60 protein-coding genes (2 of these 60 only partly in view) are annotated in these 54,614 nt (G+C 69.1%); 40 read left to right on the top strand and 20 right to left on the bottom strand.

Going from position 1 to position 54,614, the window contains the following annotated elements; translation table 11 throughout:
- Together ACYVO6_RS12350 and ACYVO6_RS12345 are read left to right on the top strand one after the other, a co-directional pair.
- On the top strand, positions 1-362 hold the 3' end of the coding sequence (locus tag ACYVO6_RS12350; protein WP_461060336.1) for an amidohydrolase family protein. Its footprint begins 745 nt before the window's first position; 362 of the gene's 1,107 nt are visible here — the last part of the coding sequence; its start codon lies off the left edge, out of view; the stop codon is at positions 360-362.
- A 29-nt stretch (positions 363-391) separates the two neighbouring features.
- Positions 392-1,144: a nucleotidyltransferase domain-containing protein gene (locus tag ACYVO6_RS12345; RefSeq protein ID WP_461060334.1), complete on the top strand. Its 753-nt coding sequence runs from the start codon at positions 392-394 to the stop codon at positions 1,142-1,144.
- A 30-nt stretch (positions 1,145-1,174) separates the two neighbouring features.
- Here the strand turns inward: ACYVO6_RS12345 and ACYVO6_RS12340 are convergent, their stop codons facing one another.
- The 3 genes from ACYVO6_RS12340 to ACYVO6_RS12330 are packed head-to-tail and all read right to left on the bottom strand — an operon-like array spanning position 1,175 to position 3,930.
- On the bottom strand, positions 1,175-2,185 hold the full coding sequence (locus tag ACYVO6_RS12340) for a COX15/CtaA family protein (RefSeq protein WP_461060332.1): 1,011 nt from the start codon (positions 2,183-2,185) through the stop codon (positions 1,175-1,177).
- A gap of 54 nt (positions 2,186-2,239) precedes the next feature.
- A complete protein-coding gene (locus tag ACYVO6_RS12335; RefSeq protein ID WP_461061367.1) occupies positions 2,240-2,956 on the bottom strand; it encodes an ABC transporter permease in 717 nt (238 codons plus the stop codon).
- Between the two features lie 50 nt (positions 2,957-3,006).
- Entirely contained in the window at positions 3,007-3,930 is a 924-nt protein-coding gene (locus tag ACYVO6_RS12330) for an ABC transporter ATP-binding protein (protein ID WP_461060330.1), read from the bottom strand.
- A gap of 183 nt (positions 3,931-4,113) precedes the next feature.
- Between ACYVO6_RS12330 and ACYVO6_RS12325 the strand changes: the two genes are divergently transcribed.
- From ACYVO6_RS12325 to ACYVO6_RS12290, 8 genes are all read left to right on the top strand, one after another.
- On the top strand, positions 4,114-4,848 hold the full coding sequence (locus ACYVO6_RS12325) for a helix-turn-helix transcriptional regulator (protein WP_461060328.1): 735 nt from the start codon (positions 4,114-4,116) through the stop codon (positions 4,846-4,848).
- On the top strand, positions 4,845-6,266 hold the full coding sequence (gene sufB / locus ACYVO6_RS12320) for a Fe-S cluster assembly protein SufB (protein WP_461060326.1): 1,422 nt from the start codon (positions 4,845-4,847) through the stop codon (positions 6,264-6,266). The genes ACYVO6_RS12325 and sufB overlap by 4 nt, the downstream gene beginning before the upstream one ends.
- Positions 6,267-6,361: 95 nt before the next feature.
- Positions 6,362-7,543: a Fe-S cluster assembly protein SufD gene (sufD, locus tag ACYVO6_RS12315; protein ID WP_461060324.1), complete on the top strand. Its 1,182-nt coding sequence runs from the start codon at positions 6,362-6,364 to the stop codon at positions 7,541-7,543.
- A gap of 5 nt (positions 7,544-7,548) precedes the next feature.
- Positions 7,549-7,866 (top strand): non-heme iron oxygenase ferredoxin subunit, encoded by a 318-nt coding sequence (locus ACYVO6_RS12310; RefSeq protein ID WP_033318119.1) that lies wholly within the window; start codon positions 7,549-7,551, stop codon positions 7,864-7,866.
- A gap of 7 nt (positions 7,867-7,873) precedes the next feature.
- A complete protein-coding gene (gene sufC, locus ACYVO6_RS12305) occupies positions 7,874-8,638 on the top strand; it encodes a Fe-S cluster assembly ATPase SufC (protein WP_461060322.1) in 765 nt (254 codons plus the stop codon).
- Positions 8,635-9,891, top strand: coding sequence for a cysteine desulfurase (locus ACYVO6_RS12300; protein WP_461060320.1), 1,257 nt, complete (start codon positions 8,635-8,637; stop codon positions 9,889-9,891). Before sufC ends, ACYVO6_RS12300 begins: the two co-directional genes overlap by 4 nt.
- A gap of 16 nt (positions 9,892-9,907) precedes the next feature.
- Positions 9,908-10,375: a Fe-S cluster assembly sulfur transfer protein SufU gene (gene sufU / locus ACYVO6_RS12295; RefSeq protein WP_033317898.1), complete on the top strand. Its 468-nt coding sequence runs from the start codon at positions 9,908-9,910 to the stop codon at positions 10,373-10,375.
- Complete coding sequence (locus tag ACYVO6_RS12290) at positions 10,372-10,704, top strand: metal-sulfur cluster assembly factor (RefSeq protein WP_461060318.1); 333 nt, start codon at positions 10,372-10,374, stop codon at positions 10,702-10,704. The genes sufU and ACYVO6_RS12290 overlap by 4 nt, the downstream gene beginning before the upstream one ends.
- A gap of 70 nt (positions 10,705-10,774) precedes the next feature.
- Here the strand turns inward: ACYVO6_RS12290 and ACYVO6_RS12285 are convergent, their stop codons facing one another.
- Both ACYVO6_RS12285 and ACYVO6_RS12280 read right to left on the bottom strand, forming a co-directional pair.
- Positions 10,775-11,719 carry an AbfB domain-containing protein gene (locus ACYVO6_RS12285; protein WP_461060316.1) on the bottom strand — a complete coding sequence of 315 codons (945 nt, stop codon included), beginning with the start codon at positions 11,717-11,719 and terminating at the stop codon, positions 10,775-10,777.
- A 313-nt stretch (positions 11,720-12,032) separates the two neighbouring features.
- Positions 12,033-13,772, bottom strand: a complete 1,740-nt coding sequence (locus tag ACYVO6_RS12280) for a hypothetical protein (protein ID WP_461060314.1) — start codon at positions 13,770-13,772, stop codon at positions 12,033-12,035.
- A gap of 179 nt (positions 13,773-13,951) precedes the next feature.
- On the opposite strand from ACYVO6_RS12280, the gene ACYVO6_RS12275 reads away from it, so the two are divergent.
- The 7 genes from ACYVO6_RS12275 to ACYVO6_RS12245 all read left to right on the top strand — a co-directional run bounded on the left by ACYVO6_RS12275 (position 13,952) and on the right by ACYVO6_RS12245 (position 19,591).
- The gene (locus ACYVO6_RS12275) at positions 13,952-14,272 is read left to right on the top strand and encodes a DMT family transporter (RefSeq protein WP_461060312.1); all 321 of its coding nucleotides are present in this window, start codon (positions 13,952-13,954) and stop codon (positions 14,270-14,272) included.
- A gap of 31 nt (positions 14,273-14,303) precedes the next feature.
- On the top strand, positions 14,304-14,840 hold the full coding sequence (locus ACYVO6_RS12270; RefSeq protein ID WP_461060310.1) for a TetR/AcrR family transcriptional regulator: 537 nt from the start codon (positions 14,304-14,306) through the stop codon (positions 14,838-14,840).
- Positions 14,841-14,943: 103 nt separating this feature from the next.
- The gene (locus ACYVO6_RS12265) at positions 14,944-15,552 is read left to right on the top strand and encodes an RNA polymerase sigma factor (RefSeq protein WP_461060308.1); all 609 of its coding nucleotides are present in this window, start codon (positions 14,944-14,946) and stop codon (positions 15,550-15,552) included.
- A gap of 2 nt (positions 15,553-15,554) precedes the next feature.
- The gene (locus ACYVO6_RS12260) at positions 15,555-16,559 is read left to right on the top strand and encodes a CU044_5270 family protein (RefSeq protein ID WP_461060306.1); all 1,005 of its coding nucleotides are present in this window, start codon (positions 15,555-15,557) and stop codon (positions 16,557-16,559) included.
- Positions 16,560-16,697: 138 nt separating this feature from the next.
- Positions 16,698-17,687, top strand: a complete 990-nt coding sequence (gene dapD / locus ACYVO6_RS12255) for a 2,3,4,5-tetrahydropyridine-2,6-dicarboxylate N-succinyltransferase (RefSeq protein WP_461060304.1) — start codon at positions 16,698-16,700, stop codon at positions 17,685-17,687.
- Between the two features lie 162 nt (positions 17,688-17,849).
- Positions 17,850-18,407, top strand: a complete 558-nt coding sequence (locus tag ACYVO6_RS12250; protein ID WP_461060302.1) for a SigE family RNA polymerase sigma factor — start codon at positions 17,850-17,852, stop codon at positions 18,405-18,407.
- The gene (locus ACYVO6_RS12245; RefSeq protein ID WP_461060300.1) at positions 18,404-19,591 is read left to right on the top strand and encodes a WD40 repeat domain-containing protein; all 1,188 of its coding nucleotides are present in this window, start codon (positions 18,404-18,406) and stop codon (positions 19,589-19,591) included. The genes ACYVO6_RS12250 and ACYVO6_RS12245 overlap by 4 nt, the downstream gene beginning before the upstream one ends.
- A gap of 10 nt (positions 19,592-19,601) precedes the next feature.
- Here the strand turns inward: ACYVO6_RS12245 and dapA are convergent, their stop codons facing one another.
- Entirely contained in the window at positions 19,602-20,498 is an 897-nt protein-coding gene (gene dapA / locus ACYVO6_RS12240; protein ID WP_461060298.1) for a 4-hydroxy-tetrahydrodipicolinate synthase, read from the bottom strand.
- A gap of 161 nt (positions 20,499-20,659) precedes the next feature.
- Between dapA and ACYVO6_RS12235 the strand changes: the two genes are divergently transcribed.
- From ACYVO6_RS12235 to ACYVO6_RS12215, 5 genes are all read left to right on the top strand, one after another.
- Complete coding sequence (locus tag ACYVO6_RS12235; protein WP_461060296.1) at positions 20,660-20,791, top strand: hypothetical protein; 132 nt, start codon at positions 20,660-20,662, stop codon at positions 20,789-20,791.
- A complete protein-coding gene (locus ACYVO6_RS12230; RefSeq protein WP_461060294.1) occupies positions 20,788-21,465 on the top strand; it encodes a hypothetical protein in 678 nt (225 codons plus the stop codon). Before ACYVO6_RS12235 ends, ACYVO6_RS12230 begins: the two co-directional genes overlap by 4 nt.
- A gap of 53 nt (positions 21,466-21,518) precedes the next feature.
- Positions 21,519-21,932, top strand: coding sequence for a phage holin family protein (locus ACYVO6_RS12225; RefSeq protein WP_461060292.1), 414 nt, complete (start codon positions 21,519-21,521; stop codon positions 21,930-21,932).
- On the top strand, positions 21,929-22,549 hold the full coding sequence (locus ACYVO6_RS12220) for a DUF3618 domain-containing protein (protein ID WP_461060290.1): 621 nt from the start codon (positions 21,929-21,931) through the stop codon (positions 22,547-22,549). Before ACYVO6_RS12225 ends, ACYVO6_RS12220 begins: the two co-directional genes overlap by 4 nt.
- 101 nt (positions 22,550-22,650) lie before the next feature.
- Entirely contained in the window at positions 22,651-23,358 is a 708-nt protein-coding gene (locus ACYVO6_RS12215; RefSeq protein WP_461060288.1) for an antibiotic biosynthesis monooxygenase family protein, read from the top strand.
- 88 nt (positions 23,359-23,446) lie between these two features.
- Here the strand turns inward: ACYVO6_RS12215 and ACYVO6_RS12210 are convergent, their stop codons facing one another.
- Entirely contained in the window at positions 23,447-25,279 is a 1,833-nt protein-coding gene (locus ACYVO6_RS12210; protein WP_461060286.1) for an endonuclease/exonuclease/phosphatase family protein, read from the bottom strand.
- A 289-nt stretch (positions 25,280-25,568) separates the two neighbouring features.
- Here ACYVO6_RS12210 and ACYVO6_RS12205 point away from each other — a divergent pair, with 289 nt between their 5' ends.
- Positions 25,569-26,996, top strand: coding sequence for a hypothetical protein (locus ACYVO6_RS12205; RefSeq protein WP_461060284.1), 1,428 nt, complete (start codon positions 25,569-25,571; stop codon positions 26,994-26,996).
- A 29-nt stretch (positions 26,997-27,025) separates the two neighbouring features.
- On the opposite strand, the gene ACYVO6_RS12200 is transcribed toward ACYVO6_RS12205, so the two are convergent.
- A complete protein-coding gene (locus ACYVO6_RS12200) occupies positions 27,026-27,358 on the bottom strand; it encodes a hypothetical protein (protein ID WP_461060282.1) in 333 nt (110 codons plus the stop codon).
- Between the two features lie 229 nt (positions 27,359-27,587).
- On the opposite strand from ACYVO6_RS12200, the gene ACYVO6_RS12195 reads away from it, so the two are divergent.
- From ACYVO6_RS12195 to ACYVO6_RS12175, 5 genes are all read left to right on the top strand, one after another.
- Positions 27,588-29,057 (top strand): alkaline phosphatase PhoX, encoded by a 1,470-nt coding sequence (locus ACYVO6_RS12195; protein WP_461060280.1) that lies wholly within the window; start codon positions 27,588-27,590, stop codon positions 29,055-29,057.
- 496 nt (positions 29,058-29,553) lie between these two features.
- Positions 29,554-31,137: a TROVE domain-containing protein gene (locus ACYVO6_RS12190; RefSeq protein WP_461060278.1), complete on the top strand. Its 1,584-nt coding sequence runs from the start codon at positions 29,554-29,556 to the stop codon at positions 31,135-31,137.
- A gap of 129 nt (positions 31,138-31,266) precedes the next feature.
- Positions 31,267-31,599, top strand: a complete 333-nt coding sequence (locus ACYVO6_RS12185) for an ArsR/SmtB family transcription factor (protein WP_461060277.1) — start codon at positions 31,267-31,269, stop codon at positions 31,597-31,599.
- The gene (locus tag ACYVO6_RS12180) at positions 31,599-32,072 is read left to right on the top strand and encodes an SRPBCC family protein (protein WP_461060275.1); all 474 of its coding nucleotides are present in this window, start codon (positions 31,599-31,601) and stop codon (positions 32,070-32,072) included. The genes ACYVO6_RS12185 and ACYVO6_RS12180 overlap by 1 nt, the downstream gene beginning before the upstream one ends.
- Before the next feature lie 208 nt (positions 32,073-32,280).
- A complete protein-coding gene (locus tag ACYVO6_RS12175) occupies positions 32,281-32,925 on the top strand; it encodes a hypothetical protein (protein ID WP_461060273.1) in 645 nt (214 codons plus the stop codon).
- Positions 32,926-33,060: 135 nt separating this feature from the next.
- On the opposite strand, the gene ACYVO6_RS12170 is transcribed toward ACYVO6_RS12175, so the two are convergent.
- Positions 33,061-33,639, bottom strand: coding sequence for a TetR/AcrR family transcriptional regulator (locus ACYVO6_RS12170; protein ID WP_461060271.1), 579 nt, complete (start codon positions 33,637-33,639; stop codon positions 33,061-33,063).
- 85 nt (positions 33,640-33,724) lie between these two features.
- Between ACYVO6_RS12170 and ACYVO6_RS12165 the strand changes: the two genes are divergently transcribed.
- The gene (locus ACYVO6_RS12165) at positions 33,725-34,606 is read left to right on the top strand and encodes an SDR family oxidoreductase (RefSeq protein WP_461060269.1); all 882 of its coding nucleotides are present in this window, start codon (positions 33,725-33,727) and stop codon (positions 34,604-34,606) included.
- A gap of 131 nt (positions 34,607-34,737) precedes the next feature.
- Here ACYVO6_RS12165 and ACYVO6_RS12160 read toward each other — a convergent pair whose 3' ends face one another.
- Together ACYVO6_RS12160 and ACYVO6_RS12155 are read right to left on the bottom strand one after the other, a co-directional pair.
- A complete protein-coding gene (locus tag ACYVO6_RS12160; protein WP_461060267.1) occupies positions 34,738-34,878 on the bottom strand; it encodes a hypothetical protein in 141 nt (46 codons plus the stop codon).
- A 46-nt stretch (positions 34,879-34,924) separates the two neighbouring features.
- Entirely contained in the window at positions 34,925-35,365 is a 441-nt protein-coding gene (locus ACYVO6_RS12155) for an ATP-binding protein (protein ID WP_461060265.1), read from the bottom strand.
- Positions 35,366-35,502: 137 nt separating this feature from the next.
- On the opposite strand from ACYVO6_RS12155, the gene ACYVO6_RS12150 reads away from it, so the two are divergent.
- From ACYVO6_RS12150 to ACYVO6_RS12110, 9 genes are all read left to right on the top strand, one after another.
- Positions 35,503-36,321 carry a helix-turn-helix domain-containing protein gene (locus tag ACYVO6_RS12150; protein ID WP_461060263.1) on the top strand — a complete coding sequence of 273 codons (819 nt, stop codon included), beginning with the start codon at positions 35,503-35,505 and terminating at the stop codon, positions 36,319-36,321.
- Positions 36,318-36,566, top strand: a complete 249-nt coding sequence (locus ACYVO6_RS12145; protein WP_461060261.1) for a DUF397 domain-containing protein — start codon at positions 36,318-36,320, stop codon at positions 36,564-36,566. The genes ACYVO6_RS12150 and ACYVO6_RS12145 overlap by 4 nt, the downstream gene beginning before the upstream one ends.
- 92 nt (positions 36,567-36,658) lie before the next feature.
- A complete protein-coding gene (locus ACYVO6_RS12140) occupies positions 36,659-37,306 on the top strand; it encodes a GntR family transcriptional regulator (RefSeq protein ID WP_461060259.1) in 648 nt (215 codons plus the stop codon).
- A 14-nt stretch (positions 37,307-37,320) separates the two neighbouring features.
- Positions 37,321-38,337, top strand: coding sequence for a 1-aminocyclopropane-1-carboxylate deaminase (locus ACYVO6_RS12135; RefSeq protein WP_461060257.1), 1,017 nt, complete (start codon positions 37,321-37,323; stop codon positions 38,335-38,337).
- A 68-nt stretch (positions 38,338-38,405) separates the two neighbouring features.
- Complete coding sequence (locus ACYVO6_RS12130) at positions 38,406-39,449, top strand: LacI family DNA-binding transcriptional regulator (RefSeq protein WP_461060255.1); 1,044 nt, start codon at positions 38,406-38,408, stop codon at positions 39,447-39,449.
- A 222-nt stretch (positions 39,450-39,671) separates the two neighbouring features.
- Positions 39,672-40,964, top strand: a complete 1,293-nt coding sequence (locus ACYVO6_RS12125; RefSeq protein WP_461060253.1) for an ABC transporter substrate-binding protein — start codon at positions 39,672-39,674, stop codon at positions 40,962-40,964.
- 1 nt (position 40,965) lies between these two features.
- Entirely contained in the window at positions 40,966-41,988 is a 1,023-nt protein-coding gene (locus tag ACYVO6_RS12120; RefSeq protein WP_461060251.1) for a carbohydrate ABC transporter permease, read from the top strand.
- Positions 41,978-42,850, top strand: a complete 873-nt coding sequence (locus ACYVO6_RS12115; protein WP_461060249.1) for a carbohydrate ABC transporter permease — start codon at positions 41,978-41,980, stop codon at positions 42,848-42,850. The genes ACYVO6_RS12120 and ACYVO6_RS12115 overlap by 11 nt, the downstream gene beginning before the upstream one ends.
- Before the next feature lie 100 nt (positions 42,851-42,950).
- On the top strand, positions 42,951-43,523 hold the full coding sequence (locus ACYVO6_RS12110; RefSeq protein WP_461060247.1) for a TetR/AcrR family transcriptional regulator: 573 nt from the start codon (positions 42,951-42,953) through the stop codon (positions 43,521-43,523).
- Positions 43,524-43,581: 58 nt separating this feature from the next.
- Here ACYVO6_RS12110 and ACYVO6_RS12105 read toward each other — a convergent pair whose 3' ends face one another.
- From ACYVO6_RS12105 to ACYVO6_RS12070, 8 genes are all read right to left on the bottom strand, one after another.
- Complete coding sequence (locus ACYVO6_RS12105; protein ID WP_461061364.1) at positions 43,582-44,802, bottom strand: TerD family protein; 1,221 nt, start codon at positions 44,800-44,802, stop codon at positions 43,582-43,584.
- Positions 44,803-44,867: 65 nt separating this feature from the next.
- Positions 44,868-45,089 carry a hypothetical protein gene (locus ACYVO6_RS12100; protein WP_461060245.1) on the bottom strand — a complete coding sequence of 74 codons (222 nt, stop codon included), beginning with the start codon at positions 45,087-45,089 and terminating at the stop codon, positions 44,868-44,870.
- Positions 45,090-45,130: 41 nt separating this feature from the next.
- Positions 45,131-46,120, bottom strand: a complete 990-nt coding sequence (locus tag ACYVO6_RS12095) for a zinc-dependent alcohol dehydrogenase family protein (RefSeq protein ID WP_461060243.1) — start codon at positions 46,118-46,120, stop codon at positions 45,131-45,133.
- Positions 46,117-46,968 (bottom strand): carbohydrate ABC transporter permease, encoded by an 852-nt coding sequence (locus ACYVO6_RS12090; RefSeq protein ID WP_461060241.1) that lies wholly within the window; start codon positions 46,966-46,968, stop codon positions 46,117-46,119. Before ACYVO6_RS12090 ends, ACYVO6_RS12095 begins: the two co-directional genes overlap by 4 nt.
- Positions 46,965-47,903 (bottom strand): carbohydrate ABC transporter permease, encoded by a 939-nt coding sequence (locus ACYVO6_RS12085; protein ID WP_461060239.1) that lies wholly within the window; start codon positions 47,901-47,903, stop codon positions 46,965-46,967. The genes ACYVO6_RS12090 and ACYVO6_RS12085 overlap by 4 nt, the downstream gene beginning before the upstream one ends.
- Positions 47,900-49,270, bottom strand: coding sequence for an ABC transporter substrate-binding protein (locus ACYVO6_RS12080; protein WP_461060237.1), 1,371 nt, complete (start codon positions 49,268-49,270; stop codon positions 47,900-47,902). Before ACYVO6_RS12080 ends, ACYVO6_RS12085 begins: the two co-directional genes overlap by 4 nt.
- A gap of 160 nt (positions 49,271-49,430) precedes the next feature.
- On the bottom strand, positions 49,431-50,192 hold the full coding sequence (locus tag ACYVO6_RS12075) for a DeoR/GlpR family DNA-binding transcription regulator (protein ID WP_461060235.1): 762 nt from the start codon (positions 50,190-50,192) through the stop codon (positions 49,431-49,433).
- Positions 50,193-50,465: 273 nt separating this feature from the next.
- The gene (locus ACYVO6_RS12070) at positions 50,466-51,290 is read right to left on the bottom strand and encodes an NAD-dependent epimerase/dehydratase family protein (RefSeq protein WP_461060233.1); all 825 of its coding nucleotides are present in this window, start codon (positions 51,288-51,290) and stop codon (positions 50,466-50,468) included.
- Between the two features lie 287 nt (positions 51,291-51,577).
- Here ACYVO6_RS12070 and ACYVO6_RS12065 point away from each other — a divergent pair, with 287 nt between their 5' ends.
- A complete protein-coding gene (locus ACYVO6_RS12065; RefSeq protein ID WP_461060231.1) occupies positions 51,578-52,519 on the top strand; it encodes a 5-dehydro-4-deoxyglucarate dehydratase in 942 nt (313 codons plus the stop codon).
- 29 nt (positions 52,520-52,548) lie between these two features.
- A complete protein-coding gene (locus tag ACYVO6_RS12060) occupies positions 52,549-53,715 on the top strand; it encodes a hypothetical protein (RefSeq protein WP_461061362.1) in 1,167 nt (388 codons plus the stop codon).
- Here the strand turns inward: ACYVO6_RS12060 and ACYVO6_RS12055 are convergent.
- On the bottom strand, positions 53,649-54,614 hold the 3' portion of the coding sequence (locus ACYVO6_RS12055) for an MFS transporter (protein WP_461060229.1). 297 nt of this gene lie beyond the right edge of the window; the window shows 966 of its 1,263 coding nt (coding positions 298-1,263); its start codon lies off the right edge, out of view; its stop codon occupies positions 53,649-53,651. The genes ACYVO6_RS12060 and ACYVO6_RS12055 overlap by 67 nt on opposite strands.

The raw sequence follows: 54,614 nt of genomic DNA, 5'->3' as shown, positions 1-54,614 counted from the left end.
GCCTCGGCACCGACCTGGTCCTGCTGCACGGCTACCCGTACCACCGGCACGCGGCGCATCTCTCCGGGGTCTTCCCGCATGTGTACGCCGACCTGGGCACCGCCCTCGTCCGTACGGGCGCCCGCGCCTCCGCCGTACTCTCCGAGATCCTCGAACTCGCCCCCTTCGGCAAGCTCCTTTTCTCCTCCGGCGCCCACGGCCTGCCCGAACTCCATGTGGTCGGGGCCCGCCTCTTCCGTGAGTCGCTGGCCCGGGTGCTCGGCACGTGGGTCGCCGAAGGCGCCTGGTCGTTGGCCGACGCGCAGCGGGTGGCGGGGCTGATCGCGGCGGGGAACGCGCGGCGGGTGTACGGACTGGAGTGAGCCGCCCACATCGTGCGCAGACTGTGGGCATGACACGCAGCGACGCGACCGACCGGCTCCTCGACCGCTTCCTCACCGAACTGCGCGACCTGGCACCCGTCGCCGTATGGGCGCACGGCTCACTCGGCGGGGGCGACTACCAGGAGGGCCGCAGCGACCTGGACCTGATCGCGGTCCTGGACGACCCGATCACGGTGAGAACGGTCTGGCAGGTGGCGCGGCTGCACGCCCGTCTGCGCAACGAGGCGCTCGTCGCCAAGCTGCACTGCAGCTATCTGACGCCCGGCACGGCGGACGGCGCCGGGCGGCGACACCTCACCTGGGCGCACGAGGAGCTGTTCAAGCGGCCGGTCACTCCGGTGACCCGGCGTGAGCTGCACGACTTCGGTGTCGTCCTGCAGGGGAAGCCGTCCGCGGACCTGCTTCCGCCCGTGCCGGACGACGAGTTGAGCGCCTTCGTCGTACGGGATCAGCGGGACTTCTGGCGCCCCTCCGTGGACAAGGCACACCTGTGGACACGGGACGTCTGGGTCGACCTCGGACTGGTCACGCACGCCCGTGCCGCAGTCACCCTGAAGGACGGGCGGCTGATCACCAAGCGAGAGGCACTGGAGCTGCTGCCCGCACTCGGCGCGCCCGTCGAGGTGGTCGAGGACATCAGACGGCGGCGGTACGAGGGCCCCGGTGCGGCACCGAGTGAGGAGTGGACCGTGCGCAGGGCCGAGCTGACCAGGGCCTATCTCGGGCCGGCGATCGACAGCCTCGTACGGGCCTACGCGTGACGCACGCGCGCGTGGAGCACGTTTTCGTGCCTACGCGCGCGTGGCGACCCGTTCCGTCGACTGCCCCGGCCCTGGAACCTCCACGGCCTCATGCCGCTCGCGCAGCGACAGCAGCACCCGGAGGGTCGCGATCCAGACCAGGCAGGAGCCGAGCATGTGGGCGCCGACCAGGATCTCGGGGAGGTCCGTGAAGTACTGGACGTAGCCGATGACGCCCTGTGCGAGCAGGACCAGGAAGAGATCGCGGGTGCGGTGCAGAGGGTCCTTGGGGGCGGCGACGGCCTTCAGTACGAACCAGAGGGCGAAGACCAGTGTCACCACGATCCAGGCCAGGACGGCATGCAGCCTGGTGATGTTCTCCCAGTTCAACGGGATGCGCTTGACCTCACTTGAGTCGCCGGCGTGCGGGCCCGCACCGGTGACCACCGTGCCGACCGCGATCAGCAGGACGGTGACGGCGACCAGGGCCCACACGAGCTGCTGCACGGACTTGCCGACCAGCGGACGCGGCTCCGAGTCACTCTCCCGCGTGCGCTGCCACATGACCGTGGCGGCGGCGATCAAGGCGGTGGAGAGGAGGAAGTGGGCGGCGACTGTGTACGGGTTGAGGCCCACAAGCACGACGATGCCGCCGAGGACGGCGTTGCTCATGACGATCCAGAACTGTGCCCAGCCGAGCCGCGTGAGGCTGCGCCGCCGCGGCTTCTGCGAGCGTGCCGCGATGATCGCCCAGCCGACCGCTGCGCTCAGGACGTACGTAAGCATCCGGTTGCCGAACTCGATGACGCCGTGGATGCCCATCTCGCTCGTGTTCGTGATCGAGTCGTCGGTGCACTTGGGCCAGGTCGGGCAGCCGAGCCCCGAGCCGGTCAGCCGTACGGCACCGCCGGTGACCACGATGACCACCGCCATGACGAGCGCGGCGAGGGCCGCTCGCTGAACCGTCCGGGGTGTCGGGGTCCAGCGTTCGGCGATGAAGGCGAGGGGGTTGCGCACGGCCTCGACGGCGTCGGCGCGGGTCAGATTCGGCACGCGCACCATGGTAGGCGGCCGCTTGTGCACGCCTTCACGAGGGGGAGGCGTCTGCCTCCCGGCCTACTCCCAGCGGAAGAAACGGGCGGCGGCAGTGAGGCCCACGACTCCCCAGGCGGCCAGGATCCCGAGGTCCCCCCACGGCATCCCGGCGCCGTGCTGGAGCACATCCCTCAGCCCGTCCGACAGGGCCGAGATGGGCAGCAGACCGAGCAGGGACTGGGCCGTGTCCGGGAACTTGTCGAGCGGGACGACGACCCCGCCGCCCACGAGCAGCAGCAGGAAGACCAGGTTCGCGGCGGCCAGCGTCGCCTCCGCCTTCAATGTGCCCGCCATCAGCAGGCCGAGGCCCGAGAAGGCGGCCGTGCCGAGGACGAGCAGGAGCAGGACGGCGAGGGGGTTGCCGTGCGGCGACCAGCCGAGGGCGAACGCGATCACCGTCACCAGGATCACCTGGAGGACCTCGGTGACCAGCACGGAGAGTGTCTTCGCCGCCATCAGCCCCCAGCGGGGGAGCGGTGAGGTGGCGAGCCGCTTCAGTACGCCGTACCGCCGCTCGAAGCCCGTCGCGATGGCCTGCCCCGTGAACGCCGTCGACATCACCGCGAGCGCGAGGATGCCGGGGGCCAGGAAGTCGATCGCTTCGCCCTCGCCCGTGTCGACGACGTCGACCGAGCTGAACAGCACGAGCAGCAACGTCGGGATGACGACCGTCAGCAGCAACTGCTCGCCGTTGCGCAGCAGCATCTTCGTCTCGAGCACCGCCTGCGCCGCGATCATGCGGGTCAGCGGGGCCGCCCCCGGCTTCGGGGTGTATGTACCGGCGGTGGTCACGAACGCAGCTCCTTGCCGGTCATTTCCAAGAACACGTCCTCCAGGGTGTGCCGTTCCACCGAGATCTTCTCCGGCATCACCCCGTGCTGGGCGCACCAGGACGTGACGGTCGCGAGCAGTTGCGGGTCGATCTTGCCGCCCACCCGGTACGCGCCCGGCGTCAGCTCGGCCGCCGTGCAGTCCGCCGGAAGGGCCTTGAGCAGGGAACCTATGTCGAGGCCGGGACGGCCGCTGAAGCGGAGCGTGTTCTCGGCGCCGCCGCGGCACAGCTCCTCGGGGGAGCCCTGGGCGATGACCCGGCCCGCGTCGATGATCGCCACGTCGTCGGCGAGCTGCTCGGCCTCGTCCATGTAGTGCGTGGTCAGGATCACCGAGACGCCGTCCGTACGGAGATCGCGTACGAGATCCCAGGTGGCCCGGCGCGCCTGCGGATCGAGGCCGGCGGTCGGCTCGTCCAGGAAGACCAGTTCGGGCCGGCCGACGACGGCCAACGCGAGCGCGAGCCGCTGCTGCTGGCCGCCGGACAGCCGCCGGTACGTCGTACGGCCGCAACTGCCCAGGCCCAGGCGCTCGATGAGCGCGTCCACGTCCAGCGGGTGCGCGTGCAGCTTGGCCATGTGGTGGAGCATCTCGTCGGCCCGGGCGCCGGAGTAGACGCCGCCGGACTGGAGCATCACGCCGATCCGGGGACGCAGGGCCGCGGCCTCGCGCACCGGGTCGAGCCCCAGTACGCGTACCGTCCCCGAGTCCGGCTTCCGGTACCCCTCGCAGGTCTCGACCGTGGTCGTCTTGCCCGCCCCGTTGGGACCGAGTACGGCGGTGATCCCCGCCCCGGCCACCAGGTCGAGGCCATCCACCGCGGTCTTGGTGCGGTACCGCTTCACCAGGGCCTGGACCTGGACGACGGGGTCGCTTCGCATGGCTCCAGAGTCTAGGGACGGCGGGGCGGGCTCCGGAGGGCGGGGCAGTCGGGCTACTCCGGCAATCGATCGATCAAAGATCGTTCCCGCAGGTCAGCTTAGGTTTACCTAAGTGATGCACGGCACCATCCACCGCTCGGACGCGACTTGTCAGTCTCTGAGGAATTACGCAACAATGGTGTTGTGAAAAACGTCGGCCAGGTCCCGCAGGAGGAACTCGCAACCGGGGAGCGCTCTACGCGCAACCGGGTCGCGCGCTCCATCCTGGACCACGGCCCGTCGACCGTGGCCGACCTGGCCGGCCGCCTCGGCCTCACCCAGGCGGCCGTACGCCGGCACCTGGACGCCCTGGTCGCCGACGATGTCGTGGAGGCGCGCGAGAAGCGGGTCTACGGCGCTCGTACGCGCGGGCGGCCCGCCAAGGTGTTCGCGCTGACGGACTGCGGCCGGGACGCCTTCGACCAGTCCTACGACAAGCTCGCCGCCGACGCCCTGCGCTGGATCGCCGAGCGCGAGGGCGGGGCCGAGGCGGTCGTCGCCTTCGCTCGCGCCCGTATGGCCGCCCAGGCCGAGGCGTACCGCAAAGCCATCGAGGCCGCCGCCCCCGACAAGCGCACCGAAGCCCTGGCCAAGGCCCTGAGCGCGGACGGGTACGCTGCTACGGCGCGCAGCGCTCCCCTTCCGCAGAAGGGCGAGCAGCTCTGCCAGCACCACTGCCCGGTCGCCCATGTCGCCGAGCAGTTCCCCCAGCTGTGCGAGGCGGAGACCGAGATCTTTTCCCAGCTGCTCGGGACGCATGTCCAGCGGCTGGCCACCATCGCCCACGGCGACGGCGTCTGCACGACGTTCATCCCCAAGGCAACACACCAGACCACCGATAACGCATCTGCAAGCACGGCCGGGAGGAACCCCGCATGACTCTCCCCACGGAGACTGCCCACCCCGAACTCGAGGGTCTGGGTACGTACGAATACGGCTGGGCCGACTCCGACGAAGCCGGTGCCTCTGCCAAGCGCGGCCTCAGTCAGGACGTCGTCCGGGACATCTCCGCGAAGAAGAACGAGCCGGAGTGGATGACCAAGCTCCGCCTCAAGGGCCTGCGCCTGTTCGACAAGAAGCCCATGCCGAACTGGGGCTCGGACCTGTCGGGCATCGACTTCGACAACATCAAGTACTTCGTACGCTCCACGGAGAAGCAGGCGGAGTCCTGGGAGGACCTGCCCGAGGACATCAAGAACACGTACGACAAGCTCGGCATCCCGGAGGCGGAGAAGCAGCGCCTCGTCGCCGGTGTCGCCGCCCAGTACGAGTCCGAGGTCGTCTACCACCAGATCCGCGAGGACCTGGAGGAGCAGGGCGTCATCTTCCTGGACACCGACACGGCCCTGAAGGAGCACCCCGAGCTCTTCAAGGAGTACTTCGGGACGGTCATCCCGGTCGGTGACAACAAGTTCGCCTCGCTGAACACCGCCGTGTGGTCCGGCGGCTCCTTCATCTACGTGCCGAAGGGCGTGCACGTCGAGATTCCGCTCCAGGCCTACTTCCGCATCAACACGGAGAACATGGGCCAGTTCGAGCGGACGCTGATCATCGTCGACGAGGGCGCCTATGTGCACTACGTCGAGGGCTGCACGGCGCCGATCTACAAGTCGGACTCGCTGCACTCCGCGGTCGTCGAGATCATCGTCAAGAAGAACGCCCGCTGCCGCTACACGACCATCCAGAACTGGTCGAACAACGTCTACAACCTGGTCACCAAGCGCGCCGTCGCCTACGAGGGCGCGACCATGGAGTGGATCGACGGCAACATCGGTTCCAAGGTGACGATGAAGTACCCCGCCGTCTACCTGATGGGCGAGCACGCCAAGGGCGAGACCCTGTCCATCGCCTTCGCGGGCGAGGGGCAGCACCAGGACGCCGGCTCCAAGATGGTCCACATGGCGCCGAACACGTCCTCCAACATCGTCTCCAAGTCGGTGGCGCGCGCCGGCGGCCGCACCTCGTACCGCGGCCTGGTCGAGATCGGCGAGGGCGCCCACGGCTCGAAGTCCAACGTGCTGTGTGACGCGCTGCTCGTCGACACGATCTCGCGGTCCGACACGTACCCGTATGTGGACGTCCGTGAGGACGACGTCTCCATGGGCCACGAGGCGACCGTCTCCAAGGTCTCCGAGGACCAGCTCTTCTACCTGATGAGCCGTGGTCTGAGCGAGTTCGAGGCGATGGCGATGATCGTGCGCGGCTTCGTCGAGCCGATCGCCAAGGAGTTGCCCATGGAGTACGCGCTTGAGCTCAACCGGCTGATCGAGCTGCAGATGGAGGGCGCGGTCGGCTGACCGACCTCCAGGAACGACGTCTAGGGGGGCGGCCGATCCGCCCCCCAACAGCAGCCCGAAGACTCATTACGTAGGAAGAGAGCAGACCGACAGCCATGGCTGAGGCTCAGAACATCCCCGTGGGGTCCACCACGGCCGGCCAGATCGCGGTCGCCGCCGAGTCGACCGTCGCCACGCGCATGAGCGCGCCCCCGTCCTTCGACGTGGCGGACTTCCCGGTCCCGCACGGCCGCGAGGAGGAGTGGCGGTTCACCCCGCTGGAGCGGCTGCGCGGGCTGCACGACGGCACCGCCGTCGCCACCGGCACCGGTGTGAAGGTCGATGTGCAGGCCCCCGAGGGCGTCACCGTCGAGACCGTCGGCCGTGACGACGCCCGGATCGGTAAGGCGGGCACTCCGGTGGACCGCGTCGCCGCCCAGGCGTACTCCGCGTTCGAGCAGGCCGGCGTGATCACCGTCCCCAAGGAGACGGTGCTCACCGAGCCGATCCGCGTCGCCGTGCACGGCGAGGGCGGCATCGCCTACGGCCACCAGGTCGTCGAGCTCGGCGCCTTCGCCGAGGCCGTCGTCGTCATCGACCACACCGGTGACGCCGTACTCGCGGCCAACGTCGACTACATCCTCGGCGACGGCGCCAAGCTGACCGTCATCTCCGTCCAGGACTGGGACGACAAGGCCGTGCACGTCGGCCAGCACAACGCGCTGGTCGGCCGCGACGCCACCTTCAAGTCGTTCGTGGTCACCTTCGGCGGCGACCTCGTACGTCTTCACCCGCGCGTCGCCTACGCCGGCACCGGCGGCGAGGCCGAGCTCTTCGGCCTGTACTTCACCGACGCGGGCCAGCACCAGGAGCACCGCCTCCTCGTCGACCACAACACCCCGCACTGCAAGTCGAACGTCGCCTACAAGGGCGCGCTCCAGGGCGACGACGCGCACGCCGTGTGGATCGGCGACGTCCTGATCGAAGCCAAGGCCGAGGGCACGGACACGTACGAGATGAACCGGAACCTCGTGCTGACCGACGGCGCCCGGGTCGACTCCGTACCGAACCTCGAAATCGAGACCGGCGAAATCGTCGGCGCGGGCCACGCGAGCGCCACCGGCCGCTTCGACGACGAGCAGCTCTTCTACCTGATGGCTCGCGGCATCCCCGCCGACGAGGCCCGTCGCCTCGTCGTGCGCGGCTTCTTCGCCGAGCTGGTCCAGCAGATCGGCGTCGACGACATCGAGGAGCGGCTGCTCGTGAAGATCGACGAGGAGCTGGAGGCGTCGGTCTGATGGCCATCGCGTTCGTACGCGCCTGCGGGCTGAGCGAGCTGGAGGAGGACACCCCGAAGCGGGTGGAACTCGACGGCACGCCGGTCTCCGTCGTGCAGACAGAGGGCGAGGTGTTCGCGGTGTACGACATCTGCTCGCACGCGAACGTCTCGCTGTCGGAGGGCGAGGTGGACGACTGCCACATCGAGTGCTGGCTGCACGGCTCGCGTTTCGATCTGCGTTCCGGGAAGCCCGACGCCCTTCCCGCGACGCGCCCCATTCCCGTATACCCCGTAAAGATCGAAGGGGACGACGTGCTCGTCTCCCTCACCCAGGAGTCCTGAGGCACCCATGGCAACGCTTGAAATCCGAGACCTGCACGTCACCGTCGAGGCCGACAACGCCACGAAGGAGATCCTCAAGGGCGTCGACCTCACCGTGAAGCAGGGCGAGACGCACGCCATCATGGGCCCGAACGGCTCCGGCAAGTCGACTCTCGCCTACTCGCTCGCGGGTCACCCCAAGTACACGATCACCGAGGGCACCGTCACCCTCGACGGCGAGAACGTCCTGGAGATGTCCGTCGACGAGCGCGCCCGCGCCGGCCTCTTCCTCGCGATGCAGTACCCGGTCGAGGTCCCCGGCGTCTCGGTCTCCAACTTCCTCCGTACGTCCGCCACCGCCATCCGCGGCGAGGCCCCCAAGCTGCGTACGTGGATCAAGGAGGTGAAGGAGGCCATGCAGAACCTGAACATGGACCCCTCCTTCGCCGAGCGCAACGTGAACGAAGGCTTCTCCGGCGGCGAGAAGAAGCGCCACGAGATCCTCCAGCTGGAGCTGCTCAAGCCGAAGATCGCGATCCTCGACGAGACCGACTCCGGCCTCGACGTCGACGCGCTCCGGGTCGTCTCCGAGGGCGTCAACCGCGTCCGCGAGACCGGCGAGGTGGGCACGCTGCTCATCACGCACTACACGCGCATCCTGCGCTACATCAAGCCCGACCACGTCCACGTCTTCGCGGGCGGCCGCATCGCCGAGTCCGGCGGTCCCGAGCTGGCCGACAAGCTGGAGGCCGAGGGATACGAGGCATACACGAAGGGTGGCGTATCAGCGTGACGCAGCTGCCGGGCCTCCTCGACACAGAGGCGATCCGCAAGGACTTCCCCGTCCTGGACCGACTGGTCCACGACGGCAAGAAGCTGGTGTACCTGGACAACGCGGCGACCTCGCAGAAACCGCGCCAGGTACTGGACGCCCTGAACGAGTACTACGAGCGCCACAACGCCAACGTCCATCGCGGTGTGCATGTGCTCGCCGAGGAGGCCACGGCGCTGTACGAGGGCGCGCGGGACAAGGTCGCCACGTTCATCAACGCGCCCAGCCGCGACGAGGTGATCTTCACCAAGAACGCCTCCGAGTCGCTCAACCTCGTGGCCAACATGCTCGGTTGGGCCGACGAGCCCTACCGCGTCGACCACGAGACCGAGATCGTCATCACGGAGATGGAGCACCACTCCAACATCGTCCCGTGGCAACTGCTGTCGCAGCGCACGGGCGCGAAGCTGAAGTGGTTCGGCCTGACCGACGACGGCCGCCTCGACCTCTCCAACATCGACGAGATCATCACCGAGAAGACGAAGATCGTCTCCTTCGTGCTGGTCTCCAACATCCTCGGCACCTTCAACCCGGTCGAGGCGATAGTCCGCCGCGCCCAGGAGGTCGGCGCCCTGGTCCTGATCGACGCCTCGCAGGCGGCACCCCATATGCCGCTGGACGTGCAGGCGCTCCAGGCCGACTTCGTGGCTTTCACCGGCCACAAGATGTGCGGCCCGACCGGCATCGGCGTCCTGTGGGGCCGCCAGGAACTCCTCGAGGACCTGCCTCCGTTCCTCGGCGGCGGCGAGATGATCGAAACGGTGTCGATGCACTCATCGACATACGCGCCCGCGCCGCACAAATTCGAGGCCGGTACGCCGCCGATCGCGCAGGCGGTCGGCCTCGGCGCGGCGATCGACTATCTGACCTCCATCGGCATGGAGAAGATCGCGGCCCACGAGCACGCACTGACCGAGTACGCGGTCAAGCGCCTGTCGGAGGTCCCCGACCTGCGGATCATCGGCCCCACCACGGCCGAGGAGCGCGGCGCGGCGATCTCCTTCACGCTCGGCGACATCCACCCCCACGACGTGGGCCAGGTCCTCGACGAACAGGGCATCGCGGTCCGGGTCGGCCACCACTGCGCCCGGCCCGTCTGCCTCCGGTACGGAATTCCTGCGACCACGCGAGCGTCGTTCTATCTGTACTCCACGCCGAGTGAGATCGACGCACTCGTGGAAGGCCTGGACTACGTACGGAACTTCTTCGGCTGAGGGAGCTGGCGCTGACGTGAAGCTGGATTCGATGTACCAGGAAGTCATCCTGGACCACTACAAGCACCCGCACGGGCGCGGTCTGCGGGATGGCGACGCCGAGGTGCACCACGTCAACCCGACGTGCGGTGACGAGATCACGCTGCGCGTGAAGTACGAGGGCTCGCAGATCGTGGATGTGAGCTACGAAGGCCAGGGCTGCTCGATCAGCCAGGCCTCCGCCTCCGTACTGAACGAACTGCTCGTCGGCAAGCAGCTCGCCGAGGCGCAGAAGATCCAGGAGACCTTCCTGGAGCTGATGCAGTCCAAGGGCCGCATCGAGCCGGACGACGCGATGGAGGAGGTTCTGGAGGACGCGGTGGCGTTCGCCGGGGTCTCCAAGTACCCCGCCCGTGTGAAGTGCGCGCTGCTGAGCTGGATGGCCTGGAAGGATGCGACGGCCCAGGCCCTGGGCGAGGCCGACGCCGAAAGGAAGACGGCATGAGCGAGACCATTGAGATGAAGCCGGCCTCGGAGGAAGAGGTCCGCGAGGCGCTGTACGACGTGGTCGACCCCGAGCTGGGCATCGACGTCGTCAACCTCGGCCTGATCTACGGCATCCACATCGACGACGCGAACATCGCGACGCTCGACATGACCCTGACCTCGGCGGCCTGTCCGCTGACGGACGTCATCGAGGACCAGGCCAAGTCCGCCACGGACGGCCTCGTCAACGAGCTCCGGATCAACTGGGTCTGGATGCCGCCGTGGGGGCCGGACAAGATCACGGACGATGGGCGTGAGCAGCTTCGGGCGCTCGGGTTCAACGTCTGAGATCCATGGACATGGGTGTGGCCCCCGGCGAATCGCTGGGGGCCACACTCGCGTGCGGGTGTCACGCCGCTCAGCCGAGACCCTTCACGAGGCGGAAGAAGAAGTCCTGGCGGCCAGTCGTGTTGTAGCCGTACGGGTCCAGGACCAGCTCGAAGTTCTTGTGGCGCAGAAAGCGGTCGGGATAGTTCACCGCCTGGAGCATCACGGCGTCGTCCGAGTACGGGGACTGTATGGGGCAGAAGGTGGCGTCCTGCCGGAAGAGCGCCGAGCCGTCGTTGCCGCTGACGCGGAGGCGGAAGTTCTGGTGCCGGACGTAGCGGCCGTCCGACATCTGGAAGGAGTAGCAGGAGGGCTTGGCGAGGCCGGAGACGACCTTGAAGGAGGAGTCCTCCCTGGTCTCGCTTCCGCTGCGGGAGCTCACCTGGTCCAGCCGGATCACACCGCTGCTCAGATGCCAGTAGCGGTCCGGGTAGTTGACCGCCTGGACCGACTTCCGCGAGGAGGCCGGCGGCTTGGCGGGCGCCTTGCTGGAGGCGGGAGGCTTTGACGGCTCGGGGATGGGCTCGGAGCCCCGCTGCTGGGCCTCGGGGGAGTCGGAGCCGTCCTTGTCCTTCGAGGCGGCGTCCTCGGAGTCCTGCTGCGGTGAGGAAAGGCCGCTCTTCCCGCTGGGCTCCGTGGTGGGGGCCGCAGGGGTGAAGCCGGGGATGACCGGTTGCGCGGCGGAGGTGGTCTGCGGGTCTTGCGACCCCTTGTCCTCGGTCTGGTCGAGTATGGCGATCGCGGTCACCGTGGAGGCGAGCACCGCCACGGCCAGTACGCCGGCCAGATAGAGGCGGCGCGTCCCGGGTATGCGGCCTCCGTCGAGGTCTTCGCCGGTCTCCCATACCTTCGGGGGCTGTTCGGCGGGGAGTTGCGGGTCCGCTGTGTTGGCAGCGGCACGTGGGGGACGGCCCAGTGCGCCCTTCGGCGCAGGCGTGGGCTGGTCCGGACCGGGTCCGGGCTTGCTGTCTGGCATGCGCTGTTCCTCCAGCGTCGTCGCCCCGAGGCGGACGCGGATTGGTCATGTGCCCTCGCCATGAGAGGAAGCACGAGAGGAAGCGGAGGTCGCGACACGGAAGGTACGGCTGTGGCCGGGTGGCTCCGGTGCGCGACGCTGAAACAGTAGTGGACCCGGCGCCTTCTGAGCAGACGTTTCAGAGAGCGGTTTCAAGACCGGAGGGAACAATTTCATAACCTGAAGCAAATTGCGCTCACTTTGGCCCGACCTGCACCGTCTCGTGCGCTCCCCGCAAGGAAAACGCGGGGAGCGCACGGGGTGTGACGTGGCGTCAGCGAGCGAACTTGGCCAGGTCGGCCGCGATCCGCTCCCGGCTTCCGCCGTTCTGCACCGGCGCCGCCGTGAGCACGTCCAGGTGCTGGTAGCCGGGCAGGACCACGGGGTTCTCGTCCTGGGGAATGTGGTCCGCCAGGATGCCGTCGCCCGCGATGAACGTGATCCTGGGGTTCGCGGTGAGGCCCTCCTTGTGCACCAACTTGCCCGCGAGCTGCGGATCGTCGATCAGCTGGATGTCCGTGACCAGCCTGGTCGGGAAGTAGTCCTCCGTGAAGTCCAGCGGCTGTTCGGAGAGGCTGCGGGCCAACTCCCCGATATCCGTGACCTCCTTGGCGGCGCCTGTGAACGGGGCGCCATTGGCCGAGCGGTACACCGGGTCGTCCGCCGCGCCCACCCGGTCGTAGTTGCGCCAGGTGTAGAGGGGACCGCCCGGCTCGTCCGGGATCGCCTTCAACTCCGTACCGAACAGGGCTGGTTGGGTAGCGGCGTCGTTCGAGGCCGGGAAGTTCTTGTCTACGACCCTGCCGCCGTCGGCGCTGTCGAAGAAGCCCACGCTCGTCTGGATGAAGGCGAGCGGTGCCGAGTGGTCGTCCATGAAGGCGCCCAGCACCGCCTCGTTGGTGAGCCGGAAGTCGCGGATGGTGGGGCTGCCCTTGAGGAAGACCTCCGAGTTCTTGGAGAACAGCATGCGGCCCGTCGTCTCGATGTTGGCGTTCGACGGCACCGTGTCGAGCAGCGCGGACTCGGCGTCGGGCGCGTTTTCGGTGGCCAGACCAGCGAGCGCGAGCAGGTTCATCGTCTCGGGGTTGAGCACCGCGGGCAGCGCGAGGAAACGGGGCAGAACTCCGGTACGCAGCCCGGCCTGTACGGCGGCGTAACCAATGCTCGTGTCCGGGATCAGCCCCGGCAACAGGGACCCGCCGGGGCCGGACGACGTGCCGTTCAGGTCGTCCAGCGAGGTGGAGATCGTGGTGTCCAGGGCGAAGTAGCCCGCGCACTGGTTGAAGCCCGCGTCCGCCTTCGTCACGGGATTCCCGTCGAAGTCCCAGGTGGCGAAGACACCGGTGAGGACGCCGCCCAGCGAATGCCCGCCGCACAGCACCTTCTCCTTGCGCAGCTTCTGGTCGGGCAACTCGGCGGACAGCAGGTCGTACTGGTCGCGTACGGTCTGCTCCAGACCGATGTCGGCGAGCCAGCCTGCCTGACCGCTCGTCAGAAACCCGTCGAAGGTACGCCCGTCGACCGGCTTGCCACCGTAGTAGTAGTCAACGGCCTTGGTGCTACTGCCCGTTGCGATACCGGCGTTGTCCTCAAGGCAGTTGGAACGCCGGTCCAGCGCCCAGAACTCGATGTGCTCGCCCTTCTCGGCCGCCGCCTTCACCGTGTTCCGGGCCACGCTGTCGAAGGCGCCCGCGCCCTCCAGAATGCCCGGCTGGGCGATCAGAATCCGGTCCGCGTCGGCGGACTTCGACGGCCCGTCCGAGGACCGGTAGCGCAGATACGACAGCCAGTCGCAGCGCGCCGGGTGACTGCCGACCGAGGCCGGCAGCGGGATCCGTACGGAGACCTCGGTCTCGGTGACGTCGGCGACCGGGGACGTGGACTTGACGGCGGTCTCCGTACGGGCCGGTGTTCCGTCCGCCGCCGGTGCCACGGTCAGCGCCGCCGCGGCGAGCGCTCCGGCGGCCAGTGCACGTGTCCAGGGCCTGTTGCGAGGTGCGGCTCCTTTGCTCATGGCCGCACCGTAACCAGCGGTAACTCACCTGCTCTACAACGGAATACGAGCAAACGGGGGCGGCCCCTGCGCGGATTCACACAAGGACGCTCCTCGATTGAGCGCGGCCTGTCCGGACCTCAATCTTTCTCACCCCTCACTGTGTACGGGCGTACGCATCGATGTGTACGCTCGTCCGCATGGGATACGCACTGCTCGGCGCAGCCATCGCGGCGGAGGTGGCCGCCACGACCGCCATGAAGTACAGCGAGGGCTTCAGCAAGCTGTGGCCCTCCCTGCTGACCCTGCTCGGATACGTCGTCGCCTTCGTGCTGCTCGCGCAGACGCTGAAGACCGTGTCGGTCGGCACGGCCTACGCGATCTGGGCCGGAGTCGGTACGGCGGCCGTCGCGGCGATCGGGATGGTGTTCCTGGGGGAGGGGCTGAGCGTGGCGAAACTGACCGGGATCATGCTGATCATCGTCGGGGTCGTGGTGCTGAACCTGGGCGGGGCGCACTGATGGGCCGCCGTGCGGTCACAGGGGTCCGCTGATGGTCCGGCGCTACGACCCAGACAGGCGTCAGCGGATCATCGACGCGGCCATCCGGGTCGTGGGCGCCAAGGGCATCGGCGGGCTGAGCCATCGCTCCGTCGCGGCCGAGGCCGATGTGCCGCTGGGCTCCACCACGTACCACTTCAAGACCCTCGACGAGCTGATGGTCGCCGCGCTGCGGCAGGCGAACGAGGGCTTTGCCAAGCTGGTCGTCGCACGCGGCGCCCTGGATGACCCCGAGAGCGACCTGGCCGCCGAACTCGCCGGCCTGACGGGCGAGTGGCTCGCAGGCGACCGTACGGGAGTGGAGCTCGAGTACGAGCTCTACCTCGCCGCCCTCCGCCGCCCTGCCCTACGCCCCGTAGCCGCCGAATGGTGCCAGGACCTCGCCGAGCGCGTCGCCCACCGCACCGACCCGGTCACCGCCCGCACCCTGGTCGCACTGCTGGACGGCATCTGTCTCCAGGTGCTGCTGACGGGAGCGGAGTACGACGAGGAGTACGCCCGGGAAGTGCTGGCCCGCGTGATTCCCTGAGCTCTTTCTGTGCGGTGCCCATGAGCCGTGAACCTTCTGCCGCCCATCGGGGAACAGAGGGGTGACAAGATCGGCTCGGGACAACGAAGCAGGGGGAGGCCTTGTGACGGGTCCACCGCCAACGGAGACGCAGGCACCGGAGGCGAAGGCGCCGGACGATGCCGAGGTCGTCGCCCAGTCGCTGGCGCAACCGGAGCTGTTCGCCCAGCTCTACGACCGGTACTCGGCCGACATTCACCGGTACGTGACCCGGCGTCTCGGTGACGGCATGGCCGACGACATCACCGCGGACACCTTCCTCACGGCGTTCCGCATCCGCGGCCGCTACGACCTGACGCGCACCAACGCGCGCCCCTGGCTGTACGGCATCGCGGGCAACCTCATCGGCAAGCAGCGGCGTACCGAGGTGCGGGCGCTCAAGGCGCTGGCGCGGACCGGGCACGACCCGGTCGCGGCGTCCTGGGTCGAGGAGACGGAGAGCCGGGTCGCGGCGCAGGGACCGCTCGCCGGTGCCCTGGCGGCGCTTCCGGCGGGGGACCGACATGTGCTGCTGCTCGTCGCCTGGGCCGACCTCACCTACCAGGAGGTCGCCGAGGCCCTGGACATCCCGGTCGGGACGGTCCGCTCCCGGCTCAACAGAGCCCGGCGCAAGGTGCGTACGGCGCTCGGCGCCGATCCGGCATTCGTGAACGACGCGGCGGAGGCGATGTGACCATGGACGAGCTGACCCGGGTGCGCGAACTGCGGGCGGACGCCCCCGTCCCTGACCGGGCCCGACTGGCACCGGGAAGGGCGCGGCTGCTGGCGGCCGCGCAGGTCGGCGAACCGCACCGTACGGTGTGGGGTCACCGGAAGGCCGTGGTGGCCCTGGTCTTCGTGGCCGTGTCCGCGATCACTGTCGCCGCGTCGGTGCTGGTGGACGGAGGCGGCGGCGCGGGGCGGGAGGTCACGCCCGCGGTGTCGTCGACCGCTGGCCCCCATCTGAAGGGGATGAGCGCCCGAGAGCTGCTGGATCGGGCGGCGGCTGCCGTGGAACGGCAGGAACTGATCCGCGAGCCCAAGGGCAACGAGGCGATCGTCACCGAGCAGTACCTGGAGTACCCGGGTTTCGAGGACGCCGTCAGGGAGAGGTGGGTCAGGTTCGCCGAGGCTGCCGTCCACATCAGCCCCGCGGGCCCGGCGGACTGGAACGCCGAGCGCCGGATCGTGCACGAGAGCACGGAGGACTGGCTGCCCCTCAGCCGCTCGCCCAAGCAGGTGTACGACTTCCTGTCCGCCCTGCCGGCCGACGGCGAGGGGACGCTGAAAGCTCTGCGCGAGCAGAACGCCGTCCCCGACGCCAAGGGCGCCGAGCAGTCCGAGCGGGACTTCGCCGAGATCGCCGCCCTGCTCGACGCCGACATACAGCCGCTCGACGGGCTTGCGAGCCTCTACCGGGCCCTGGGCACCGTGCCAGGCGGCACCGTCGCCGAGGACCTGGTCGAGTACGGGTACGGGAAACGGGCCATCGCCCTGAGGTATCCCGCCCGCATGTCCTCCTCCGCCAACGACGTGCCGGCCTCAGCGAACGACGCCCCGGCCTCCGCCACCGAGTGGCTGCTCGACCCGGAGACGTACCGGCCCGTCGGCCGCCGCACGCTCGTGAACGGCGAGCTGCAGAGCAGCATCACGATCGTGACCAGGGTCATCGTGCCCGAGGAGGAAAGCCGGACCGACTGACCACTCCCCGAAACGGGCGGCCCGCGCCATGGGGGACGCGGGCCGCCCGTAACCTTCCATGGCCGGGATGGGCCCGTACCCTGAGACAGCCCTCCCACCGGTTGGCCTGCGCGGCCCCCCGCCGGTTAGGTTTCCCCCATGACCGACACGACTGCTTCTCGCACCACCGGCGCTGTCGCCGCCGGCCTCGCCACGGTCGCCGCCGACGGCACCGTTCTCGACACCTGGTTCCCCGCGCCCGAGCTCAGTGACGGGCCCGGCCCGTCCGGTACGGAGCGGCTGTCCGCCGAGCGGGCCGTGGAACTGCTCGGGGAGGGCGCTGTGAAGGCCATCGGTCCGGACGCCCGCCGGGGCGTCGAGGTGGTCGCGGTGCGTACGGTCATCGCCTCGCTCGACGAGAAGCCGATCGACGCGCATGACGTGTACCTGCGCCTCCACCTGCTCTCGCACCGCCTGGTGCAGCCGCACGGCCAGAGCCTGGACGGCATGTTCGCGCACCTCGCCAACGTCGCCTGGACCTCGCTCGGCCCGGTCGCCGTCGACGACCTCGAGAAGGTCCGGCTGAACGCCCGCGCCGAGGGCCTCCACCTGGCCGTGACGTCCGTCGACAAGTTCCCGCGCATGACGGACTACGTGGCCCCCAAGGGCGTACGCATCGCCGACGCCGACCGGGTCCGGCTCGGCGCCCACCTCGCCGAGGGCACCACGGTCATGCACGAGGGCTTCGTGAACTTCAACGCCGGCACGCTCGGCACGTCGATGGTCGAGGGCCGTATCTCCGCCGGGGTCGTGGTCGGCAACGGTTCGGACATCGGCGGCGGCGCCTCCACCATGGGCACCCTCTCCGGCGGAGGCAACGTCCGCATCACGATCGGAGAGCGCTGCCTCGTCGGCGCCGAGGCGGGCGTCGGGATCGCGCTCGGCGACGAGTGCGTGGTCGAGGCGGGCCTGTACGTCACCGCCGGCACCCGCGTCACGATGCCCGACGGCCAGATCGTCAAGGCCCGCGAACTCTCCGGCGCCTCGAACATCCTCTTCCGCCGCAACTCGGTCAGCGGCACGGTGGAGGCACGGCCGAACAACGCGGTCTGGGGCGGCCTGAACGAAATCCTGCACAGCCACAACTGACGTACGCGATGCGCGCCGAGCGCCCTCCCGCCGACCGCGGGAGGGCGCTCGTCTGTGCGGAGACGAGAACTTTCCTTGTCCGTACAGGCATAGCGGGGGAAGGCCCGGCGCGTCACAAGGAATGCAAAGCGGGGGAGGCCCGCCGGGAAAGAGAAGGTGACGATGGATGCCCAAGGGCAGGAGCGCTTCCGGGAGTTCGTGGAGAACCGGTCGTCGGCGTTGCTGAAGACCGCCGTCCTGCTCAGCGGCGGAGACCGGCACGCCGCCGAGGATCTGCTGCAGAACGCGCTGATCAAGGCCGCGGGCCGGTGGCAGCGGATCGACGAGCCGGAGGCGTACGTACGGCGGATCCTGTACCGGCAGCAGGTGAGCCGGTGGCGGCTGAAGTGGCGAAGACGGGAGCTGACGGTCGCCGAGCCGCCCGAGGGGACGGGCGGCGGTGACGCCGCCTCCGCGGCCGAGCTGCGCATCGTCATGCGCGGGGCGCTGGCACGGCTGACCCCGCGACAGCGGACCGTGCTCGTGCTGCGGTACTTCGAGGATCTGCCGGAGGCCGACGTGGCCCGCATCCTCGGCTGTTCCGTCGGAACCGTGCGCTCCACCACGCACCGCTCTCTCGCCCGCCTGCGCGCCCTCGCACCCGAATTGGCCGCACTCGGACTCGCCGACGCCGAACAGAACCCGTCCCGTGACTTCTCACCCGTGGAGGTACGCCCGTGAACGTCGACGAACTGGTGCGTGACTCCCTGCGGGAGCAGGCCACCGAGACCGTGCCCGTCCCGCGCGGGTTCGCCGACCGGGTGCTGATGGTCAGGCGACGCCGCCGGACCCGTAGGCTCGCGGCCGTCGCCGCGGCCACCACCGCCGCGGTCGCCTTCGCCGTGGCGATGCCGATGCTGGATTCCGGCAAGGACGGCGTTCGGCCCGCGACCGAGATGAACGAGAGCGACGTCATCGCCCACCCCGACCAGTCGCCCCCGCGCGACATGATCGCGGCAGGAGACGTCGCGCTGGCCGCGTACTACACCCGGAAGAACGTCAAGCAGACGGACGACCGTGCCGTCGCCGTCCGCGAGTACCGGCTGCTCGACCAGAAGACCGGCAAGTACGAGAAGGCCACCCAGTGGTCCTTCATCGACATCGCTCCCGGCATGCGAACCGCCGCCGTCCTGGAGAAGGACCTGCCCACCCAGCGGATCGGCCTGCTCAACCTGCTCACCGGTAAGGTCGAGCGCTGGATCCCGGTGGACCGCGGCGTCGCGGGTGTCAGCTTCTCGCCTGACGGCGACAAGCTCGTCGCGACGACGTACAAGACGAACCCTGACCTGCGGTACAAGGTGGACTACGACAGCGACGGCGACGGCAAGAACAACGACTACGACCAGTCGCACGACCAGCCGCGGAACGGCTTCTATGTCATCGACGTGGCCTCAGGCAAGGGATCGTGGAGCGAGGTCCCGGAGGGCGACGACATGAACGCCCGTCAGGACTTCGCCTTCAGCCACGACGGTAAACTGGTCTACTCCCCGCTCGCCATGGAACCCCGGATGCAGTACTACGACTTCAAGGGCAACAAGGTCGACCGGCCCGCGAACGAGCGGTATATGCAGTCGTACATCGACGCGGGAGTGTCCCCGAACGGCAAACTCGTCGCGAACGACGGCGGCGCCGTCCTTGACGCCTACACCGGCGAGCGGATCTCCAAAGTGCCGGGATACCAGCCGCTCGCCTGGGTTGACGACGAGCGGCTCATCGTCCGGTACAGCGAACCGGGCGAGAACGAGCACCACACCCGGCTCGTCCTCACCACGATCGGCAGCGACAAACTCGTACGCCTGAGTGGAGCTCTCAAGGGGAACGACGGCGCGCCCGGACAATGGACGCCGATCTTCGCCGAACGCTGATCAGGCCCGGTCAGGTGGCCACGAGCCGCTCGTACGCCGCCAGCAGCCCGTCGACCGTCTCGCGGCCGGCGGGCCGCAGCGGTCCGCGGACCGGACCAGCGGGCAGGCCGAGGGCGGTGAGCAGGGCCTTCGCCGTGACCGTGCCGGGCAGGCCGGACGCCATCATCAACTCGATGAGAGGGATGGCGCGGCGCTGCCGCCGGGCGGCCTCCGTGGTGTCACCGGCGTCGAACGCGTCCAGGATGCCCCGGAGTTGGCGGGGTGCGGCGTTGGCGACGGTGCTGATGTATCCGGTGCCGCCGACCGCGTACAGGGGGAGCGTGAACTCCTCGCAGCCGGTGTAGTACGCGAGATCCGTGCGGGCCAGTACCTTCTGGGTGCCGAGAAGGTCGTACGCGCAGTCCTTGACCGCCACGATCCGCGGATGCCCGGCGAGCCGCAGTATCGTCTCCGGCTCGATCCGCGTGCCGGTGCGGCCCGGGATGTCGTACAACGCGAGCGGCAGCCCGGAGGCGTCCGCGATCTCCCGGAAGTGGGCCTCGAGGGCTTCCTGGGGCGGCTTGCTGTAGTAGGGCGAGACCACCAACAGGCCGTCCGCGCCCGCCTTTTCGGCCTCCTGGGCCAGTTCGATCGTGTGCCGTGTGTCGGAGGTCCCGACGCCCGCCACCACGGCGGCCCGCCCTCCGACCGCCTCGACCACGGCCCGCACGAGCGCGGCCTTCTCGGCGTCCGTCGTGGTCGGTGACTCCCCGGTCGTCCCCGACAGCACGAGCCCCTCGCATCCGTCCGCGACCAGCCGCTCGGCCAGTCCCTGCGCCCCGTCCGGATCGAGCAGCCCGTCCTCGGTGAAAGGGGTGATCATCGCGCAGAGGGCGCGGCCGAAGGGCGGGGCGGAGGATGTGGTCATGTCCGTAGTTTCGGCATCCCGACGCTGAAGCTCCACTTAATTCTTCTACGAGACATCCGTAAGGAACGCTGTACGGTTACCGAACGGGCGCTCTAGGAACTCGGCGTCGTTTGAGTCACCATGGCGGGGACGGTAGTTGGTGATCGGTCACGGGAGGCGTTATGAGGCTGGGTAAGGCGCTCGCCACCGGAGTCGCGGAGGAACAGCCGCGCGAGGACGAGGACGAGCTTCAACTCGCTGAGGAAATCGAGGAGTTGGAGCCCGCTGCCGAAGAGGTTCCGGTCGCGCGATGAGGTGGCGGCTCCCCGAGGAACGTCCGGCGGAGCCGCCCACCGGATTCAAGATCGCCCACCCGATGCTGTCGCAGGACGGCAGCCGGGCCGGGTTCACCGGTGTGTCGCTGGGCGGCGCGCTGCCGTACGGGGTGCTCGACGAGGCCCACTGCGTGTACGGGCTGCGGCACCGGGCACCCCACCGCCGCTGCGACTGCGGCTTCCACTGCGTGCACGACCGTACGGCGGCAGAGGCGATGCTGTGCACCGCCGAGCACCGGACCGCCGTGCTCCTCGAGGTGGCGGTACTCGGCGCGTACATCCGCTTCGAGCTCGGGTTCCGTTACGCCCGGCAGCGGGTCCGTACCGCCACGGTCGGCCCCTGTAGCTGCGGCTCCGTGGCCGTGGCGCTGGCCGACGCCGGATGGGGCAGGCCCGGCTGGCGGGCGCTGGCGGCGAGCTGCGCCGGATGCGTACGCGGCCGTCCGTCCGTATCCCTGGCGACCTTCGCGCGGCTCGGCGGAGAGGGGCTGCGGGTCCGGGCCGGGGGAGGTGCCACACCGGCCGGCGCCGACCTGCCCGAAGGGCTCGGCGTGTCCGACCTGGTCGCCGAGGCCGCGCTGCTGCAGGCCCGGCTCGACTGGTTCCAGACCCAGCTGGCACAGCTCGGCGAGCGCGGGCCCGACCAGGGGTAGCGGCGGCTCGGCGGGGTACTCGGGCGTCCCGAGACGAGAGGAGGCGGGGCGCCGTGACCGAGACCATGCAGCGGCGGTCGGAGGAACACCACTCGGTGGGTGACCTCGTCGGACAGGCCACCGAACAGCTCTCCGAACTCGTACGGCAGGAAGTACGGCTCGCGAAAGAGGAGCTGGCGCAGAAGGGCAAGCGCGCGGGACGGGGCGGCGGGCTGCTCGGCGCGGCGGGCGCCGTCGGATACGTCGGCGTGATGGCGCTGGCCGGCACGGGCACCGCCGCGCTGTCCCTGGTGCTGTCCGTGTGGGCGGCGGCGCTCATCGTCACGGCCGTGCTCTTCACGATCGCGGCCGTCCTGGGCATCGCCGGCCGCGCGCAACTGCGCCGTGCCACGCCGCCCATGCCTGCGGAGACCCTCGAAAGCGTCCGGGCCGACGTCGACGCAATCAAGGAAAGGGCGCATCGATGAACCAGCGGAAGGGAGAGGACGCCGAGGGAGCCGCCAAGGCGGCCCGTGGCGCCAAGGGACCGGAGGAACTGCGAGAACAGATCGCGCAGACCCGCGAGCAACTCGGCGAAACCGTCGAGGAGTTGGCCGCCAAGGCCGATGTGCGGGCTCGTGCCCGGGCGCGGCGCGCCGAGCTCAGGGGCAAGGCGTCCGAGGCCGGGCATGCCGTACAGGGCAAGGCGGCACAGGCCGGGCACGCGGCGCAGGAGAAGGCCGCGCACGCCCGGCACCTGGCGCAGGAGAAGGCGGCCCACGCCCGGCATGCGGCCCAGGAGAAGGCCGCCCACGCCGGACACCGGGCGCAGGAGAAGGTCGGGCACACCGTGCAGGACAAGGCGACCCACGCCGGGCACGCCGTGCAGGAGAACGTGCCGCAGCCCGTCCGTAACGCCGCGACCACCGTCGTTCAGACCGGCCGACGGCATCCCAAGCCGGTACTGATCGCCGGAGCCGCTGCCGTGATCGCGGTGGGGATCCTGCGGCGGCGGTCCACCGGCGGGCCCAGTCACCGCGGCTATCGCAGCCGTCCCGGTAACCGCGGCTACCGCGGCCGAACCAGTCATCGCGGTTACCGCTGAACAGAGATCACAGCCTCCGCGCTTGACCTGAACTTTGGTTGAGGTCAGAGGGTGGGTGGTGCTCGCACCGAGTTCCGAGTACCGAATCACTGGAGGCTGTGATGACGCGCCGTACCGACGCGCACCCCGACCTGACCCGCCCCGAGGTGAAAGCCCCGTTCTTCAGCACCTGGCGGGTGGGGACGCCCGAACGGCAGAAGGAGACCGTCGAGGCGATCGCCTCGACCTGGGAGAGCAGGCCCTGGCCGATCGAGGGCCTGCTCGGCTATTACGTCTACACCGGACACGACGGCACGACCCTGTTGCACCACTCGCAGTGGGCCGACGAGCAGGCGTACGAGGCGTTCACGAAGGTGCACCGGCAAGAGCGCGTCGACGAGATCGACACCGCTGTGCCCGGGATCGAGCGGGTGGCCCTCGGACGGTACCGGCACTACCGCAGCCTCACCCGCCCCGATGCCGAGCCGCGGGTGCCGGGCTGCATCGTGATCGTCGACATCGAGTTCGAGGGCCCCGACCCCGACCGGCAGCGCGCCTGGGTGGACGCGGTGTTCGAGGCCCTGGAGAGCGAGCCGAACCAGCACCCCGGCGGGATCTCCGCCCACTTCCACCTGAGCACGGACGGCACGAGGGTCCTCAACTACGCGGAGTGGGAGAGCGCGCAGGCCCACATCGACGCCCTGGCCGCCCCCGGAGAGGGCATCGGCTCGGCCACCGAACTGTGGAAGCGCGTACAGACCTGGCCAGGGCTGACGCAGAGCGGCGGCGTGAGCCGCTACGAATACGCCCTCGGACTCGTCCCGGAGTGACCCGTACACGCGAGCCGGAATTCCGGCGCGGAAAGGGAACGAGCCCGGCCCCCCGGACGACGGGGCCGGGCTCGTCCGCGCACAGGGACTACGGTTTGAACCGGAGCACCTGCGGGTCGTGGTCGCTGATCTGGTCGGCGAACTCCGCGTTGATGTGCACGCTGTCGTAGCTGAAGTCGCAGTACTTACGGATCGACGGGCTGATCAGGATCTGGTCGAGGACCTGGCTGTTGCCCTGGAAGTCGTAGCTGTAACGCTCGCTCTTCGGCAGGGACTTGATGGCCGAGTAGAGGACGCCGTCGTCCTCCAGGAGCTTCGTCGTCTCCGAGAACTCGAAGTCGTTGATGTCGCCGAGCGTGACGACGGACGCGTTCTTCTGCGCCGCGAGGATGTCCTTGACGAAGGCGTTCACCGACTTCGCCTGGAGGTGGCGCTGGGTCTCCGAAGAGCGGACCGGCGGCTGGTACTGGGAGTGCAGCGCCTGGTCGCCGCCCTTCGACGCGAAGTGGTTGGCGATCACGAACACGGTCTTGCCGCGGAAGACGAACTCGCCCGCGAGCGGCTTGCGGCTGTCCTCCCACGCCTCGCCCGCTGGGTCGATACGGCCCGGGGATGCCGTGAGAGCCGCCTTGCCGTACGCCTTCGTGACGCCCACGGCGGTCGTCGCGTCGCCGCCCGCGCGGTCGGTGAAGGAGACGCGCTCCGGGTTGAAGAGGAACACATTGCGTATGTTGCCGCCCGGCTGGCCGCCGTCCGCGAGGTCGACCGGGTCGATGCCCCGCCACTCGTACGCCGGGCCGCCCGCCGCGGTGATCGCGTCGGTCAGCTTGCGCATCGTCTCGTCGGCGGCGACCGTGCCGTCGTTCTTCGCGCCGTTGTTGTCCTGGATCTCCTCCAGGGACACGATGTCGGGCGACTGCAGGTTCTTCACGATCGCGGCGGCGTGGTCGGCGAAGGAGTCGTCGGTCGGGTCGAGGTTCTCGACGTTGTACGTAGCCACCGCCAGCTCGCTCCGCGACTGCTTACGGGTCGTCTCGCGTTCCAGCCCGCCGTCGGCGACCGTGCCCAGGGTGCGGGCGGTCAGCGTGTAGCCGCCGAACTGGGTGTAGTCGAGCGGGCCCTCGGTGGTGCCCTTCAGGGTGTCGCCGACGTTCGCGGTCGGGAACGGCTGCGTGGCGGTCGGGGTCAGCGACTGGATCTGCAGTCGGCCGGTGTTCTGCGCGTCGTACGAGCCGTAGACGGTGCCGCCGCGGCGGCTGGGGTTCTCGTACGGCTTCACCGTCACCCACAGCTCGGAGAACGGGTCGGTGGCGGTGACCACGCGCGACGAGCCGATCTTGACGTTCATGCCCTCCAGGGACTCGTACAGGTCGAGGGCGTACTTTCTCGGCTGCAGGACGAGCCCGTTGACCGAGCCGTTCGCGCCCTTGTCGCCCGCGGGCGCGTACGTGTCCGGTACGGAACGGCTGCTGATGGTCGTGGCCGCCGGGAGTGCGTTGCCGCTCGACACCACGGTCACCGTCGGCCTGGTGATCTCCGTGACCGACTGGTTGCCCGAGGACGTACCGCCCGGCACGAACTCCGTGACGGTGCCCGAGACCTGCACCGAGTCCCCGACGGCGACCTTCGGCGTGGAGCTGGTGAAGACGAAGATTCCTTCGCTGGTGGCCGGGTTGTCGTCCGCGGCCGGGTCCTGGATCCAGAAACCACGGGACGAACCGTAGGTCCGTATGCCGGTCACGATGCCGGTCACATCCGTGACCTGCTGGCCCGCGAGCGGGGATGTCCGGGTGCTGCCCTGGATGTCGTGGACGGCCACGGCTTCCGCCTGGGCGGAGCCGGTGAACACCACGGCGGTGACGGTGGAACAGACGGCGGCGACGGTGAGCGCGGCTATGCGCGCGGAAGACTTGCTGGGCAACGGAATCCCTCCGGGGACGTACGTGAGCGCCGGGACGAGGGTGGTGCAAGGGGCTGGTGAATCTGATGGAGCCATGGGGCTCTACGCGCGTCAATCTCGTGTGTGGCCAGGTGACTTGTCAAGGTTTCAGCCATGTACGGGTTCTGACAGGTTCATGAACTAGGCCGCATGGGTTGAAATCCGTCTAGGCTGAGGCTGCGGTCAGGGGCGGCCGGAGCACGGCGTCCGGGACAGCCGCCCGACCCCATGCACGTGTGCACGGTTGTACGTCCGAGGAGAGAACCAGCCGATGTCAGACAGCTCCACCCTGCCGCCGGTGCGGCTGACGTCCGAAGCGGAGCTCGCGCGGGACGCGCTCGCCACGCCGCTGCTCTCCCGTGCCGTGCGCCTCGCCCGCTGGGCCGGTCCGGACACCCGGGTCGGAGCCGGTGGCGAACTCGTCGAGGAGCAACTGCCGGGCGCCGCGGCGGAACTCGGCCTCGAAGGGGAGGACGCCGCCGCTTACGCGAGCGAGGCCTGGCGGGTGGCCGTGGACACCGGGCTCGTCGAGATCGTGGACGAGGAGGAGGGGACGGTCGCCAAGGGCGCCGAACTGGCACTCGTCACCTCGGGTGCGCCGGCCGACGTGCTGGGCCTGTGGCTCGGCGCCCTGGACACGGTGCTCGCCGACGCGAGCGTGCCCGACCTCGACGACCTCATGACCGCCATGGACGAGGACGGCGAGATCGACTTCTCCGCCCTGGACTGGGACCCGGACGCGGAGGCCGACTTCCTCGACGGCGTGCTCGGCAACCTCTACCTGCTGACCGTCAGCGAGGACGGACCCGGCGACAGCCCGGTGCCGCTGCCCGCGCTCGCCGCCTCGATGGTCGTGCCGGACGACATGGGGGAGCCCACGAACGACGTCCTGGAGCAGGTGTCGGACGCGATGATGCGGCTCGACGACCAGTTCCGGCTCCTGGAGCCGGCCGGTCTCGTCGACTTCCAGCCCGTCGACGAGACGCTGATGGCCGACCCCGAGGAGGAGCCCGCCACGCCGTCCGACGAGACGGACATCTCGCGGTACGGAATGGTGCGGCTCACCCCGCTCGGCCTCTACGGCATCCGGACCCGGCTCCAGGAGGGCGGGCTCTCCGCTCCGGCGGTCGGTGACCTCGCGGACAAGGGCGCGGACGTCCTGCTCGACGGCACCTCCACGTTCCCGCCCGCGGCAGCACAGGCCGAGACCGAGCAGTGGCTCGCCCGGCGCGAACCCCTCGCCGCCGCACGGGAGTTGCTCGCCGCGGCCCGCGGCTCCGACCCGGGCGCACCGCTGCGGCGGCTGCTCTGCCAGCAGGCCCTGTCGCTCGTCGGTACGGAGGCCTCGGGGGCCCTGCGCGAAGTGCTCGACGACCCCGAGCTGGGCGGGCTCGCCCGGGTGTGGCTCACCGAGCGCGGCGCCCCGGACGTGCCCGCACCCTCCGAGGACCTGGTCTTCTGGCTGACCGTCGACACGATCGCCGCGCAGCTGGCGGCGGAGGGCAACTCCGAGGAACTCCAGGCCCTGGTGCAGGGGCTCGCGGCCCAGCACAGCAACTTCTTCGACGCCGCCTGGCGCGTCGACCACCCGGCCACGCCGGACGTCCTGGAGGCCATGGGACGGCTCCACCCGGACAAGAAGGTCGCCAAGGAGGCGCGTAAGGCGGCATTCAAGGCGCGGTCGCAGCAAGGGGATTGAGCGGCTGTCAGGGGGTGAGCTTCGGGGACTCATGAGCCCCTCTGCGGCTGCCCCTGCTCCGTCTCGTCCTGCGCCCCGGCCTGAGTCTCGCTCTGTGCCCCGGCCGGGGTCTCGACCGCCCCGGCCTGGGTCTCGTCCTGCGCCTCGCCGTCGCCCATCGGAAGCACGCGTACGGGTACGCCCTCGAGCTCGTCCGGAATCACGTCCTCGGGCCGGAGGCTGTCGCGGGGCACCTCGTGGGTGACGAAGACGACGATCACGTCCTCGCCCGAGCTCTCGTCCTGTCCGATGCCGACCCCGGTCACACGGGCCAGCCGCATCAGCCGGTCCTCATGGAGGCGGCGCGCCTTACGGGCATCCACTCCGGCTCGCCTCCCATGGGTCGTGCGGATGGTTGCTGTCTATTTTACGTAGATTCTTCCGATCGTTCGTTCGCAAACCAGGATTCCTGGGCCGTATGGGTGGGCCCTTGGCCCGCGATTGTCGGTCCACGTTCAACCAGCGTTCAGTCACGAGCGGAACGGTATGGCCGAGGTCGATAACCGGCCACCCTCCACGGTCCCACTCCACCGTCACAGGAGAACAGACAGCATGTCGCTCACCCGTAGGGACTTCGCCAGACGATCCGCGATGACCGGTGCCGGTGTCGCCCTGGTCGGCAGCGTCGGCGCCTTCGCCACCGCACCCGGCGCCCTCGCGACCCAGGACACCGAGACCATGGGGGACGACGCGGAACTGGAGAACGCCGCGGAACGCCAAGGCGGCGGCGTCGGCTACGGCCCGCTCCTCCCCGACCCCAAGGGCATCCTCGCGCTGCCCGCCGGATTCTCGTACCGCGTCCTCACCTACAGCGGCAAGACGAAGCTGGAGTCCGGCGAGACCACCCCCTCCAACCACGACGGCACGGCCGCCTTCCCCGGCCCTCGCGGCACGACCCTCCTCGTCAACAACCACGAACTGGACGGCCCCCGCTCCGAGGTGGAGTACCCGGTGCCGCTCGCCGAGGGTCTCGTCTACGACCCGGCCGCACCCGGCGGCTGCACGGTCGTCGAGGTGCGCCCCGACGGCCAGGTCGCCGAGTGGGTCGGCATCGCGGGCACCGCCAACAACTGTGCGGGCGGCAGCACCCCTTGGAACACCTGGCTCACCTGTGAGGAGAACTCCGACCGGGCCGGCGAGAACGGCATGACCAAGGACCATGGCTACGTCTTCGAGGTCGACCCGCGCGACCGCCGCGCCAACCGGAACCCCAAGCCCCTGAAGTTCTTCGGCCGTTACGACCACGAGGCCGTCGTCATCGACCCCAAGCGAGGCCACGCCTACCTCACCGAGGACGCCGACGAGCCCAACGGCCTCTTCTTCCGCTGGAGTCCGCCCAAGGGCTTCCACTACGGCCCTGGCAGGTTCCGCACCCTCGCCGACGACGCCGGCGTACTCCAGGCCCCCAAGTGCTATGACTCCGGCGGCCGTTACGTCGACGACCTGTCCCGCGCCACGAAGATCGGCACCGTGTACGGCGTCGACTGGGTCGACGTACCCGACCGCGACGCCAAGAAGGTCGCGGTGCGCGAGCAGTTCGACGAGGGCGAGGTCACCCGCGCCCGCAAGCTCGAGGGCATGTGGTGGGGCGACGGCGGCGCGTACATCGTCGCCTCGTACGCCCGCGAGGAGAGCCCCGGCGCCGCGCACGACGGCCAGGTCTGGTTCTACGACCCCCGGCGCCGCACGCTCACCCTCAAGGTCCTCCTCGGCGTGAACCCCGACCCGTCCAAGGACGGAGCCTTCGACGGCCCCGACAACATCACCGTCTCCCCCTACGGCGGCATCATCCTCGCCGAGGACGGCGAGGGCGTCTCACACCTCTTCGGCGCCACGGACAGCGGCCGTACGTACCCGATCGCCCGCAACGACCTGAACGTAGGCACCGAAGAGGAGCCGGAATACAGCGAGTTCGCCGGCGTCACCTTCTCCCCCGACGGCAAGACCCTGTACGCCAACATCCAGGACCCGGGGATTCTGCTCGCGATCACCGGGCCCTGGAAGCGTCAGAAGCGCGGCTGATTAATTCATTGGCCCGGCCCGCGGTACGCCTCCTAAAGTGATGCATGTCCAGGTGCGAAGGCAGGACCTACTTCCACTGATAATGGGGCGGCCGCGGGTTCGAGTCCCGCCACCGGTACAACGCGCCGGTGTAGCTCAGGGGTTAGAGCGCCTACGTCGGTTCCGCCGGCCTTGAACTCTGGACACCACAATTTCATGCACCTCCCGGTGCGTAGGCTGCGGCTACTTCTCTCTCAAAGAATCCACGCCGCCGCCGACTTGATCTCGGGAGGCGCAGCAGATGGTGTGTGCCCGGTGCGCAGGCTGCGGATACTTCGGGACCTGGTGGGAAACCGTGCGGGTTCAAATCCCGTCATCGACCGTCATTGACTTCGGTCGATGTGGCGGAACTGGCAGACGCGCCTGGTGATAAGCACCGCCGCCGACCTCGACCTCGGGCACATTCCATTTGCTGCGCCTCCCCCTTGGAAAATCAATGAATTCGGGGGAATTCACCATGGCGCGTTTCAACACCAAGTCCACCAAGGCGCAGCCCACTTCTCGCGTGACGTCGACCGGCCGCGTTCTGCGTACCCACCAGGGCGGCCGGGGCCAGGAGCGTGACGCACGCTCCGAGCTCTTTCTCCTCTCGATCGCCAACTTCGTTGCGCAGCAGACCTTTTACGAGAGCGGCGAGGCCCGCGACGACCGGTTCGCCGAGCTCGTACGCCGGCTCGCCGTCGAGGACCCGGAGTGGACCGCGGGCCTGCTCGGCTGGCTGCGCGGCGAGGGCAACCTCCGTACGGCCTCAATCGTGGGCGCCGCCGAGTACGTGAAGGCGCGCCTGGACGCCGGCGAGACGGACGGCCCGTCCAACCGGCAGGTCATCGACTCCGTGCTGCGCCGCCCCGACGAGCCCGGCGAGCTGCTCGCGTACTGGACTTCGCGGTACGGCCGAGCCATCCCGAAGCCCGTGAAGCGTGGCGTCGCCGACGCCGTACGCCGCCTCTACAGCGCCAAGTCGCTCCTGAAGTACGACACGGCGTCCAAGGGCTACCGCTTCGGCGACATCCTCAACCTGGTGCACGCCGCGCCGGACCCTCAGAAGCCGTGGCAGGGCGACCTGTTCCAGTACGCCCTCGACCGCCGGCACCACCCGGACACGGCAGTGGTGCCCAAGTCGCTGCCCGTTCTGGCGGCCCACCGTGACCTGATGGCACTGCGGCCCGCCAAGCGGCGCAGGGTCGTGACCGGTTCCGGCGGCGCGCAGCGCCTCGCGGACGCGGGCATCACCTGGGAGGCGCTGGCCGGCTGGCTCCAAGGCCCGATGGACAAGGCGGCCTGGGAGGCCGTGATCCCGTCCATGGGCGCCATGGCGCTGGTCCGCAACCTGCGGAACTTCGACGAGGCGGGCGTCTCGGACGAGGTGGCGGCCCAGGTCGCCGCCAAGATCAGCGACCCGGCAGAGGTGGCGCGCTCGCGGCAGTTCCCGTTCCGCTACCTCGCCGCGTACCAGCACGCGCCGTCGCTGCGCTGGTCGTACCCGCTGGAGCAGGCACTCGGTCACTCGCTGGCCAACGTGCCCGCGCTGCCGGGCCGCACGCTGGTGCTCGTCGACCGCTCGGGCTCGATGTTCTACTCGCGGCTGTCCGACCGCTCGGAGCTGAACCGTGCGGACGCCGCGGCGATCTTCGGCACGGCGCTCGCGCTGCGGGCGGCGGACGCGGATCTCGTCGAGTTCGGTACGAGCAGCAATCGGCTGCGGTTCCGCAAGGGCGAGTCCGTACTGAAGGTGCTCGACCGCTTCGGCGACCTCGGCGGCACCAACACCACCGAGGCGGTGCGCAAGCACTACAAGAAGCACGACCGTGTACTGATCGTCACGGACGAGCAGGCCATGTACAGCCACTACGGGGACCCGACCGAGCAGGTACCGGCGCAGGTCCCGGTGTACACCTGGAACCTCGCGGGGTACCGGGCGGGCCACGGCCCGTCCGGGAAGGGGAACCGTCACGTGTTCGGCGGGCTCTCGGACGCGGCTTTTCGGATGGTTCCGCTGCTGGAGGCGGCGCGGGATGCCGATTGGCCTTGGGTGGCCTGAGGGACGGTACGGAAGGGTGTGGCCCGCACTTCGGTGCGGGCCACACGCTTGTCCGGGTCCGCATGGTGCAGCCCAGCCCAACCTCGAAGTGGTTGCCACAAAGCATCCGTAAGTCTACGCTTACCGTTCGTGGAGACTTACGGAGATGACGCACTGGGACTTCTCGGGGATCCAACCCGGCGTGCGATCTTCGAAATCCTGGCTCGTCGCCCCTCATCGGTGGGTGAGCTCGCCGAGTGGTTGCCGGTCAGCCGTCCAGCGGTGTCCCAGCACCTGCGTGTGCTCAAAGACGGCGGCCTGGTCGTCTCCCACGCCGAAGGAACGCGCCGCGTGTATCGGCTCAACCCCGAGGGCGTGGCCGGGCTGCGGGCCTGGCTGGACGGCGTATGGAACGACGCGCTCACCGCTTTTCAGAAGGCCGCCGAGGCGGCCCCGGACGACCCCGAAGAGGAAGTTCCGTGATGACCGTTGCACCGCTGCAAGGAAAGATCACCGTCAACGTGCCCGTAGAAAGGGCGTTTCGCGTCTTCACCGAGTCGTTCAACAGCTGGTGGCCGAGCGACTATCACATCGGCCAAGTAGAGATGGCCGAGGCCATCTTGGAGCCACGTGAGGGCGGCCGGTGGTACGAGCGCGGCGTCGACGGCAGTGAGTGCGACTGGGGCCGGGTGCTGGCCTGGGAGCCGCCGCATCGGCTGGTCGTGACCTGGCAGATCAACGGCTACTGGCAGTACGACGCCGATCCCCAGCACGCCAGCGAAATCGAGATCTGCTTCACTGCCGACGGCCCCGAGCAGACCACCGTCGAACTGGAACACCGGCACCTGGACCGGCTCGTCGAGGGCCAGGCCCTGCGCGACGGGATCACCGGCGGAGGCGGTTGGTCCGCCACCCTGGAGACCTTCGCGAAGGTCGCCGTCGACCAGGGGGCGTAGCGCCTGGGTGGAGCCTTGGTGAGCGATCGGTTGGCGAGGGCTGGTGCTCAACCTCAGCTTGATTGAGGTTGTTATCGGTGTGCCGCCAGATGTTGAGACTCTTTGAATTCGGTTCTGGCAGCAGTTTCGTGAAAGGCACGGCCGGGGCGAGACCTTGGGCCGCCGAAGTGAAGTGCGATCCGTGCTCGGCAGGCCGTAGCGTCCTAGGATGAGCAGCTTCAACACGCACCAGAGACGGGTCTACGACGAGGGCTTGCCCGCGCGTGTCCGGCATACAAATCTGCGGTCCTGCCTCCTCCACTTCGCGCCCTACGGCTTCCGAGCCACCTATCATCACCTCTGCCTCAGCGCGGGGATTCCCAAGAATCTGGAGAAGGATCCGAACTCGCTCATACGCGCCGTAGAGGAACTGCACCACGCCCGACAGCTCTGGCTCGCTGACGAACGTGCCTATGCCAACAGTCGCCGAGCGGACAAAGCACGTGGCTTTCGGCAGGTGAAAGCAGACGAGTCCTGGCGAGACTGGCACGGTGGCTGGGGGAACATTGCCTACTGTCCTGAGCCGACGATCCATCCCGACGAGCCGCTGCCAGTGGTCGTCGAGCGGGTGCTCCGTTCGTCGGTCCCGCCCGGTGAAGCTCCTGCGCTGACGTGCCGTGTATGCGGAAACCGGGACAACACCAGCGCCTGGCACGACGGCTTCTACCAGATCCATCAGCTGTGCAGGGAATGCGGGGTCAGCCTCGCGGTGCAGCGGGCTGACGCGCCCGACCCGCTGTTGGCGGCCGATCACGCCCGGCAGTGGAAGGAAATCTGGAGGCTGCGCAACGAATCTCCTCGCAACCCAATCTGAGTTTCGGCACGAGGGTCGGCATCACGGTGGGGTGATTCCGCGCTCGGAGGAGTGCGAAGGATGCGCGGCCGTACATGCTCAGAACCTTGAATGGCTCTGGCCGCAGTTCCGTGAACGACGGGTGGGGTTGTCCGGTCAGCCCAGCGATGCGCTCGCCGCACGCAGCTCGTCCAGAGCCGCCAGGATGTACTCGGCGAGCTCGTCCTTGGCGTCGCGGTCGCCCTCGGACCATTCGGCGAACCCCCGTTTGAACGCGAGGACGCCCAGCTCGCCCGCGAGAGCCGCGGTCGGATCGGGTACGCCGCGGGCGACCAGAGCGGTAGTCATCGCGGCCGCGAGGCTGACGCTCTTGAGGGCGTCACGCTCTTGAAGTTCGGCGCTGGCGGCGACGGCCGCCTTCAGGCGAGGGGCGAGCTCGCGAGTCATGGGGCCCATCGCGCTCGAGGCGCGCTCAAGACCGGCGGCGACCGCCTCGAGCGGGCTGGCGTTACCGGGCGCCTCGGCGATCCCCTCGGCCAGCAGTCGGCTCAGCGTCTCCTGTCCGGCCACCAGCAGCTCGCGCTTATCGGGGAAGTGCCGGAAGAAGGTGCTTTTGGTGACTCCGGCGCGCTCGGCGATCTGCGCGACCGTCGTGTCGTCGTACCCCTGCTCGGTGAACAGGTCGCAGGCAGCCACGACGAGGCGTTCGCGTGCGCCTGGTTCCCATCGACCCATGGGTCCATCGTACGTGATGGGACTCTTGTCCCATCACCCTGCTACGGTGATGGGACAAGAGTCCCATCACTTGCGGGAGAGTCTCATGCGAGTCTTTGTCACCGGTGGCACCGGTCTGATCGGTTCCGCCGTCGTCGCCGAACTGCTCGGCAACGGCCACACCGTCCTCGCGCTCGCCCGCTCCGACGCGTCCGCACTGGCCACCAAGGCGGCCGGCGCCGAGCCGCTCCGGGGAGGTCTCGCCGATCTGGACATCCTTCGCGCCGGCGCTGCTCAGACCGACGGGGTGATCCACCTGGCATTCAGCAACGACTTCAGCAGCCCCGACGCCCTCGCAAAGTCGGTCGCCGAGGAAAGTGCCGCCCTCGCGACCCTCGGCGAGGAACTCGTCGGCAGCGACCGCCCCTTCGTCACCGTCTCGGGTACGCCGTGGGTGCCGGGACGCGTCTCAACCGAGGCCGACCCGGTGCCGACCGACGGGCCGGTCGGTGGTCGTGGCCGCGCGGTCACGGCGGTGCTGGGCTTGGCCTCGCGCGGAGTCCGGAGCACGGCCGTTCGCATGCCGCGCACGGTCCACAACCAGGGCGCGGGCGGGTTCGCCGGAGTGCTGACCGGCATCGCACGCCAGACCGGAGTATCCGGCTACCCGGGCGACGGCGTACAGCGTTGGCCGGCCGTGCACGCGCTCGACGCGGCAGTCCTCTTCCGGCTCGCCCTGGAGCAGGCGCCGGCCGGTAGCTCCTGGCACGCCGTGGCCGACGAGGGAGACAAGGTGCGGGACATCGCCGCGGTCATCGGCCGACGGCTGGGCCTGCCGGTCGAGTCGGTGCCATCGGAGACCTACGGCCCTCTCGGCCCGATCTTCGCGACCGACCAGCCCTCGTCCAGCACCCGCACCCGGCAGGCGCTCGGCTGGGAGCCGAAGCACCCGCGCCTTCTGGAGGACCTGGAGAACCTCCAGCCCTGACCGGCGACCGGGAAGATCGGGCAGGCCCGCTGACACCGGACCGCCACCCGCATGGCAGCAACACGTCCCGCACCGTCGACATACCGGTGCCGAAAGTGGGTTTCCACTGGCAACGTCGGCTGTGCGGCAATTCACGTCCACAACCAACAGGAGGTCCCGTTGGCATCTGCCGACGCCCGGGGCAGCGGAGCATCGTCCGGGTTCAACTGGCTGTAGAGGGCCAGCAGTGCTGAGAGGTCGCCCTCGGATGCCAACCGCACGGTGATCTTCATGCGCCGAGCCTAGAACGAGCCCAACAGCCCACGTGGCACCAAGAGTTCATGGCTGTACATCGCTGTGGAGTGTGAACCAGACCGTCTTGCCGATGCCGCCGTTACGAGGTTCCGCGCCCCAGTCGTCCGCCAGTGTTGCCACCAGGGGCAGGCCCCGGCCGGACTCGTCGTCCGGGGCCGCCTCGCGGAGCGTCGGGAGCGTGTCGTTCGCGTCTGTTACGGATACGCAGAGGTGGCCGGCGTCCAGGACGCAGCGGGTTCGGATCTGGCGGCCGGGGGTGACCTTTGCGTGGCGGTACGCGTTCGTCATCAGCTCGCTGAGCAGGAGTACGGCCGTTTCCGTCAGTTCGTCCGGGAGCTTCCAGGCTGTGGCCTGGTCGCGGAGGAGGGTGCGGGCCCGGCCGACGCTGCGGGCGTGGCGGGGCAGTTGCCATTCGACGTCTTGGGTGTCCTCGATGGCTTCGGCGTCGTCGCGGTCCTGGGGCATGTGTGTGCCGTTCCTTGCGTGTGATTCTCCGTCATTCGCTGTGATCAGGCTGGTGGTTGGTGCATAGCCTCGGGGAGTATCGGAGTGGGTACACAGCGTGTCTGTACACGGTGTGGTGGTGGGAGGCGGGTGGGTGCGTGGCTTCCGGGGAGTCGCAGCAGGCTCAGCAGAACTGGCGGTACTGCGGTGGGCAGGTCAAGTTGTGGCGGGAGGAGGCGGGGGTCAGTCGGCAGGAGTTGGCGGGGGAGGCCGGGTACGACTATGAGTACGTCAAGTCGATGGAGTGCGGGAGGCGTCGGCCGACGCTGAGGTTGTTGCAGGTTGCGGATCAACTGTGTCGAGCACGCGGCAAGTTGGTTGCCGCACACGAGTTTCTGAAGCCGGAGCCATTTCCTCAGCGGACCCAGCAGTACGTGCTGGTGGAGGCCGAGGCGATCACGGTGCAGTGGTACGAGCCCATGTTGATTCCCGGCCTGCTGCAGACCCCGGAGTACGCGAGAGCGCTGATCAGTAGCAACTGTCCACCTCTGGACGAGGAGACGGTGGATGAGCGGGTCGCGGCGCGGCTCAAACGGCAGGAAAAGCTGACCAGCAAGCCGCCGACGTACTTCAGCTTTGTGATCCACGAGGCCGCGCTGCGTTCGGTGGTCAGTAACCGGGATGCGATGCGCAGGCAGTGCGATCACTTGCTGGACGCCGGGAAGCAGCGGCACTTGTCTGTCCAGGTGCTGCCCTTCGCAACTGCTCCCACGGCGGCGCTCAGTGGCCCGATGGTGCTCGTGGAAACCGCCGATCACGAGCGCTACGCCTTTGTGGACGGTCAGTCGACAGGGGCTCTGTACTCCGACGGCGACAAGCTCAGTACGCTCACACAGCGCTATGGCATGATCCGGATGCAGGCGCTTAGCGTTGAGGAGTCTGCCCGGTTCATCAGGAAGGTGGCGGAGGAGCTATGAGCGGCGAACTGTCATGGTTCAAGTCCAGCTACAGCGACTCCGAAGGCAGCGCCTGCCTCGAAGTTGCCTACAGCTGGCGGAAGTCCAGCTACAGCAGCAGCGGGGGCGGCGAATGCCTCGAAGTCGCCGTCTGCCCCCACACCATCCACATCCGAGACTCGAAGCTCGGCCCTCGAAGCCCCCGCTTCACCGTCCCCGCCGACGCCTGGGCCGCCTTCGTCACGTACGCCTCCCGCGAGCCCTGAGCCCCGCGCCTCGAGCCCCAAGGCTGTGGCCCGCACTTCGGTGCGGGCCACAGCCTTGTGTGCGGCGGAGATTGACATCTAACATTTCAGTTGTGGACGCCATAGGGCCCGTGCCCCGCACCCTGCTCAGGGACCGGGCGTACGAAGCGATCAGGGACGCCATCGTGGCCGGGGACATCGAACCGGGCGCGGCGGTGCGCGACGCCGATCTCGCCGAGCGGCTCGGGCTGTCCAGGGCGCCCGTGCGTGAGGCCTTCTCGCGGCTCGTCGACGAGGGGCTGCTGGAGAGCAAGCCGCAGAGCTACACACGGGTGACCCCGGTCGTGGCCTCCGACGTGCGGGACGCGGCGGCCGTCGTCGGGGCCATGCACGAGCTGGCCGCGCGGATCGCCGTGCCCCGGCTGTTCGCCGCGGACGTCGAGATGATGCGCTCGGCCAACGAGCGGTTCGCGGCCGCTGTTCACGCGGGCGACGTGGACACCGCCCTGCGCGCCGACGACGAACTGCACGACGTGCTCGTACGCGTCAGCGGCAACCGTGCGGCCGCCGCCACCATCGCCCGCTACACCCCGCTCATCCGCCGGCTGGAGCGACGGCGCTTCGGTGAGGGCGGCAACTGCCGTTCGGCCGGGCTGCACGAGCAGCTCATCGAGGCCTGCGCGGCCGGTGACCTGGACGAGGCGGTCCGCGTCACCGCGGAGATCTGGCGAGGGCTCGAAGGCCTCGCCGACGGCGACTGATCCTGGGAGGATCCATGTCCCTTTCCTCGTACGAGCGTTACCCCCTCCTCTTCGGGCCCTCGCCCATGCACCCGCTGGAGCGACTGACCAAGCACCTCGGCGGTGCCTCGCTCTGGGCCAAGCGCGAAGACTGCAACTCCGGTATCGCGTACGGGGGCAACAAGACGCGCAAGCTGGAGTACCTCGTCGCGGACGCGCTCGCCCAGGGGTGCGACACGCTCGTGTCCATCGGTGGTGTGCAGTCCAACCACACCCGGCAGGTCGCGGCCGTCGCCGCCCGCGCCGGGCTCAAGTGCGTGCTCGTGCAGGAGAGTTGGGTGGAGTGGCCCGACGCCGTGTACGACAAGGTCGGCAACATTCTCATCAGTCGGCTCGCGGGCGCGGATGTGCGGCTGGTGCGGGCCGGGTTCGGGATCGGGTTCAAGGAGAGCTGGGAGCAGGCGCTCAGGGAGGTCGAGGAGAGGGGCGGGAAGCCGTACGCGATTCCGGCCGGTGCCTCCGACCATCCGCTCGGCGGTCTCGGGTTCGCCGGCTGGGCGTATGAAGTCGCCGAGCAGGAGCGGGAGTTGGGAGTCTTCTTCGACACCGTGATCGTGTGCTCCGTGACCGGCTCTACGCAGGCGGGCATGGTCGCCGGATTCGCGGACCTGGAGGAGGCGGGCGGGCGGCCCCGGCGCGTCATCGGCGTCGACGCGTCGGCCGCACCCGCCCGCACCCGTGCACAGATCGCGCGGATCGCTCACGGCACAGGTCAACTCATCGGCATGAAAAGGGAGTTGGACGAGTCGGACGTCGAGCTGGACGAGCGCTACCACGCGGGCACGTACGGCATCCCCGACGAGGCCACACTGGAGGCGATGCGGCTCGCCGCGCGGACCGAGGGGATGGTGACGGATCCGGTGTACGAGGGGAAGTCGATGGCCGGGCTCGTCGATCTCGTGTCGCGGGGAGAGATCGGGCGGGAGTCCACGGTGCTGTACGCGCACCTTGGCGGGCAGCCCGCGCTGAACGCGTACAGCGCGCTGTTCTAGCCTGACGTCCGACCTTCCCCGTTGCCGCCCGGCGCCCCGTGCCGCAGTGGCCGGATACAGTGCACCGCGTGCGGGCGGACAATCAGCAGGGGGAGCCGGGGGTGGAGCAGTCTGACGGTTCCCGGCGCCGGGCCACGATCCACGATGTCGCGCGGCTGGCCGGGGTGTCACGCCAGACGGTCTCCCGGGCGGTCAACGACAAGGGCGAGATCGACCCGGGCACCAAGCAGCGGGTGCTGGAAGCGGCGCGGCTGCTGGACTACCGGCCGAGTCGGTTCGCGCGGGGCATGGTCCAGAAGGGGGCGGTGACGGCGGGCCTGGTGATCCCGGACCTGAGGAATCCGTTCTTCCCCGAGGTGGCCGCCGGCGTGCTGGAGGCGGCCGAGCAGCGCGGCTGGCAGGTCGTGGTGTGGGACTCCCGTATCGACGACGCCCGGGAGCGCGAGGTGCTCGACGTGCTCTCCCACCAGACAGACGCTGTTGTGGGCTACTTCAAGAACCCGGACGAGGTGCTGGCCCGGTACCTCGGCGGCCTGCCGGTGGTGGTGCTGGAACGCGGCCCGCAGCAGACCCGGTTCGGGGCCGTGGGGATCGACGCCGCCGCCGGGGTGGAGCAGGGCATGGCCCATCTGGTCCGCGCGGGGCACCGCAGGATCGGCATGCTGGACGGCGGCCGGAGCGGCCTCCCCGGGCCTCGGCGGGAGGCCTTCCTGGAACAGGTCCGGCGGCGCGGCCTGCCCGTCGACGAGGACTGGATCGTGCTGTGCTCCGAGCACAGCGTGGCGGGCGGCGAGGCGGGCATGGACCTGCTGCTGGATGCGCGGCCCGACATCACGGCCGTCTTCGGCTTCAACGACCTGATCGCGGTCGGTGCGATGCGCGCCGCCCGCCGCCATGGCCGACGCGTGCCGGACGACCTGGCCGTGCTGGGCTTCGACGGGCTCTCGCTGGGCGAGCTGGTGGAACCCGCCCTGACCACCCTGCACATCGACAAACGGCGCCTGGGACGGCTGGCCGTCGAGCAGTTGGCCCGGCTGCGTGCGGGTGAGGAGCCGCTGCGCGGCGCGGACGCATGGGTGGTCCCCGAGCTGGTGGTACGGGCCTCCGCCTGACCGCCTGTCGGCACCCCGGGAATGCCTCAACACATAGGCCGTGCACGTCCCTTGACACTGGTTTTCGGCCGCACCGATACTCGACGGCAACGTTCACGTGAACGCTCACGGACTCCCAGATCTCCCCACAGCACGATGTCGAGCCGGCCAGGACGCAGGTGGCCGACATCGTTGTCTTCCGCACGCCCGGAAAGTGAGTGCGCGCCCATGCAACATCGAACGATGTCCCGCAGACGCTTTCTGGGGGCCAGTCTGGGCGGCGCGGGCGCCGGCCTGCTGGGCCTGTCCGGATGCGGTGCTCCGAGCGGCTCGGCCTCCGCGGGCACCGACCACCTCAGCCTCTGGTACTGGAAAGGGGCGCTGAGCGACAAGCTGCTCGCCACCGCCAAGCGCGGCGTCCCCGGTGTGCCGGGGCTGAGGGTGCAGGGCTCGCAGATCCCCGACGGCGACATCGACTCGAAGGTGCGCACCAGCCTCGCCGCCCGCGCCTACGTGCCGGACATCACGGTCGCGAACTCCGACAACCTCGCCACGTTCTTCCCCGACGAGAACGAGTTCCTGGACCTCAGGACGCTCGGTGCGGAATCGGTCCGCAGCAGGTACCTCGACTGGAAGTGGAAGAGCTGCTTCACCCCGTCGGGCCGGATGATCGGTTTCCCTCTCGACGCCGGCCCCACCGCGCTCTACTACCGCAGGGACCTCTTCCAGAAGGCCGGACTGCCCTACGAACCGCAAGACGTCGCCGAGGCGACCCCCACCTGGGAGAAGTTCATCGCCGCCGGGCGGACGCTGCGGGCGAAGGGGCCCGGCAAGCCGTACCTGGTGAGCAACATCGGCAACGTCTTCCAGCAGGTCCTGCTCCAGAGCCCCAAGCAGTTCGTGGACGCCGACAACCGCTTCATCGGCGACCAGCAGCACGTCCGACGAGCCTGGGACCTCTCCGTGGAGATCCTCCGCCGGCGGCTCAGCGCCGGGATCACCGACGGGACGCCCGACTTCAACGCGGCCATGAGCGGCGGCCGGGTCACCACGATGACGACGGCGGTGTGGGCCATCAACGGCCTGAAGGACTCCGCACCGAAGACCTCCGGGAGCTGGCGGTTGACCACCATGCCGGACGGCCCGGCCAACTACGGCGGCTCGTACATGACGCTGACCCGCTACTGCCGGGACCCCGAGGCGGCCTTCGCCTTCCTGACGTGGCTGCTCAGCCCGGCGAACCAGCTCAAGAGCTACCAGGAGATGGCCCTGTTCCCCACCACCCCGGCCTCCTACGCCGACCCCGCGATGCACACGCCCGACCCCTTCTTCGGCGGTCAGCAGCCCATCGATGTCTTCGGCCCGGCCGCCGAGAAGGCCCCGGTCGTCTACTTCAGCCCGTACGAGGAGACCGCCAACACCCCGTTCTTCCAGGAGCTGACCAACGTGGAAATGCTCGGCAAGAACCCCGACAAGGCCTGGCGGGACGCGGTGAACACCGCCGAGACCACGCTGTCCCGGCTGGGGGTGAGCTGACATGGCCACGGTTCTCGACCCGGCGGGCGCGCCGAAGGCGGACGAGCGGCGGGCTGCCCGCCGTACCCGGTCCACCGCCCCGGGCGGACGCAGACGTCATGTCCCGCCGCTCCTCGCCATCTCCCCGTTCTACGTGCTGTTCGCCGTCTTCGGCACCTTCCCGGTGGTCTACTCCCTCTACCTGTCCTTCCAGGACTGGGACGGCATCGGCGACATGCGCTTCGTCGGCCTCAAGCAGTACGGCTGGCTGCTCCAGGACTCCGTGTTCTGGCACTCGGTGCTCAACACCTTCGAGATCTGGTTCCTGTCCACGGTGCCGATGCTGTTCCTCGCCCTGGTGCTCGCGTTCCTGCTGCACTCGCAGGTCCGGTTCACCGGTGCGTTGCGGGTGGCGTACTTCATCCCCAACGTCACCTCGATGGTCGCCATGACCATCGTCTTCGGCTCGGTCTTCGCGCAGGCGGGCCTGGCCAACTCGGTGCTCAGGGCCGTCGGTCTTGACGGCATCGGCTGGCTGTCCTCGGAGTGGGGCATCAAGTCGTCCGTCTCCATCATGATCATCTGGCGGTGGGTCGGCTACAACGCCCTGATCTTCCTGGCGGGCCTCCAGGCCATCCCCACCGAGCACTTCGAGGCCGCCCGCGTCGACGGTGCGAACAGTTGGCAGACCCTCTTCCGGGTCGTGGTACCGCAGCTGCGCCCGGTGGTCCTCTTCGCCGCCGTCACGTCCACCATCAACGGCCTGCAGATCTTCACCGAGTCCCAGGTGCTCTTCCAGTCGACCGACGTCGGAACCACGGGCGGACCGGGCCAGGAAGGGATGACCATCGTGCTCTACCTGTGGCAGAAGGCCTTCAAGGAGCACCAGTTCGGTTACGGGGCCGCGATGGGATGGCTCCTTTTTGCGATCATCGCGGTCTTCACGATCATCAACTGGCGGCTGGTCTCCGGATCCGACCGCGACGGCCGCCGATCCGGCATCACCGGTCTGCTGCGACGCAAGGGGGCCCGCAATGGCCGCTGACCACAGGACGACCGGCAGCGCGGGACTGGCCATCGGCTCCGGCAGCAGACTCGCCCGGGTCGCCGTCCGGGCGACGCTGCTGCTCGGTGTGCTGATCTCGCTGTTCCCCTTCTACTGGCTGGTGGTGATGGCCTCCGGCACCACCCAGGACATCTACCGCTACCCGCCCAAGCTCGTGCCGGGCCCGCATCTCCTGGACAACATGGGCAGGGTGCTCGACAGCATCGATTTCTTCGGCTCGCTGTTCAACACCGTCGTCGTCGCCGTGGTCGGGACCGCGCTGGTGCTGTTCTTCGACTCGCTGGCCGCGTTCGCCTTCGCCAAGTACGAGTTCCCGGCCAAGAGGTTCCTCTTCGGCATGCTCCTGGTCACGTACATGATTCCCGCCCAGCTCTCCCTGGTGCCGCAGTTCGTCACCATGGCCGAGTTCGGCTGGGCCGGTTCGCTGAAGGCGCTGATCATTCCCAGTGCGGCCAACGCCTTCGGCATCTTCTGGATGCGTCAGTACGCCCAGAACTCGCTGCCCGACGAACTGCTGGACGCCGGGCGGATCGACGGCGCCGGGTTCTTCCGGCTGTACTGGACGGTGGCGCTGCCGCTGTTCCGGCCGGCTCTCGCCTTCCTCGGCATCTTCACGTTCATCGGCATCTGGAACGACTACATCTGGCCGCTGGTCGTCATGATCGACCCCGACCGGGTCACCCTCCAGGTCGCCCTGGCCAACCTCAACGTCCTGTACAACGCGGACTACGCCCTCGTGATGGCCGGTTCGCTGATGAGCGTGATCCCGTTGATCATCATCTTCCTGATCGGGGCCCGGCACTTCCTCCGTGACCTGGCCGCGGGCGCCATGAAGATGTGACAGGCGAGGGCGAGCGTCCGGAGGCTGTCTCCGTGCCCTCTCGTCCCCGTGCCCTCCCGATAGGGTGCGGAGAGAGTCCCGGTGTGCGAGGAGTGGCTGGATGGCGCGGGTCAGGCCGATGCGGGCCGATGCGCGGCGCAACTATGAGCGGCTGTTGAAGGAGGCCGCCGTCGCGTTCGCCGAGCACGGGGAGGGCGCGTCGCTCGACGACATCGCGAAGCGGGCGGGGGTCGGGTCCGGCACGCTGTACCGGCATTTCTCCAGTCGGCAGGCGCTGTTGGAGGCCGTCTACGTCGACGGCATCGAGGAGATCGCGACGCGTGCCGATGAGCTCGCCGCCGAACTGCCGCCCGGTGAGGCGCTGTTGGAGTGGCTCAACGTGCTGGGTGAGGGGATGATCCGGGTGTGCGGCATCAAGGTGTTGCTCGGGTCTGCCGTCACGGACGGGGATTCCGCCGTGGCGACCGCCTGCGGGAACTCGGTGAGGGCCGCGGCCGGGCGCCTGGTCGAGGCGGCTCAGCGGGAGGGGACTCTACGGGCAGACGTCTCGCCGCTCGAGGTGCTGCGGCTGGTGCATGGAGTTGCCACGGCTGCGGAGCTGGCGGATGCGGAGGGCACGTACCTCCGGCGGTATCTGTCGCTGCTGACGGAAGGGCTGCGAGCGAAGAGCTGACGTACGGAGGGCGCCCTCTCGGAAGAGGGCGCCCCGGAACGCGTACGGACGCGAACGCTTACAGCGACTGCGCCGCAGGCTTCACCATGCCCCGTACCGTGCGGGACTTGACGAAGTTGCCCATGGCCGTCATGTCCCACTCGCCGGAGAACTGCTTGATCAACTTGGCCATCATGACGCCTGTTTGGGCCTCGGCGTTGGTGAGGTCGAAGCGGACCAGTTCCTCGCCGGTAGCGGCGTCCAGGAGACGGCAGTAGGCCTTGGCGACCTCGGTGAACTTCTGGCCGGAGAAGGAGTTCACCGTGAAGACCAGGCCGGTGACCTCCTGCGGGAGGCGGCCGAGGTCGACCGTGATGACCTCGTCGTCTCCGCCGCCCTCGCCCGTGAGGTTGTCGCCGGAGTGCTTGATCGCGCCGTTCACGATGGAGAGCTTGCCGAAGTAGCAGCTGTCGATGTGGTTGCGCTGCGGGCCGTACGCGATGACCGACGCGTCCAGGTCGATGTCCTTGCCGCGGTACGCCGGCTCCCAGCCGAGGCCCATCTTGACCTGGGAGAGGAACGGGCGGCCGCCCTTGACCAGGGAGACGGTCTGGTTCTTCTGGAGGCTTACGCGGCCCTTGTCGAGGTTGATCTTTCCGGCGCCCGGGGCGGGGGCGGGCGGGGCCGCCGGGGGTGCGGCCGGGGCCGGAGGTGTCGCGAGGGTCGGGGCCGGCGGGGCGACCGGGGGCTGCATGGCAGGAGCGGGCGGGGCTACGGGCGTCTGGACGGGGGTCGGGGCCGGAGCCGGTTCCTCCACCGAGACGCCGAAGTCCGTGGCGATGCCCGCCAAGCCGTTCGCGTACCCCTGGCCGACCGCTCGGGCCTTCCAGGCGCCGTTGCGGAGATAGACCTCCACGATCACCAGTGCCGTCTCCGCGCCCAACTGCGGGGGCGTGAACGTCGCCAGTACGGAATTGTCGTCCGCGTTGCGAATCGTCGCCGTGGGTTCGATGCCCTGGAAGGTCTGACCCTCCGCGTCCGGGCTCGCCGTGACGACGATCTTTTCGATGCCCGGGGGCACGGCGGCCGTGTCGACCACGATCGCGTCCGGGGCCGCGCCGCCGCCCGAGCGGTACGTCACGCCGGGGCCCGTTGCCTGGTTGTAGAAGATGAAATCGTCGTCGGAGCGCACCTTGCCGTCGGCGGTGAGCAGCAGGCCCGATACGTCGAGCCGCACCGGTGCGGTGACGTCCACCGTCACGCGCGCGACGGGGAGAGGGATGTTCGAGCCGGGGGTCATAGCTGTCATGTGTGGGGTAACGAGCGGGCCCGCTTTACCGTTCCCTTACCTGCCGCCCAATTGGGTCAGCGGCTGTTGCGGGGGTGGTTGCGGGCCGTGCGTTCGTTGCCGCGCTTGTAGTTGCCGGTCCAGCGGGCCATGACGAGCTGTGGATCGCTCGATTCCACTTCCGTGAGGAACTGGTCGGCGCGTGGGCCGCGGAGGGTGGTCGCGGGGCGGCCGTTGTGGGTGATCGTCACGCTTCCATCGCCCTGATGCTCGTACGAGAATCCCTGTGGTCGTGGCATGACCGGATGCTAGGCGCCCGGTCATGCCCGACGACAGTGGATTACGGCGTTACGACGATCTTGCGGCCCACCCCCGACGCGAACTGCTCCAGCGCCTCGGGGTAGCGGTCCAGGGCGATGCGGTCGCTGATGAACACGTCCGGATCCAGGACCCCCGTCGCGAACAGCTCCGCCGCCCGCTCGAAGCTGTGGAGGACCGCCATGGAGCCAGTGATCGTGATCTCCTGGTTGTAAATGCGGTACGGGTCGATCGTCACGCGGGTCGCGTAGTCGGCGACGCCGAACTGGAGGAACGTACCCGCCTTGGCCACCCGGTCGAGGCCGTCCTGGATCGCCGCCGCGTTGCCGGTGGCGTCGATGACCAGGTCCCAGCCTTGGGGGCGGTTCAGTTCGTCGGGGGTCGCGGCCGACGCCGAGACGCCCAGCTGTTGAGCCGTTGCCAGACGGGCCGGGTTCAGGTCGACCACGTCCACACTCGCCGCCCCCGTCCGCTTGGCGAGCTCCAGCATCATCAGGCCCATCGTCCCGGACCCATAGATCAGCACATGGGCGCCGAGGCGCGACTGCAGGACGTCGTAGCCGCGTACCGCGCAGGACAGCGGCTCGACGAGGGCCGCGTCCTGGGTGCGTACGTGCTCGGGGAGCTTGACGCAGTTGGCCACCGGGGCGACGGCGTACTGCGCCGCGCCGCCCGCCGTGGTCACGCCTATCGCTGCCCAGCGCTCGCAGAGGTTGTTGTGGCCCGTACGGCAGTACCGGCACTCGTAGCAGTACAGGGACGGGTCCACCGCCACCCGGTCGCCCACCGACAGTTCCGTGACCTGGGTGCCCACCCCGACCACTTCGCCCGCGAACTCGTGCCCCGGCACGATCGGCAGTTTGGGCGCGAACTCGCCCTGCAGGATGTGCAGATCGGTGCCGCACAGGCCGCAGGCCGCGACCTCGACGACGACCTCGCGGGGCCCTGGCGTCGGGTCCGGGACCTCGGCGACGACGGCGCGGCCCACGGACTCGATGACGGCGGCCTTCATTTCACGGCTCCCAGCGACAGGCCCTGGACCAGTTTGTCCTGGGCGGCGAACCCCGCGGCGAGCACCGGCAGGGAGATGACGAGCGAAGCGGCGCACACCTTCGCCAGGAACAGGCCCTGGCTGGTGATGAAGCCGGTGAGGAAGACGGGGGCTGTCTCGGCTACGACGCCCGTCAGCACCCTCGCGAACAGCAGCTCGTTCCAGCTGAAGATGAAGCAGATCAGGGCCGTGGCCGCGATGCCCGGGAGAGCGATGGGGGCCACCACGCGCGCCAGGATCGTCGGCAGCCTCGCGCCGTCGATCTGTGCCGCCTCGATGATCGCGACCGGGACCTCGGCGAGGAACGACTGCATCATCCACACCGCGATCGGCAGGTTCATCGACGTGTAGAGGATGACCAGGAGCCAGATGTTGTCCAGCAGTCCGGTATTCCTCGCGAAGAGGTAGATCGGCAGGAGGCCCGCCACCACCGGCAGCATCTTCGTGGAGAGGAAGAAGAACAGGACGTCCGTCCACTTCTTCACCGGGCGGATGGAGAGTGCGTACGCCGCCGGGAGAGCCAGCAGGAGCACGAAGAGCGTCGAAACCACCGATGCCACCGTCGAGTTGATGAGCGCGGGCCAGGGGCTCGCGCCACCGCCCGTGCCGAAGAACTCGCGGTAGCCGTCGAGCGTGAGGGCGGCGGCGAAGGACGGGGGATTGGTGGCGGCGTCCTCCTCGGAGTGGAAGGACGTCAGGGCCATCCACGCGATGGGCAGGAAGAACAGCAGACCGAGCAGCCAGGCCAGCACACCCAGGCCAGCTCCCCGGGTACGGCGGGGACGCAGTCGTATCGCGGTGGCACTCATGCGCGGGACACCTCCTCACGGAACAGGGACGAGACCACGCGCAGCGCGAAGGTCGCGATGATGATCGAGCCGATGACGACGAGGACGCCGGCCGCGGAGGCGAGGCCGTTCTCGTGGGCCTGGTAGAAGCTCTGGTAGACGGTGTAGGGCAGGTTGGCGGTGCCCAGGCCGCCGGACGTGATGGTGAAGACCGCGTCGAAGTTCTGGACGATGTAGATCGACCCCAGCAGGGCGCCCAGTTCGAGGTAGCGGCGCAGGTGGGGGAGCGTCAGGTAGCGGAAGACCTGCCAGTCGCTCGCGCCGTCCACCTTCGCCGCCTCGATCTGCTGGTGGTCGCGGCTCTGCAGGCCCGCCAGCAGGATCAGCATCATGAAGGGCGTCCACTGCCAGATCAGTGAGGCCTCGACGGCGAGCAGCGGAGTGTTGGAGATCCAGTCCGGCTGAGGGCCGCCCACGTAGTGCAGCAGGCCGTTGAGCAGGCCGTACTCCGGGTTGTAGAGGACGTGCTTCCACAGGAGGGCCGCGGCGACCGGGACCACTAGGAACGGCGCGATCAGGAGCGTACGGACGATGCCGCGGCCCCGGAACTTGCGGTCCAGGAGGAGGGCCAGGGCGAGGCCGATGACGAGGCTGGCCAGGACCACGGCCGCAGTCAGCAGGATCGTGGTGAAGACCGACTGGCGCAGGTCCGCGTCGGTCAGGACCTCGGAGTAGTTGGCGAAGCCCGCGAATTCCCGGGCGTCCGGATAGAGCGAGTTCCAGTCGAAGAAGGAGATCACCAGCGTGGCCACGAACGGGAGTTGGGTCACGGCGATCATGAAGATCAGGGCGGGCAGGAGCGGGGCCCTGGTCGCCCAGGCGCGCAGTCGGCCCGAGGGGGGCTTCTCCGTGCGTACGGGTGTGGCGGCTATCGGAGCTGTCGTCGTGGCGGTCATCGTCCCTCGTACTCCTCGGAGATCTCCTCGGCGAGCTCTTGCGACTTGTTCAGGGCCGACTCGACGGACTGACGCCCGGCGATGGCCGCGCTGATCTCCTGCGAGACCTTGGTGCCGAGGTCGGTGAACTCGGGGATGCCGACGAACTGGATGCCGGGGGCCGGTCGCGGCTGCACTCCGGGGTCGTTGGGCCGCGCGCCCTCGATGGCGTCCTTCGTCATCTCCTGGAAGGCGGCGGCCTCCTTGGCGTAGGCGGGGTTCGTGTACGTCGACGCCCGCTTGCCGGCCGGGACGTTGGACCAGCCGATCTCGTCGCCGACCAGCTGCTCGTACTCCTTGCTGGACGCCCAGGAGACGAACTTCCAGGCCTTGTCCGGGTTCCGGGACGCGTCCTGGATGCCCCAGGCCCAGGTGTAGAGCCAGCCGGAGGACTCGGTCTTCTCGACGGGGGCGGGTACGTAGCCGATCTTGCCCTTGACGGGGGAGTTGGCGGACTCCAGGGAGCCGGCGGCAGATGTGGCGTCGTACCACATGGCGACCTTGCCCTGGGTCATGTTGTTGAGGCACTCGGCGAAGCCGGACTGGGCGGCGCCGGCCTCACCGTGTTCGCGCACGAGGTCCACGTAGAACTTCGTCGCCTTCTCGAACTCGGGGGAGTTCAGCTGCGCCTTCCAGTCCTTGTCGAACCAGGTGCCGCCGAAGGTGTTCACGACCGTGGTGAGCGGCGCCATGATCTCGCCCCAGCCCGGCAGGCCGCGCAGACAGATGCCCTTCATGCCCGACTCGGCGCCGTCGGCCTTGGCGGCGAGGTCGGCCACCTGCGTCCAGGTCGGGCGCTCGGGCATCGTCAGGCCCTTCTCGGCGAACACGTCCTTGCGGTACATCAGGAAGGACGACTCGCCGTAGAAGGGCTGTCCGTAGAGCTTGCCGTCCTCGGCGGTGAGGGACTGCCGCATCGGCTTGAGGACGTCCTTCTCGTCGTACGTGCTGTCCTTGGCGACGTACGAGTTCATCTCGTGCAGCCAGCCGTTCTTGGCGTAGATCGGTATCTCGTAGTTGCTGAGGGTGGCGACGTCGTACTGGCCGGCCTGGTTGGCGAAGTCCTGGCTGATCTTGTCGCGGACGTCGTTCTCCGGCAGCACGGTGAAGTTCACCTTGATGCCGGTCTCCTTGGTGAAGTGGGCGGCGGTGAGCTTCTGCAGCTCCACCATCTGCGGGTTGTTGACCATGAGGACGTTGATGGAGTTGCCGCCGGAACCGGCTCCGCCCGCTCCGGTCCAGCAGCCGGAGAGCAGCGGGGCGAGCAGCGTCCCTGCGGCGGTCGCGGCGAGTAGCGCGCGCGGCCTCCGTCGGCTCTGGGTTCGCATGGATCGCTCCTGGATATTTGGTGCAAATGGGATGGCTCGGGGGAGTGCGATGCTACGTAGGGGGTTGGTTTGGATTTCGTACCGAGTTGATTTGGTTTTCGAACTGAGTCGGTTTGGTTTTCGTGCCGACTCAGCGGGGGGGCAGGGGTCAGTTGGGTTTTCAGACTCGGATGACCTGTGGGCCCTGCAGTGAGTAGCGGTGCGCCTCGGACGTGGGGAGGAGAGTGCTGGTGACGATCGCCTCCAGGACACTGATCTCCGCGAAGCGGCAGAAGCTGACCGCGCCGAACTTGGTGTGCACGCCGGCGAACACGGTCCGGCGGGCGGCCCGGATCGCCTGCGACTTGACCTCGCTGACGGCCGGGTCGGGGGTGGTGAGGCCGTGTTCGCGGGAGATGCCGTTGGCGCCGATGAACGCCAGGTCGATGACGAAGCCGGCGAGCATCTTCGTGGTCCAGTGGTCGACGGTCGCCAGCGTGCCGTGCCGTACCCGGCCGCCGAGCAGCAGGACCGAGATGTTCTCGGACTCGGCGAGGGATCCCGCGGCCGGCAGGGACGCGGTGACCACGGTCAGTGGCCGGTCCCGGGGCAGTGACTCGGCGATGAGCTGGGGGGTGAAGCCCTCGTCGACGAAGACCGTCTCGGCGTCCCCGAGCAGCTCGGCCGCGGCGGCCGCGATCCGGCGCTTCTCGGGTACGTGGCTGGTGGCGCGGAAGGCGAGGGTCGTCTCGAATCCGGCGCTCTCCACGGGGTAGGCGCCGCCGTGCGTGCGGCGTACCAGGCCGTGGTCCTCCAGGGCGCGCAGGTCGCGCCGTACGGTCTCCTTGGCGACGCCCAGCTCGGCGGCGAGCGCGTTCACGTCGACCGAACCGGTGCGGCGGGCGGCCAGGACGATCTCCCGCTGGCGTTCTTCCGCGGTCATGGCCGACACCTGCTTCCCCTGCTTGCTGCCCGTTCGGGCCCTACCGACCCATGGGGGAAGTTCTACAGCGGGTATGCGGCGCTGACCAGGTCTGTTCCGCGCCCGATGCTGCCCGTGTCTGACCGTTTTCCTCTGCCGGTGCCCGCTCCGGACCTGGGAAGAAGCGGAACGTGGCGTGAGTTCGGGCAGTGTCCGTGCCCGAAATACCGAACGGGCGGGCCCGTTCGGTGCCCGCCCGCCCTGTGTACGCGCTTTTCGCCGTGCCGTGTGACGTCAGTACGGCCAGATCGGCGGCTTGGTCACGAAGTGGCCGCCCAGGTAGTCGTGGTCCGGGTTCTCCGGGTCCAGCTCGCCCTGCTCGGCGATGAGCTTCTCGGCGTACTGCTCGGAGTCGTCCTGCGGCTCGTAACCCAGTGCCCGGGCGGTGGAGAGGTCCCACCACAGGCGGGTGTTCGCGGACGAGCCGTAGACGACTGTGTGCCGGACGTCCTCGGCGGTCAGGGCCGCGTGGAAGAGGCGGGCGCCGTCGCCGGGGCTCATCCACACCGACAGCATGCGCACGCTGGTGGGCTCCAGGAAGCAGGAGCCGATCCGTACGGAGACGGTCTCCATGCCGTGCTTGTCCCAGTAGAACTGCGCCAGGTCCTCGCCGAACGACTTCGAAAGGCCGTAGAAGGTGTCCGGGCGGCGCGGGGTGTCGATGGGGATCAGCGTGCTCGGGTCATGGGGTGCGTCGCCCCGCGGGCGCGGGGTGAAGCCGACCGCGTGGTTGGAGGAGGCGAAGACGATGCGCCGGATGCCCTCCTCGCGGGCGGCCTCGTAGAGGTTGTACGTGCCCTCGATGTTCGCCTTGAGGATCTTGTCGAAGGTGGATTCCAGGGAGATGCCCGCGAGGTGGATGATCGCGTCGACGCCCCGCACGGCCTCGCGCAGGGCCTCCTTGTCGCCGAGGTCCGCGGTGACCGCGTCCGGCTCGCCCTCGATGGGGCGCAGGTCGAGGAGCCGCAACTCGTACCCGTACGCGGGCAGCAGTCCCCGCATCAGGGTGCCGAGGCCGCCGGCGGCGCCGGTGAGCAGAACGGTGCGGGGAGCGGGCATCCTCGGGTCTCCTTGAATCAACAGCCGTCATCGTGTACGGCATTCACATCCATGGACAAACTATGGATCGCCGTCGGGCCGCGTCAAGTGTCGCGCGGGGTCGGGAAATCTGCACCGTGATTGCTCGTATGTCGCTCCTGTCTTGCGACTGTCTTGCCACTTCGCCCGCTTGACCACCCCCGAAGAGGCGCTCTAGCGTGTATGTGTTCAGAAATATGGACGTGGATCAGAAACGTGGATCGGAAACGTGCACGGTCGGCGTGTGCGTGCATGCCTAGGGAGAGCCCGTGACGTCAGCGCCCCTTGCCGCTCGCCTCAGTGTCCCGAGCGGGCCGCTGTTCTTCCCCGTCACCGCGTACGGCCCTGACGGTGCCGTCGACCTCGACGTGTACCGCGCGCATGTCCGGCGAGGTGTCGAGGCCGGGGCCGCCGCCGTCTTCGCCTGCTGCGGGACCGGGGAGTTCCACGCGCTCACGCCCGAGGAGTTCCAGGACTGCGTACGCGCGGCCGTCGAGGAGACGGCGGGGCGCGTGCCGGTGATCGCGGGCGCCGGGTACGGAACCGCGCTCGCCGTGCGGTACGCGAAGCTCGCCGAGGAGGCCGGGGCGGACGGGCTGCTCGCCATGCCGCCGTATCTCGTCGTCGCCGGACAGGAGGGGCTGCTGCGGCACTACACGGAGCTGGCCCGCGCCACCTCACTCGAGGTCATCGTCTACCAGCGCGACAACGCCGTGTTCACGCCCGAGACGGTCGTCTCACTGGCCCGCACCGAGGGCATCATCGGCTTCAAGGACGGCGTCGGCGACCTCGATCTGATGCAGCGCATCGTGAGCGCGGTACGCGCCGAAGTCCCGGGCGAATTCCTCTACTTCAACGGACTGCCGACCGCCGAGCTCACGGGCCTCGCCTACCGCGGCATCGGCATCACGCTGTACTCGTCGGCGGTCTTCTGCTTCGCCCCCGAGCTCGCCCTCGCCTTCCACAAGGCGCTCAACTCCGGTGACGACACCACCGCGAACCGCCTGCTCGACGGCTTCTACCGGCCCTTCGTCGAACTGCGCGCCCAGGGCCGCGGATACGCTGTCTCACTCGTCAAGGCGGGCGTACGGCTGCGGGGTCTCGACGTGGGCGAGGTACGGCCGCCGCTGCACGAGCCGAACGACGACCACGTCAAGCAGCTCGCCCAGCTGATCGAGCGGGGCGAGGCGCTTCTCCAGGAGGACAAGTGAGCCAGGCGGCAGGGTCTGCGAAGAGGTCTCTGAAGACGTCCACCTTCGTCTACCCGTGGGACGTCAACGGCGACCCCGAGTCCGCCGCGCGCATCGCCGACCTGGGCGTACGCCAGGCGACGCTCGCCTCCGCCTACCACTCCACGCGCGCACTGACCCCCCGCCACCCCCGGCACCGCATCGTCACCGCCCGGCACGCGGCCGTGCTCTACCCGCCCGGCCCGCGCTGGGAGGGGCGCCGGCTGCGGCCGTACGCCGCCGGGGACTGGGCCCCCGGGGACGCGTACGGGCAGGCTGCCGCGTCCCTCGCGGAGTCGGGACTCGACGTACACACCTGGGTGGTGCTCGCGCACAACTCCCGTATGGGGGAGGAGTTCCCGGACACCTCCGTGGTCAACGCCTACGGAGACCGCTATCCCTGGGCGCCCTGCATCGCACAGCCCGACACGCGCGCGTACCTGGTCGACCTCGCCGCGGAGGCGGCGGTGCGGCCCGGCGCCTCGGGGACGGAGCTGGAGTCCCTCGGCTGGTACGGCCTCGCGCATCTCCACGCCCACGACAAGACGGCCGGCGTGGAACTCGGGGACGCCGGCCAATACCTGATGTCGCTGTGCTTCTGCCCCTCCTGCCGCGACGGCTATACGCAACTGGGCCTGGCCCCTGACGAGTTGGCGGCCTCGGTCCGGCGCGCCCTGGAACCCGTCTGGCGGGGCGAGGCACCCACCGGAGTCTGGGAAGCGGTGGAGAAGCTGCTCGGCGCCGAACTCGCAGTGGCCACGCGCGCGTGGCGGGACTCCGTCGCCCGCTCCCTCCAGACGGAGGCCGTCGCCGCCGTACGCGCGGCCGCTCCCGATGGGTTCCAGATCCTGCTGCACGCGGACCCGGCCTCGTACCACGTCGGCGCGAACGTCGGCGTGGATCCCGCGCACATCCTGTCGGTGGCCGACGGCGTGGTCGTGCCGTGTGCCGGAGGGCCCGAGTTGCTGACTCCCTTCGCCGAGCAGGCTGTTGAGAGGAGTGTGCTGGCGGCCAATTTCCCCGTCGTGAGCGGGATGGGCGGCAGCCCGGGCACGCTCGCGGAGGACGTGGCGCGGGCGGTCGAGCGGAGAGCCACCGAAGTACGGCTGTATCACGCGGGGTTGGCGTCCGACGAGGACCTGTCACTCGTGGCGGAGGCGCTCGCGCGGCTCGGCTGACGCCTGAGCAACGGTACGACCGTCACCAGCCGGATCAGTCCGAGCGTCACCAACAGCACCTGGTAATCGACCAGTTCGACCAGGCCCGCGCCCAGCGCGAGTCCCACCGCGTTCGGGGCGAAGATCAGCGTGTTGGCGGTCGCGGTCGTACGGCCCAGGAGGTCGTCCGGTGTCTCGCGCTGAACCGCGGTGAGGGCCGCGATCAGCACGCACGGGAGGCCTACGCCCACGGCCGCGGACGAGACGAGGGCCACCGCGTCGTACGGGAGCGCGCGAGCCGCCACGGCCAGGGCGGTGAGCGCGATGCCGTACCCCGCGAACCGGTGTGCGCCCAGGCGGCGGAGGAGCGGGCCCGAGGCCAGGCCGACGGCCACCGAACCGGCGCCCTGGACGGCGTACAGAAGACCTACATACGCGGGGGAGTGGCCCAGGCCTTCGGCCACCGCGTAGATCGTCGCGCCGTTGAGGCCCGCGAAGAGCATGGTCGTGCCGCCCGCGACGACGAGGGGGCGCAGTGTCTCGTGGCGCCAGAGGTAGCGGGCGCCGTCGGCTGTCTGGGTGCGCCAGTCGGCCGAGGCCGGGGCCGGGAGCGGCTTCGGCTCGCGTACCCGCAGGAGGGTGTAGAGACCCGCGGCCAGGACGAAGGTGAGTGCGTCCAGGAGTGCGACGCCGGCGCCCCCGAAGGCCGCGTACAGACCCGCTCCGGCGAGCGGGGCGACCAGCTTCATGCCCTCGTTGGCCGACATCCGCAGGCCGTTGAAATCGCCGAGGAGCCGCTCGTCGACCGCCGTGGCGACCAGGGCCGACTCCGCCGCGTCGTGGACGACGCCGGTCGCGCCGTACACGAGCAGCACCGCGAAGAGGATCCAGAGGGTGCCCGGGGAGTCGACGGCGAGGAG

Source organism: Streptomyces pseudoechinosporeus (assembly GCF_054783935.1).
Note: the sequence above shows the minus strand (reverse complement) of the source record. Positions and strands in the feature narration are given on the sequence as shown.

Bases quoted from the DNA above. Each gene is read 5' to 3' on its own strand.
- ACYVO6_RS12105 (WP_461061364.1), bottom strand. From the start codon at position 44,802: ATGACCCCCGGCTCGAACATCCCTCTCCCCGTCGCGCGCGTGACGGTG.
- dapD (WP_461060304.1), top strand. From the start codon at position 16,698: ATGACCGACACGACTGCTTCTCGCACCACCGGCGCTGTCGCCGCCGGC.
- ACYVO6_RS12100 (WP_461060245.1), bottom strand. From the start codon at position 45,089: ATGCCACGACCACAGGGATTCTCGTACGAGCATCAGGGCGATGGAAGC.
- ACYVO6_RS12155 (WP_461060265.1), bottom strand. From the start codon at position 35,365: ATGCCCCAGGACCGCGACGACGCCGAAGCCATCGAGGACACCCAAGAC.
- ACYVO6_RS12110 (WP_461060247.1), top strand. From the start codon at position 42,951: ATGGCGCGGGTCAGGCCGATGCGGGCCGATGCGCGGCGCAACTATGAG.
- ACYVO6_RS12215 (WP_461060288.1), top strand. From the start codon at position 22,651: ATGACGCGCCGTACCGACGCGCACCCCGACCTGACCCGCCCCGAGGTG.
- ACYVO6_RS12180 (WP_461060275.1), top strand. From the start codon at position 31,599: ATGACCGTTGCACCGCTGCAAGGAAAGATCACCGTCAACGTGCCCGTA.
- ACYVO6_RS12115 (WP_461060249.1), top strand. From the start codon at position 41,978: ATGGCCGCTGACCACAGGACGACCGGCAGCGCGGGACTGGCCATCGGC.
- dapA (WP_461060298.1), bottom strand. From the start codon at position 20,498: ATGACCACATCCTCCGCCCCGCCCTTCGGCCGCGCCCTCTGCGCGATG.
- ACYVO6_RS12220 (WP_461060290.1), top strand. From the start codon at position 21,929: ATGAACCAGCGGAAGGGAGAGGACGCCGAGGGAGCCGCCAAGGCGGCC.
- ACYVO6_RS12165 (WP_461060269.1), top strand. From the start codon at position 33,725: ATGCGAGTCTTTGTCACCGGTGGCACCGGTCTGATCGGTTCCGCCGTC.
- ACYVO6_RS12120 (WP_461060251.1), top strand. From the start codon at position 40,966: ATGGCCACGGTTCTCGACCCGGCGGGCGCGCCGAAGGCGGACGAGCGG.
- ACYVO6_RS12280 (WP_461060314.1), bottom strand. From the start codon at position 13,772: ATGAGCAAAGGAGCCGCACCTCGCAACAGGCCCTGGACACGTGCACTG.
- sufD (WP_461060324.1), top strand. From the start codon at position 6,362: ATGGCTGAGGCTCAGAACATCCCCGTGGGGTCCACCACGGCCGGCCAG.
- ACYVO6_RS12175 (WP_461060273.1), top strand. From the start codon at position 32,281: ATGAGCAGCTTCAACACGCACCAGAGACGGGTCTACGACGAGGGCTTG.
- ACYVO6_RS12135 (WP_461060257.1), top strand. From the start codon at position 37,321: ATGTCCCTTTCCTCGTACGAGCGTTACCCCCTCCTCTTCGGGCCCTCG.
- ACYVO6_RS12205 (WP_461060284.1), top strand. From the start codon at position 25,569: ATGTCAGACAGCTCCACCCTGCCGCCGGTGCGGCTGACGTCCGAAGCG.
- ACYVO6_RS12230 (WP_461060294.1), top strand. From the start codon at position 20,788: ATGAGGTGGCGGCTCCCCGAGGAACGTCCGGCGGAGCCGCCCACCGGA.
- ACYVO6_RS12070 (WP_461060233.1), bottom strand. From the start codon at position 51,290: ATGCCCGCTCCCCGCACCGTTCTGCTCACCGGCGCCGCCGGCGGCCTC.
- ACYVO6_RS12250 (WP_461060302.1), top strand. From the start codon at position 17,850: ATGGATGCCCAAGGGCAGGAGCGCTTCCGGGAGTTCGTGGAGAACCGG.
- ACYVO6_RS12275 (WP_461060312.1), top strand. From the start codon at position 13,952: ATGGGATACGCACTGCTCGGCGCAGCCATCGCGGCGGAGGTGGCCGCC.
- ACYVO6_RS12085 (WP_461060239.1), bottom strand. From the start codon at position 47,903: ATGACCGCCACGACGACAGCTCCGATAGCCGCCACACCCGTACGCACG.
- ACYVO6_RS12290 (WP_461060318.1), top strand. From the start codon at position 10,372: ATGAGCGAGACCATTGAGATGAAGCCGGCCTCGGAGGAAGAGGTCCGC.
- ACYVO6_RS12345 (WP_461060334.1), top strand. From the start codon at position 392: ATGACACGCAGCGACGCGACCGACCGGCTCCTCGACCGCTTCCTCACC.
- ACYVO6_RS12095 (WP_461060243.1), bottom strand. From the start codon at position 46,120: ATGAAGGCCGCCGTCATCGAGTCCGTGGGCCGCGCCGTCGTCGCCGAG.
- ACYVO6_RS12090 (WP_461060241.1), bottom strand. From the start codon at position 46,968: ATGAGTGCCACCGCGATACGACTGCGTCCCCGCCGTACCCGGGGAGCT.
- ACYVO6_RS12075 (WP_461060235.1), bottom strand. From the start codon at position 50,192: ATGACCGCGGAAGAACGCCAGCGGGAGATCGTCCTGGCCGCCCGCCGC.
- ACYVO6_RS12195 (WP_461060280.1), top strand. From the start codon at position 27,588: ATGTCGCTCACCCGTAGGGACTTCGCCAGACGATCCGCGATGACCGGT.
- ACYVO6_RS12160 (WP_461060267.1), bottom strand. From the start codon at position 34,878: ATGAAGATCACCGTGCGGTTGGCATCCGAGGGCGACCTCTCAGCACTG.
- ACYVO6_RS12330 (WP_461060330.1), bottom strand. From the start codon at position 3,930: ATGCGAAGCGACCCCGTCGTCCAGGTCCAGGCCCTGGTGAAGCGGTAC.
- sufC (WP_461060322.1), top strand. From the start codon at position 7,874: ATGGCAACGCTTGAAATCCGAGACCTGCACGTCACCGTCGAGGCCGAC.
- ACYVO6_RS12340 (WP_461060332.1), bottom strand. From the start codon at position 2,185: ATGGTGCGCGTGCCGAATCTGACCCGCGCCGACGCCGTCGAGGCCGTG.
- ACYVO6_RS12335 (WP_461061367.1), bottom strand. From the start codon at position 2,956: ATGATCGCGGCGCAGGCGGTGCTCGAGACGAAGATGCTGCTGCGCAAC.
- sufB (WP_461060326.1), top strand. From the start codon at position 4,845: ATGACTCTCCCCACGGAGACTGCCCACCCCGAACTCGAGGGTCTGGGT.
- ACYVO6_RS12270 (WP_461060310.1), top strand. From the start codon at position 14,304: ATGGTCCGGCGCTACGACCCAGACAGGCGTCAGCGGATCATCGACGCG.
- ACYVO6_RS12170 (WP_461060271.1), bottom strand. From the start codon at position 33,639: ATGGGTCGATGGGAACCAGGCGCACGCGAACGCCTCGTCGTGGCTGCC.
- ACYVO6_RS12260 (WP_461060306.1), top strand. From the start codon at position 15,555: ATGGACGAGCTGACCCGGGTGCGCGAACTGCGGGCGGACGCCCCCGTC.
- ACYVO6_RS12235 (WP_461060296.1), top strand. From the start codon at position 20,660: ATGAGGCTGGGTAAGGCGCTCGCCACCGGAGTCGCGGAGGAACAGCCG.
- ACYVO6_RS12080 (WP_461060237.1), bottom strand. From the start codon at position 49,270: ATGCGAACCCAGAGCCGACGGAGGCCGCGCGCGCTACTCGCCGCGACC.
- ACYVO6_RS12145 (WP_461060261.1), top strand. From the start codon at position 36,318: ATGAGCGGCGAACTGTCATGGTTCAAGTCCAGCTACAGCGACTCCGAA.
- ACYVO6_RS12285 (WP_461060316.1), bottom strand. From the start codon at position 11,719: ATGCCAGACAGCAAGCCCGGACCCGGTCCGGACCAGCCCACGCCTGCG.
- ACYVO6_RS12125 (WP_461060253.1), top strand. From the start codon at position 39,672: ATGTCCCGCAGACGCTTTCTGGGGGCCAGTCTGGGCGGCGCGGGCGCC.
- ACYVO6_RS12190 (WP_461060278.1), top strand. From the start codon at position 29,554: ATGGCGCGTTTCAACACCAAGTCCACCAAGGCGCAGCCCACTTCTCGC.